Raw genomic sequence first — 57146 nt, forward strand, 5'->3', positions numbered from 1 at the left:
TAGCAGTTCCTGCAACTGGTCGAGGACGCCAACCCCGCCGGGGACATCGATGTGATTACCGACAATCTGTCCTCGCATAACTGCGTGTCCACCCGGACCTGGCTCGAGGACCATCCCCGCATCAGACATGTGTTCATCCCGGTCGACGCCTGCTGGCTCAACCTCCAAGAGGGCTGGTGGCGCATCTTCCGCAAGACCGCCCTGGCCGGCCGCTCCTTCGGAGACCCCAGCCACATCACCCACGCCACCGAAGTGACCACAGCCCAGCTCAACTCCCGTGCCCGACCCTGGGTCTGGGGCAGCGCACCACCCACCAGGCGCTTACGCCGCCGCTATGTGTACATCCCTTGAGGAACGCAGCACCTCGGCCAGACCAAGACCGTCCCCCGCCAACGGAGAAGACTGTTGCTCAGGCCGTTGTCGGCTGAGGATTGGTCAGGCTCAGGAGCCCAAGCTCGAGCGAGCTGCCGCCATGAAGGCCGCCTTGTGCTCTTCAAGGTGCTCGTTGACCTCTGTGTCACCGATGTCCCGCCAGACGGCTGCATTCAGCGCCCGGCCGAAGGCGTGGACGGGAGCATGCAGCACGGCATCGCACAGCAGCACCAAGGTGCGTTCGGCGGTCCACAGCTTGGTCATCATGGCCTGCGTCCTGCTCATCCAGCCCTCTTCATCGTCCCCCCATGGATCAGGACGTGAGTAGGCAGCTCGCTCCGCCTCCTGTGCACAGGCGATGAACTCCTTGATAGCCTGCAGCTGCTCTGCCCGGCGCGCTTCGGCGGTCGCCCTTGCCTCTCGGCGCTGTTCGGTTCCTTCTGCAGCCTGCTGAGCAGCCCGCTGAGTAAACGCCGTCAGGCCACCGCCGAGCACCACGCCAGTCAACGAAAATATCGAGGCCCACAACTCCCCCGCCATTGCGGCACCTCTCCACGCGACTACAGCTGCCATGTGCGCAGAGACATCATCTCGCAGAAGCTGTGCCATCCCCTACCGGGCCAAGGGTGCTCGCGCTGGGCTGGTGGACCGCGAGGTCGACCAGTCCGGGATCGGCGAGGGGTACGAGCTGCGCCGTGACGGGGTCATCCCGATCGCGGACGAGGAACTGTCAATCCCCTCGTTGCGTGGAGAGCTTCTACTGACCTTTGCGGCGTGATGTCGTTGAGGGCTGACGATGTGTGATCGTCGCGGTATGCCGGTTGTGTGAGATATCCGCAGGGTGGTGGGCTGACGCCTGAACGGCAGGCGTTTCGCGAGCGGATCCGGCTGGAGGCCGCGGAGCGATTCGCTGCGGGTGCCTCCAACGCCGAGGTCGCCAAGGACTTACGGGTGAGTGTGCGCTCGGTGCAGCGCTGGCGCCGGGCCTGGCACGACGCTGGCACCGAGGGGCTGAGGTCTGCCGGGCCCGTGTCACGGCCCAAGCTGAGTGCGGCCCTGTTCACCGTGCTCGAGCAGGAGCTCGCCAAGGGGCCGGTCGCGCATGGCTGGCCGGACCAGACGTGGACGCTGGCGCGGATCAAGACGCTGATCGGGCGCCGGTTCCACAAGAGCATGACGCTGTCGGCGATCGCGCGGATGCTGCACCGGCACGGCTTCAGCCACCAGGTCCCAGCCCGCCGAGCCATCGAGCGCGACGAGGAGGCCGTGGCGGGCTGGGGGAAGGAAACCTGGCCGCAGGTGGAAGGTCCGTGGCGGCGCTCGACGCCGGGCTGTGCTTCGAAGACGAGGCCGGCTTCTCGATGACGCCGCCCACCGCACGGACCTGGGCCCGGCGCGGACGCACACCCGTCATCCGGGTGAGGGGACGCTCCCAGCGCCGCTTCTCCGTCGCCGCTCTGGCCTGCTACAAGCAAGGTGAACGCGCACGACTGATCTATCGGCCCAAGCGCACGTCGATCACAAACGAGGCGGCAGACACAGTTCTCCTGGACCGACTACCGCGACCTGCTCATCGCCGCGCACCAGCAGCTCGGTGCACCCATCGTGCTCGTGTGGGACAACCTCAACGTCCACAAGGACCGCCGGCTGCGGGAGTTCATCGACACCCACGACTGGATCACCTGCTACTTCCTCCCGGCCTACGCACCAGACCTCAACCCCGTCGAGGGCATCTGGTCCCTGCTGCGGCGCAGCAGCCAGGTCAACACCGCCTTCACCGACCCCGACCACCTCATCAACACGCTCCGGCATGGTCTCCGCCAGATCCAGTACCGGATGGCGTCCCTTGACCTGGTACTCCACACGATTGCTCACAGAGATGATTCACCCGCGCCGGGGGTGATACATCCTCCGGATGAACCCGTCCTGCGCAGAGTGCTCGACGAACTTGATTCGGGCGTGCATGCGCTGCACAAGGTTCAGGCGCGTGTCGATCTGGTCGGGCCTTCGGCTGTGGTAGGAGAAGCCGTCAATGTCTGGGGAGCTGCCCGAGACTTGCGGCACTTCCTGCAGGCAGTGCTGCGCGGCGAGGTCTCGCAAGACGATTACGACGCGTGCTTGGAGGCTGCAATCGACGATGTTGAACGAACACGGGATGACTTCGCGCGGGCGGCTAGACACGTCATCGCCAGCCCCGATGGGCTGTTTCGGCAGTGATGTCGACGGCGTCGCCCCCGCTCATGAAGGGGTGGCCTGAGGCCACGCCCTTACCCACGTCTCTTCACCAGCTGACATCCATGGCCGCCATCAACGGCGGCGGACAGCAGCGGAGAAACACGTACCTGAGCGGCCTCCTCGACCGGTCGATGCGGCCGCGCCGGGCTTAAGAAGCCGTATCTCAACCGAACGTGATCCGTAGATTTCTGCTGGTCAGGGCTGGCGTAGCTCGGCTGAAACAGCAGCGAGGCTAATGATCACGCTGAGAACCTGCCGCGCCTGAGAGGCACCCCCCTACCCATCCCGCCACTCCCGTCGCACCGTCCAGGACCTATTCGGCCACGACGGCCGCTTCTTCACCGTGCCCGGTACCTTCCCTCACGACCTACCCGACCACATCAGCTTCACAACCCGCGGCTGAGGAGCCCTTGCCGACCTTGGTCGGCTGGGGAGCCTCCGTGGCGACCACCTCCGCCAGAGCCTGGCGGCGGTAGTCACCGGGAGGCATGCCGTGGGCCTCGCGGAAGGCCCGGCTGAAGGCGGCGGGGTGGCGGAAGCCCCATCGGGCGCCCACGGCGTGGACGGGGCGCAGCCGCAGTCGCGGATCCGCGAGGTCCGCGCGGCAGCGTGCCAGTCGCCGATGGCGGATCCACGCGGCCACGGTCAGCTCGCGGGGTTGGAAGAGGCGGTGCAGGTATCCCACGGAGATGTGGTGATGGTCGGCGATCGCCACGGGGGTCAGATCCGGGTCGCGCAGGTTGAGTTCGACGAACGCCTCGATCCGGGCGAGCAGCGCCTGCCGACGCGTCTCGGGGGCCAGCCGGTCCTGGGCGTCGGCCTGTTCGGCCAGGGCGGCGGCGATGAGGTCGAGGGCCACCGCGCCCAGCCGCTCCGCCTCACGGTCGCTCACCTCCCCCTGTTCCACGGCAGAGGCGACGCTGGCGAGGTAGCGGGCGAGGATCGCGTTCATCCCGGTGGCGGCGGGCATCCGCTGCGCGACCAGGTCGTCCAGCCGCTGCGAGCGCAGCGGCAGCGTCGACTTGGGCCAGTGCAGCATCACCATCCCCCCTGGGCCGGTGCCGGGCAGTGCCCGGGAGTCGTAGGGCCGGGAAGTGTCGTGCAGCAACAGGTCGCCCGGGCGTGGGCGGCAGTCGCGGTCGCGCTGGGTGAACCACAAGTCGTTCCCCCTGACCAGGCTGAGCCCGTACCGCTCGGGGTCGGACCGGCGCACCAGGGCCGGGGTGCGATGGGCCCGCAGCTCGGGGTAGGCATGGACGGTCAGCCGGACCGGGCCCAGCTCCGCCAGCGTCACCACAGCCTGGAAATCCCCGGCGCTCGGGCTGCTGAACACCGACGGAGCCGTATCTCTGCCCGCCAGCTCGCACCACCACTCGAAGCGGTCCTGAGCCGGTACGTCCTCACTGCGCATGGTCACGATCACGTGCATCCCCCGATGACGATCCCCCGACGTCGGACCAAGAATGGCAGGGCATCAATCAGGCCGATTTCATGCCGCAGCAAAGGTTGTTCATTCTCTTCGGAAGGCAGGCAGCGGAACGCCGCGGGCGGCACAGCCGGAATCAGGGGGGAACCCAACGTCAAAAGACAGGTGACGTACGGCCAACGACATCGCCCCCGGGCCTTGCAACCCTGATCACAGGGGCCATAGCGGCCCCACAACCTCGGTCGGACCGAAGTGACTACCCAACAGGGGGATCAGGATGCGCGGACTCTTCCGTTATGGTGCCACCGCTGCCGCGGCCGCGGCACTTGCGCTCGGCTTCGGCAACTCGGCATGGGCCGACTCCGAGGTCGGTTTCGTCACGCAGCAAACCGCGACCGGAGGCTGCACCGCCGGCCTCGACGTCACCAGTCTGACGAAGTCGGCTCCGGCCTACGCCTACGGGACCTTCTACAACTTCACCGCCGGCTACACCTGCTACGCGTGGCTGGAGCGCTCCACGGACGGCGGCAAGAGCTGGTACGAGGTCTCGGGCACGCACACTCTGACCGACCCCGGATACACCACGTCGGCCGTCACCGACCACTACTACGACGGACCTGGCTATCTGGCGCGAGCCTGCTTCAAGTACTCCTGGAGCACCGCGGCCACGCACTGCACGACATCGTGGTGAGAATCCCGCCCCGGCGTTCCGGCCTACGGGGCCCGGAGCACGGGACGACCGCCTCGGCGAGCCAGGAGACCGTTCTCTCGACAACCGGGTGTGTCAACTAAGACGTCATCTCATTTGGTGAGTCTGCGGTAGCAGATGAGGGTGCAGGCGATGCTGGTGAAGGCCAGGAAGTGCTCGGCTTTGCGCTCGTAGCGGCGGTGGAGGCGGCGGCAGCCGGCGAGCCAGGACATGGTGCATTCGATGGTCCACCGGTGGCGGCCCAGCCGCTGCGAGGACTCGATTCCCTTGCGGGCGATGCGGTGGGTGATCCCGCGCTGCCGTAACCATCGCCGCAGGTGGTCGTAGTCGTATCCCTTGTCGGCGTGAAGCTTGCCCGGCTTGCGCCGTCGTCGGCCGCGGCGGGAGCGGATCGGCGGTATGCCCTTCACCAGCGGGATCAGAGCCTGACTGTCGTGGAGGTTCGCCCCCGAGATCCCGACGGACAGGGGCAGACCCGCCCGCTCGGTGACCAAGTGGATCTTCGAGCCATACTTGCCCCGGTCGACAGGATTCGGGCCCGTCAGCTCCCCCTTTTCAGCGCCCGCACGTTCACCGAGTCGATCGCACAGCGGGACCAGTCGAGTTCGCCACGGGAGCCGATTTCATCCAGGACCAGGCGATGGAGCTTGGCCCACACCCTGACCTTCGTCCACTCGGTGAAGCGTCGATGGGCCGTGGCACCCGACGGCCCGAACGACGCCGACGGCAACTGCTGCCACGTGCAGCCAGACGTGGCCACGAACACGATCGCGGCCAGCACCTCCCGGTCACCATGCCGGCGACGGCCACCACCCTGAGGCCGCACCGGCGCCTTCGGCACCACTCGCTGGAACAACTCCCACAACTCGTCCGGCACCAGCCGCTCAACGATCCCCACCACGGCCGACAGCCTACCCATGCAGCCAAATGAGATGACGTCTTAGCTGCCTTCAAGTCGGCCTTCAGCGCACGGGCCTTCTTCTCCCTGACCGAACTGAGCGCCCGGCGCTGCTCAAGCGTCGCTGCTTGGGCGAGGTAGGCCTTGCCCAGGTGCCGGGCCGGGTCGGTCGCGTCGAACACCTCGATCTCGCCGTCGTAGTGCGGCAGGTACCGCAGCCGTACGCGGGCACCGACGTGACCGACCATCCACGGCGCGATGTAGGCGCGGCGCCGCCAGGTCACCCCGTTCGTAGTGATCTTCCGGACCCAGCCGTCGTCCTCCAGCGCGAAGAACACCAGTTGTTCCTCCGGCACGTCCTCCACCGAGGCCGGGTCTGCTTCCCACGCCTGCCGGGGCGTGCTGCCCTTCTCAAAGCCTGCCGGACGGTGCTCGGCGTTCCACCAGGCCACCCAGTCCAACAGCACCTTCACGAAGTCTGCGAACGGCATCAGAGCGTCGACCGGATCGCTCGGATGCGCCCCGGCCGGCCGGGCCCGGCGCATATATCCCGGCAAGGAGACCAGCAGCATCTCCTCCAGCGCACCGTTCAGGGCCTCGACGGTGCCCTTGCGGTACGACGTATACGCAGGCAGGTCCTCCACCGGCACCGCGAAAGCTCCCAACGCCCGCGTCACCGCCCGGCACAAGAACTCCTTACCCCGGTCCACCCGCACCCGGCCCGGCAGACCACCGAAAGGACCATAGGGACCAGTCCGGCTGATCCCCGCACGCAGCGCCGCCAGGACCGCGTCCCGACCAGGCTGATGCGGCGTGACCGCCACCCCCACGATGACCTTCGTCGCCACATCCACGAACCACGTCACCCACGGACACACGCCCGCCCCGTCCAACTCCACCCGAACCGGGACCCGCTTGTGATCACCCTCCCAGCACGCGTTGCGAAACATCGGCGGACGCTTGCCATACACGTCATGACGACGCCGGCCAACCCCACCACAGCGGAGCCCGGCCCGCTCCCCCGCCGAGAGATCTTGCCGGACAGCACGCTGCAGCGTACGAAGAGAAGGCACCGAGTCCGGCTCGCCGGCCGCAGCGGCCTCGGCAGCCAGTTCCCGGTGCACCGCGGCCACGTTCCCGCCCCACACCGCCAGACGCGCACGCACCAGCCCGCCCTCCCTGGGTAAGGCCACGGCAAGACCACCCGCGACGCACGCACCGTCCGGTACAGCGCGCAAGGCTCCGGAGGTCAGCAGGTGCGCTGCGTGCGCCAGGCAGGGCTTGAGCATCGCAGGTGCAGGCGTGCGTGGCCATCGACGTCGACCGGCTCCAGGTGCCGGGCCCACGGCCTCGCCGACTGCGGCAGACGCCAGGCTTCGCGATCACCTTGCGCATGGATGCGCGCCTTCAGGTGTCGTTGGGGAACAGGAGCGCTCCGCTCGCGGGATTTGCCAAGGGGCATACGGCTGCGCCCAGGCGACAGGGGTGCATCGCCAACGCCGGGCGTGATGGACCAACCTCGCCCCTAAAGCCGGTGTTCAGCGGACGAGCACAGCCAGTATCCTGCGGCGATGATTACAGCGGAGCAGGCCAAGGAGATCGCCGACCAGTTCATCGCCGAGGCCAACGCCCGTCCGCGCCACGGCGACTACGAGTTGGTGATCACCGACTTCACCGAGCATCGTTTCGGATGGTCCTTCGCCTACCAGTCATCGCAATGGGTGGAGACAGGTGATTTCGAACACCTTCTGATCGGCCAAGGCCCCGTCCTCATCGATCGCCGGGATGGGAGCGTGCACGAACTTGGCTCAGCCGCCCCCGCAGCGGAGATGGCTCGCTTCGAGGAGCGCTATGACGCCGAAACCGGGGACATGGGCCGCTGAGCAGCGGTCGCCCCGCCGGCCAACGTGCCCGCTGCGTGCCCGTTCGGAAGGGACGCAGCGGGGACTCACGAGGAACAGCGGCGCCAACCCCGGCTGCCCCGAGCGGCCGGAGGAGCCCGTGAGGGCGGCAGGGGGGGGTCATTGGTCGGTCCAGGCGCGGTGATGCCGCTGGGCGCGGCGGCCGAGGGCGTCGCTCATGGCGTCGTAGCAACATAGGCCGCATACCAGTCCCAGACTGGCCTGCATCCAGTCCAGCTCCAGGAACTCGTTGGGCCTGGTGGTGGTCGAGCCCGCAGTGGTCGCAGTGCCGTACGCCCTGCCCCGGGGACGGCAGTTCCAGAGCCGGGACCGGGGCCGGCGGTGCGGGCCGGCGGTGCGCATTACGGGCCTCGCGCCAGGCAGTGCGGGCCCTGGAATCGGACAGGTAAGCGGCAATTGTCTCGCCCGCATCGGGGGTGCCGCATCCGTATGTGCAGCGGATTTGCAGCTTGAGCTGGGGAACGCTCACCGCGCAGCGATGTCTGGGCGCTCGGCTCCGTCGAGCAACCCCCGGACGGCGTCGTTGAATCCCGCCGTGTCGGTCAAGCCGAAGGCGACACGCTGGAGCAGGAATCCGTGCAGCAGACCGATCAATACCCGTGCGCCGCTCTCCGGCTCCACGGTTTGGACAGCGCCCGCCGCTTGTCCGCGGCGCAGGGCTTCGGCGATGCTGCGACGGACCCTTTCGAACCCCTCCAAGGCGCGGGCGTGCAGCCCGTCGTTGCGCAGTAGTTCCGACCAGGTCTGCACGACGCACTGCAGCAGTTCCTCGACCGGCACCACCTGCCCTGCGGCGTCCGTTACGGTCCCGGCACTCAGTGCCTGCAGGGAAGCGGTGACCAGGTCGCCCAGGGAAGGGGCGTCAGCGGCCACAGCCACCCGCTCCATCGGCTCGAAGACGAGCCGGAAGGCGTCCGCGGCGATGGCCAGGATGATCTCCTCCTTGCTCGCGAAGTAGCGGTAGGGGGCACCCGCAGAAACACCGGCTGCGGCGGCGATGTCCGGCATCGAGGTCTGGTGGAAGCCGCCCCGCGCGAAACACCGGCGCGCTGCCGCCACGATCTCCGCACGCTTGGCTTCCCGACGCTCGGGCGTGATGCGCGGCATGACTGGCCTCCCTCAAAGTGAATGATCGTTCTTCTTGACAGGGAACCATATCGGACCCATCGTTAAAAATGAAAGAACATTCACGGAAGCGGAGATCTTGATGAGCAACGAGCTGACCATCGGCACCTACCGGTACGAGCACACCGAGGCGCTCTTCGACGGCCGCGTGAAGATCGACGGGGTGGACGCCACCCTTGAGACGGAGCCCCTGGTCTCGGACCTCTTCCGGCACATGCTCGAAGACTGCTACGACATAGCCGAACTCGGCCTGACCTACTTCCTGCGCACCTTCGACCTGGACGACGCCCCATTCCTGGCCCTGCCGATCTTCCCGAACCGCAACTTCCGGCACTCCGCCATCTTCGTCAACACCGAGGCAGGGATCGAGAAGCCCCAGGACCTCGCCGGCAAGACACTCGGCGAGTTCGCGCTCTTCGGACACGACGCCGGGATCTGGCCCAAGGGCATCCTCTCGGACGAGTACGGCGTGACCGTCGACCAGTGCCGCTGGGTCATCGGCGGCACCAACCATCCCATCCCCGCATTCGACTGGCTCCCGCAGCCAGTGCCGGACGGCGTGCACGTGCGGCACGCCGACCACGGCCAGACCCTGGGCGCCATGCTCGAGTCCGGAGAGATCGACGCGCTCATCTCGGTCGACGTGCCCCACGCCATGTTGCGGGGATCGACGAAGATCGTCAGGCTCTTCCCCGACTATGAGAACGTCGAGCGCGACTACTACCGGCGCACCGGGATCTTCCCCCCGATGCACATCGTCGCGGTCCGCAAGGACCTGGTACACCGTTCCGAGGATCTGCGCTCGGTCTACCGCGCCTTCGTCAAGGCCAAGGAACTGGCCGAACGCAAATACATCGAGGACGTCGCGAAGCAGCACATGAGCCTGGTGACCCCCTGGTTCAGCAGCCTGTTCGAACACAACCGCAGCCTGCTCGGCGAGGACTGGTGGCCCTACGGCCTGCGCGCGAACCGCAAGGCGGTCGACACCTTCCTGCGCTACCACCACGAGCAGGGCCTCTCCAAGCACCTGCTGACCAGCCGCAACATCTTCATCCCCGAGTTCCTCGACACCTAGTCGCACCGATCACGGCCGAACCACCCACCAGTCCCGCAAGGACACCGTGTCCCACCGCGATGCCTTCGCCATCAACTCCTGGCACACCCTGGGCGGCCATTTCCGGGACTCCCGGGCCTTCTGGACGTTCTGGACGGCTGTCGGCACGGGCGTGCCGGGGAGCTATCAGCAGCGCGAGACCTGCCCGCACATACCTGAGGGTTGAGCCGACCAGGGCAGGCCGTTTACGGAGGCGGAGGCGGCTTGGTCGGGCTGACTGCTTTGCGGCGAGGTCACTTGCGGGGACGCGAGGAAGAGCCGGGTGACATCGCGGTCGTCCGCCCGCGGGCATCCCGAGCTCCAGCCGCCGCAACGTGGCGTCCCGTCAGCCACCTGCTCGGCCGCCTCAAGCGCGGCATCCTCGACCCGGCCACGTACTACTACCGGGACGTGTACGTCGACGCGGTGCGCGCCGTCGCCGTCGCGGCCGGGCATCCCGCCGTGGACGCCGACCGCATCGCCACCACCGGCCGCAGCCAGGGCGGACAGCTGGCCCTGGCCGCCGCCGTCCTCAGCCCGCAGGTCGCTGCCGCGCTCGTCGAGTCGCCCTTCCTCGCCGCGCTCCCGGACCTGACCCAGGTCCCCGACCGGCAGCCCTACCGGGAGCTGCTGCGCTTCGCCGAGTCCTACCCGGACCTCGCGCCGCGCGCGTCCCGCACCCTCGGCCTCTTCGACGTCGCCGAGCTGGCCGCGTACGGGCGCTGCCCCGCGCTGTTCTCCGTGGCGGGCCGGGACCAGCGTTGCCTGCCGGACACCGGATACGCCGTGCACGCCCGCTACCCGGCGCCCAAGCGGCTCGTGACCTGGCCACTGGCCGAGCACGCCGCGCCCAACACACCGCTCCGCCTCGCCGAGGCGGAGTTCCTGGCCGACGTCTTCTCCCAGGCCACCCCGCACGCCCCCGCGTTCTGGCAGGAAGGACACGACAGATGAGACACCTGCATCCGGACAGCCCGCCCGTGCCGCAGCTGACCGAGGTACCCGCCGACGTCCTGGACACCGTCACCTGGTCGGAACGCAAGGCCGATCTCTACGCGGTCGACCAGTACTTCCGCGAGGCGATCTGGACCTTCGGGGACATCATCGAGCAGACGCTCGGCATCGCCCTGTGCATGCTCAAGCCGGAGGCCGCCGCTGGGCGTAGGCTGCGGCCCGCCCTGCGCATCCTGCGGGAGGCGGGTTTCCACCCCGTCGACGTGGTGCGGTTCCGGCACGATCGCCTGACGATCCGTGAGGTCTGGCGCTACCAGTTCAACATCGCCAGCCGCCGGCGCATCGAAGCCATGGACGTCATCCTGCCCAGCACCGAAACAGTGGCGCTGGTCCTCAGGGACGAGCACTGGCAGCCGGGGGCGATCCCCGCCGCCGTACGGCTCAACGCCCTCAAGGGCCCGGCCGACCCGAGCCTGCGCAAACCCGAGCACCTGCGCCACCAACTGGGCGTGGTCAATGGGCTGTTCAACTTCACGCACATCTCGGACGAGCCCGCGGACGTGTTGCGTGAACTCGCCGTCATCTGCGACGAGCCCCGGCGCGAACTGATCCGCCGCCGCATCCTCGAGAACCGCGACGCCCGCCTCGAGGTCCTGAACGTCTTCCAGGAGCTGGAGGACCGGCACCCGGAGCACGACTTCGACCTGGAAGCCAGCTGGTGCCGACTCGCCGCGGCCACCGGTTCCCTCGGGGAAGCGGGGAAGCGGCGTGCCGGGCTGGAGGAGATGCTCGGCCTGACCCGGCGCACCCCGCTGGACAGCCCCCATCGCTGGGACCTGCTCACCATCGTCACCCACCTGCTGACCGAGATGAACGTGGACGGCGTGACTCCCGCCGTCCCCAACGTCACCGACGCCTGGGCGCCGCGACGACTTGACGAGGTCCGCTCGTGACCGCCGTACTCGCCACGCTCAACCTCGGTGTCGAACGACGGGGCCACTGGACCAGCGTCGGCCGCAGCGGGATCGACAAGAGGCCCGTCGACCACCGGGTCATGGCCCGCAGTTGGGGGCTCGAAGGCGACCTGATCGCCGACAAGCGCGTCCACGGCGGGCCCGACAAAGCGGTGTACGCCTTCGCCCGTGAGGACGCCGTCTTCTGGGAGGAGGAACTCGGTCGCGCGTGCCCCCCGGGCAACTTCGGCGAGAACTTCTCGACCGTCGGTCTGGACATCACCGGAGCCGAGGTAGGGGAGCAGTGGGCCATCGGTGGCGCGGTGTTCGAGGTCATCCGGGCCCGCAAGCCCTGTCGCGTCTTTGCCGGCTTCTGGGACGTCCCGGACCTGGTCAAGCGCTTCATCGCGCACGGCGCCCCGGGCGCGTATCTGCGCGTGCTGAAGGAGGGCACCGTCGGGGCCGGCGATCCTGTCGAGATCATCAAACGACCCGGCCACGGGGTGACCATCGGATACATGCTCAGGGCGCTGACCACCGAGCCGCACCTGATGCCCCGCTTTCTCGACGCCCCCGAAATGCTGCCCAAACACCACGAGAAGGCCCGCAAGTGGCTGGCCACGCACCAACAGGAGACTCCCGTCACATGACGACCACCGCATCGCAGCCCCTGATCGAACCGGCCCGGCTGGCCGCGTTGGACTGGTCCGACATGCCCGCCCTGCACCAGCCGATGGAGGAACTCCTCGAAGAACTGGTGTCCCACCCCACCTGGCTCAACGACGCCTTCGACCACGTACTGGCCACTCCCGAGCTGCTCAACCAGTGCGAGCGGCTGCAGGAGCTGGACCGTGTCGTCCTGGTCAACGACAAGGCCAGTGATGTGCGGATCCGGCTGCACGTCTTCACCGGCAGCGACTTCGACCGCCCGCACAACCACCGCTGGAGCTTCGGCTCCCGCATCCTGCACGGCAGCTACCAGCACCACCTCTTCGGCGACTACGAGGAGCTGGACACCGACACCCGTGTCGGCACCCCGGCACTGGTCCGCGAGGAGGTGGCCGGCTCGGGCTACGTGATCCGTCACACGATGGTGCACACCGTCAGCTCCGCCCCCGACACCACCTCCCTCATCGTCCGCGGCCCCTCCGAGAAGAACCGCTTCGTCGTGATGAACCGCGACACCGGTGATGCCTGGTGGCAGTACGGCCAGAGGGACGAGAAGCCCGAGGACCAGGCCAAGCGCCGACTCGGCGCCGAGCGCGTCGAGGAGATCCGGCAGCTGCTGATCAGCCAGGGCTGCATCCGTTGACCGGGATCGCCACCTCGACGGACCCGATCGAACTCATCGTCTTCGACTGCGACGGCGTCCTCGTCGACAGCGAGCCGATCGCCGTGCGGACGCACGTCGCCCTGGGCGCCGAACTGGGCTGGCCACTGACTGAGTCCGACGTCATGAACCGCTTCGTCGGCCGCTCGACCACCTCGATCGGCGAACAGATCGCCGAGCGTCTCGGCGAGGAGACCGCCCGCATCTGGGACGAACGGTTCCGGGAGATGCACGCCAATGCGGTGGACGAGAGCCTGACCCCGGTCGACGGCATCGTCGAAGCCCTGGACGGCCTGGCGGCGGCGGGCCTTGGAGCACGACAGTGGTGCATCGCCTCCAGCGGCAGCCACGAAAAGATGCGCCACACCCTCGGCAGGGTAGGACTCTACGAGAGGTTCGAGGGCCGCGTCTTCAGCGCCCACGAGGTCGAGCGGGGCAAGCCCGCCCCGGACCTCTTCCTGCACGCCGCACGGCGGATGGGCGTCGCTCCGTCCCGCTGCGCCGTCGTGGAGGACAGCAGGTTCGGCGTCCAGGCGGCCACCGCCGCCGGGATGCGTTCCTTCGGATACGCGGGGGGCCTCACTCCGGCCGACTGGCTCACGGGTCCGACGACGGTCGTCTTCACCGACATGCGCCAGCTGCCTGCCCTGGTCACGGCTCACAAGGGGGAGAAGGTGAACAATGCCGCTGGAAATTGAGCGCAAGTTCCTGCTGGACGATGTGGCCGTGCCGCCCGCCGTGGCGATCGAACCCATCGAGCAGGGCTACGTTGCCGTCACCGACGACGGCACCGAGGTACGCCTGCGCCGCATCGCGGGCCACTGCGTCCTCACCGTGAAGCGCGGCAACGGCGGGCTCTCCCGTACCGAGGTCGAACTCCCGCTCACCGAGATCGAGTTCGGGGAACTGTGGCCCGCCACAGCCGGCGCCCGGCTGGTGAAGACCCGCCACTCGGTGCCCGTGCAGGACACCCTCGCCTACGTGGACGTGTACGCGCAGGACCTGTCCGGCCTTCGCACCGTCGAGGTGGAGTTCCCGTCCGAGGAGCAGGCCAGGGGCTTCACGCCACCGGACTGGTTCGGTCCCGAAATCACCGGGGCCAAGGAGTACAGCAACCGGCGTCTGGCGGTCGAGGGGATTCCCGAAACCTCGGCCTGATCCCTGAGGATGTCGACGCATACCCGGGCGTGCCCGCACAGGGTCACGCCCGGGCGTGCCCGCGACGTGGTCAATGCGACATGAGCGCCTGCTCCTGCCAGCTGTCACGGCGCAGTGCCGGCGGCGCCGCGGGCAGCCGATGCGCATTGGCCGATGCCACTGGGGCGAGTGCCGCTGCTCCCAGGGCAACCCCACGCCGCGCGGCACCTCGGGCACGGTTCGCCGGCCGCCGTGGGCCGCTTGCTGTTCACCGGCGGCACGGTCCCTTCCGGACCGCGCGGTGCGCAGCCGCCGTATTGAGCCCGGCGGCGTCGGGGCGGAGTGCACCGCACCCGTGGCACGGCTGATCACGCATGGCACCCGGCGCGGCCCGCTGCCCGGGCACGTGAAGCGGGGGGCTCCATTCCGCCATCCGGTCGTGGTTCCGGCTGTCCTGCGCTGCTTGGTGCCGGATGGTCCGCGCCCGTGCCGCCTGCCGCAGCACCGCCTCGGCCCACATGCGCACGAAGAACCGGGCCTGCTCCGCGCTCTCGCTCACCCGCCGAGGCTGTGCGACAGGTGCTTCCACCGGACGGACGCCACAGGGCGCGCGACCCGCCCCCTCCCCCGCCGCGCCCGCACCCGCGATGACAGATCCGCTGGAAGAGCGCGTTTTCCGGCCAGTACTGGCAGGTAGCGAGAGCCGGGCCGGCCTGCGGGGGCATGATCGAGGTCGTGTACCGCGACGACATGCCCTGCTGCGTGCGGTGGGAAATCCTGATGCACGAACGGTTCAGCGGCGTGTGGATCTGCAAAGACTACGGTCGCGCGATCACCGGCGCGGACCCCACCGACGTGGGCCAGGTCGTTCTCGCCGCGTACCTCGCTGGCCGGGACAGCCGGGGGGAAACGTTCCGCGTCATCGTCCGCACCGACAACGGCACCCAGTCCGTCATCACTCCCGGCCAACTCGCCCACCCTGGCTGGACAGCGGACCCGGCCATCTGTCAGGCACTGCCCGCATACCTGCGCAACGCCCTCACCTGACCGAGCGGAGCTCGCTGTTCGGGGAGTCCCTGCCCGGGGCCTGACAGCGTTGCCTGCTACCGCGGCCTACCGAATGCTGTCGAAGATGCGCGCACACAGCGAGCCGGGCGTGCGGATCCAGGTCGACCAGGTCACCCTCGCGCAGATACTCGGCCTGAGCCGGGCCGCCGCGAACGCCGCGCTGCGCGACCTGCACCTGGCACAGCTGGTGAAGAAACAGCGGGCCGGCGTCTACCAGCTCAAAACGGTGTCCTGACCCTCCCTGTCATCCCAAACGGCTCTGCGCCCCACTGGTGCAGCGCCGTTCGCGTTCCCCGGTGTCGGAGTCGACATGAAAGATCCCTTCCTGGGTTGGCGAGGGTTCATCCGTACAGATTGCCCGGTGCGTGCGGCTATGGCCAAAGCCATCAGCCTCCGCGCGGCAGTAGCGAAATGCCTTGCCTCTCGATGGCATCCAGGGGAGCCATCCAGTAAAAGCTGGTGCCGGGCAGGCGTCTGGTGATGGCACCGATCACGCGCCCCGACCCGTCAAGGACTCCTGCGCCGGCTGCCACGTCACCGATGCGCGCCTGGTCGGCCCCGATGGTCAAAGTCAGATCGAGCTGCAAGTCTCCGTCACGGCCGCTCGGTCCCAACACGGTTCCTACCAGCCACAGGCCTTCAAGTCGGTTGTCACGGCGGCTGGTGTGAGTCAGATAGGCCCTTACACGTCCGCCGAGCGGTGGTGGGAGAGCCCATGTGGCCGCGGCCGCTCCTTCGAGGGGATGTCTGGGCGCAAGAACCGTGAGACTCCCGCGGCTCGTTCCCCGCATGACCACATCCGCTTCGGATCGGTTCTCCGGTCTGTCGACGGATCGCACCTCCAGCCGATCCCCATTCAGCGGGCCTGAGTCTGCAGCCAGTTCGAGGCTCTGGGTGAGGATGGTTCCGTCATGCAGAAGTACACCCGACCACGTCTGTCTACGAAAGTAGACCAACACGGCAGATCGGGACGGGTTCGGCGTCCTTGTCGTTCCGTCGCCCACCTTGACTGCCTGCTCGTACAGCCCAAGGAATCGGTTGGCCTCGATATCTGGATCCCGGCCGTCGACGGCCTGGTCGGCCAACCAGCGTACAAGGCTCTCCAGTTGCCAGGCGGTGGGCCATCGACGGCCGTTGAGGACTTTGGACACCAGATCCCGATCCATGGTGGCCCGGAAGTCGCCCTCTTCCAAACCTGCGCTGATCTTGCGTACACCTGGCATATCGGCCGCCCGATACAGGCTGTGCAGGTTCTCCAGTACAACCCTCCGTGGTCCAACTGGAAACTCCTCCAAGGGGGGCATCTCCACGCCCCTCGTCCCTCGGTTCCGCATCATTCTCCTGACAGGAAGTGTCAGCAAGTGTCAGTGCAACCAAGGCTGTCGGCGGTACTTGCGCCAGGTCAAGGGGGCATGGCGGGTGAGAGTGTCAGGGGCATGCGGGGCACTTCGGAGAGCTGCGCCTAATGGAGAGCAGGTCACCGTCGGTGTCCCGCTTCCGCAGCGATCTGCCGTGATCAATGCTCGCGCGGCAGGCCCAGTCCACAGGAGTGACGATGTCTTCTCGCCGTAGGCCTCAGGTACCCGTTGACGTCCTTGTCTTCCTGTCCGTACTTGTGGTCGTCACCGTCCTTGTCGTGATCGGCCACAGCAACCCGCAGGAGCTTGCCGGATACGCCACGGCTGCGTCGGTGCTCTTCGGGGCATGGCGGGGTCCCCGGGACGGCGGCTCGGCGGGGATCAGTTGAGGTGCCAGGCCCGCAGCGCCCTGAAGACGGTCAGAACAGGCGCCGAACAGCATGGATGCGCCACTGACAGCAGTAGCTGACCCGTGCCGGCACTGTGCAGCATTCCCCCACCGACCGAGCACCCACCTGCCCGCCAACCAGCGGGAGATCACCTGGGTGCACATCCAGGAGAACCGGAGCCAGGGCGGCCGCATCACCGCCCGGCGCGGCAAGATGCACGTCATGGACGGCGACCCGTTCTACGTGATCGTCTGAGCGCCGCTAGACTCCCCGCCAGTCAGGGTGCCCCCTTGTCCCGCCTCTGTGCCGGGGCAAGGGGGCACCCTTCTCTGAGGCGTCCCCCGGGGCGTGGACACGGGGGTTCATGCTGCGAGTGTGAGTTTACGTCCTCGCTGGTACCGCTGTTCGAACTCAGCTGGCGAAAGGTAGTCGAGGGCACTGTGACGCCGTCGGGCGTTGTAGTAGGTCAGCCACTGGAAGATCTCCAGCCTCGCCTGACGCACCGTCGAGAACATCCTCTGGTGCAACGTTTCTCGCTTGAGTCCCTGCCAGAACGACTCGGCGAGGGCGTTGTCGTAACCCGAGCCGACCCGGCCCATGCTCCTGCGGATCCCGAAACGCTCACAGACCTGTGCGAACGCCGTCGACGTGTACTGCGAGCCCCTGTCCGCGTGGAAGATCACTCCGGTGACGCTGCCACCGCGGGTCGCCACCGCCATCGTCAGAGCGTCGATGACCAGTTCGGCGCGCATGTGCGAGGCCATCGAGTAGCCGAGCACCCGGCGCGAGCAGACCTCGATGACGCAGGCGAAATACAGCCACGTCCCGCCGACCTGCACGTATGTGATGTCGCCGCACCACTTCTCATCCAGCCGGGCGGCGGTGAACCGGCGCTGGACGAGGTCCGGGGCGGGCGGCGCGAGCCGGTCCGAAACGGTGGTGCGCTTGCGGCGCCGCAGGTGCCGTCCCTCGATACCGTGCCGTCGCATCAGCCGCTCGATGCGCTTGCGGTTCACGGTGCGCCCGAAGCCCCGCAGTTCGGCGTGGACACGGCGGACCCCGTAGGCTCCCTTGTGCGCGGTGTGTATCTCGCGGATCTCCGCGACGAGCGCGTCCACGGCGGCCTGCCGCTCTCGCGGGCTTTCGCGCCGGCGAGCCACCGGCAGTACCCGGAGCGGGAGACCCGAAGGACCCGGCATATCCGCTGAACGCCGAAGGTCTCGGCGTGGGCGGAGACGAAGTCCCAGCGGCGGGTCTTCACTTCATCTCCTTGGCGAAATAGGCCGCCGCCCGGCGCAGGATCTCCCGCTCGAGCTCCCACTCCTTCTCCGCCTTGCGCAGCCGACCGTTCTCGGCTCGTAGCCGGGCCAGTTCCTCGTTCTGGCTCTCCGTGTTCCGCCCGCCGCGGCTGTGATCGCGGCCAGCGTGCTCGTCGGCCTGCCGCACCCAGCTCCGCAGCGTCTCACCGGCGGTCACCCCCGACATCCGCTGCGACCGCTGCATACGTGCGCTTCCCGCCCGCCGCGCGGTACAGCGCGACGGCATCGTTCCTGAACTCCTCCGGATACGGAGACTTCCGTCCCATCAGGACACCCTTCCTCGGATCTGCAAGATCCATTGTCAGTGTGTCCACACCGCCGGGGTCGCTTCAGTGACCGATCGCGCTATGGGGGGTCAGCGGTTGCGCGCTCACATTCGTTCCGTGCCGAGACCTCGCGCAACTGCAGCCCGTTGCGCAGCACCAGCCTGCTGGCGTCCGTCAGCCACAGCCGGGCCCGGGTGAGGTCGTCCGGGTCCTCGCGGGCCCGCCGCAGGACCCGGCAGGCGTCGTGGAAGCTGTGGTACGCGCCGGCCAGCTGCTCCAGGTAGTGCGCGACCGCACCGAACGCCCCAGCTCACAGCCCACACACCACACCCACTACGAACCTCGCAATCACAGCCTGGGAGATGAGGGACAATGGGGGACGGCAGAGGAGTTGGGCCCCCGGCAGGCCGGACCGCCGGCCGGGGCCGGACCGTGAGGAGGCGCTGTGCCGGACCCGGTGGCCGCGTTGGCGATGACGGGAGCGACAACCATCGTGGCAGCCATGGCCACGAACGCCTGGCAGCTGGCCCGCACCCGGACCGCGGCGCTGTTCGCCCGGCGCGGGGGCTCCCTGCGGGAGATCGAGACGCAGCTCGAACGGAGCGCTGCCCGCGTGGACGCAGCCGGCGCGGACGGCGAGGCGGTGCGGTCGGGCCAGGTCGCACGGTGGCGGGACGACCTCGCCGACCTGCTGCGTGATCACCCGGGCACCGAGGAAGAACTCCAGGCTCTGATCGACGAGGTGCAGCGGCAGCTCCCGCCGCAGCGGCACCAGTGGATTCAGAACGTCAGCGCCCGGACGGGGGGCACGGCGTTCGGCGCCCTGGGCCCGGGCAGCAGTGTTCATGTGCATTACCACTCGGGCGCGGGGGACACGGAGGGCGCGGAGGACATCGGGTGAACGCCTCCCCGCCGGACTCCGATCCGCCGGGGACGTCCGGTGGCCCGGTACAGGTGGTTCGGGCGGAGAGCGGCTTCGCCTACGGGGTGATCGGCGCCGACATCCACGTCTTCGGCGACGGGGTGCCGCTGTACCTGCTGCAGAACTGGCGGCCGGCACCGGCGCCGGACCCCGCCTTCCTGCGTGAGCTGCCGAGCCGCCTGCTCAACGCGCGCTATGCGGTGGTGGATTTCACCGGCCGGGAGGCGGAGCTGGCGGACCTGCGCCGCTGGCGCGACGAGGGCCCCCGGCTGGCCGTCCGCTGGCTGCACGCGCCCGGCGGCCAGGGCAAGACCCGCCTGGCCGGCCGCATCGCGGCGGAATCGCTGGCCGAAGGATGGAAGGCGGTCACGGCCGTCCACGGACCCGGTACGGTCCTTCCCCCTCCGGGGAGCGAGGAACTGCGTCTGGACGGCGCAGCCGGCCTGCTGCTGCTCGTCGACTACGCCGACCAGTGGGCGGTGACCCACTTGAGCTGGCTCTTCAGCAACTCCCTGCTGCACCGGCCCGGGACACGCACCCGCGTACTGCTGATCGCCCGGAGCAGCGACAACTGGCCCGCCGTGCGGGCGGCACTGGCGCGGCTGGAGGCCGGCACCTCCACCCAGCGGCTGCCCGAACTGCCCAGTGGCACCAGTCGTCGCGCGCAGATGTTCACGGCGGCCCGGAACGCCTTCGCCGCACGCTACGCCCTGGACGAGCCGGGTCTTGTCGCTCCGCCCGCCTCGCTGGACCACCCCGACTTCGGGCTGACCCTCGCCCTGCACATCGCCGCGCTGGTCGCCGTGGACGCGTATGCGCACGGGACCCGCCCGCCCGAGGACCTGACCAGCCTGACCGTGTACCTCCTCGACCGGGAACAGGGCCACTGGGCAAGGCTGTACGGCGACGGCGGCGCGACCCACGACCTCGACGGCGCGCACCGCGCCTACCGCACGCCGCCTGCCGTGATGAACCGTACGGTGTTCGGCGCGGCGCTCAGCGGTCCGCTTCCGCGGCCTGCCGGGTCCGCGGTCGTGGCCGGACTGTGCCCGTCGATGGATGTGGACCAGGTCGTGGCCGACCACACGGCGTGCTACCCGCCCGCCGACCCGGCCCGGGACACCGTCCTGGAGCCTCTCTCCCCCGACCGGCTCGCCGAGGACTTCCTCGCCCTCACCCTGCCTGGTCACCGGGCCGACTATCCTCCCCAGAGCTGGGCGGCGCCCACCGTCACGCAGATGCTCGTCCGTGGTGAGGGTGAGGCCGCACCGGCCTGGCTCCGGCGCGGCCTCAGCCTTCTCGCCGCGGCCGCGGCCCGCTGGCCGCACGTCGGCCGGCAGCACCTGTACCCGCTGCTGCGGGACCGGCCGGGCCTTGCTGTCGCAGCGGGCAGCCCGGTCCTCACGGTCGTCGCCGATCTTCCCGACGTCTCGTCCGACGTCCTGCTCGCCCTCACCGGCGCCCTTCCCCAGGACGTACCGGCTGAACTGGCCGAGGGCGATGCCGCGCTCGCCGTCCGGCTCACGCCGTACCGCCTCTCGGTCAACGACGACCCCGCCGAGCGGGCGAAGATCCATGTCAGTCTCGGCGGCCATCTGGAGACTCTGGGCCGGACCGACGAGGCGCTGCGCGCTGTCCGGCGCGGCGTGGACCTGTGGCAGCGGCTGATCGACAGCAGCGAGGGGCCTGCGAGGATCAGCCATGAGATGTATCTCGCCCAGGCGCTGAACAACCTGAGTAACCTCCTGGCCGGTGCGGGCCGACAGGCCGAGTGCATCGGTGCGGGCATGACAGCGGTCGCGATCAACAGGCGGCTGTCGCGGGAGGATCCCGTGGGCGGGCACGACTTCCACCTGGCGCTCAGCCTCTCCAACCTCGGCAATCATCTGGCCGAGGTCCGCCGGCTGGAGGACGCTCGCACCGTGCAACTGGAGGCCGTCGACCTCTACCAGCGGCTGGCGAAGGCCGACCCCGAGCGCTGCGAGCCCGGTCTGGCGGTCGCCCTCGTCAACCTGAGCTTCGTGCTGTCCGACTTCGTCGGGGGCTCAAAGGTGGCTTTCGAGTACTTGCGGCTCGCTGCCGACATCTTCCGCCGACACGCCCGCGTGAACCCGGCGCGGCACGAAGCCCATCTCGCCACGGCGCTGATCAACGAGAGCTCGTACGCCGTGAGCGCGGCGGAGGAGGAGACCGACCCGGTGCGGGCCGAGGCGATGCGCGTGATCGCCATGCTCTGCGCGGACGAAGCCGAGTCCATCCTGCGCCCCCTCGCCGAGGCCGATCCGCGCGCCTACGACTCGCACCACGCGCTCTCCCTCGACCTGCTGAGGAACGCCTGGAGGCTGTCGGACAGCGTGCCGTCGGCGCTGGACGCCGCGCAGAAGGCCGTGCTGGTCCATCGCCGCCTCGTCTCCTCCTCGGCGTCCCTCGGCAGGATCGCAGGGCTCGTCCGAGCGCTGCGGGAGATGGCCGCACTGCTCCGGGCGGACGGCCGCGAGCAGGAAGCGGCCGCCGCGTGCGCCGAGGCCGACGAGCGAGAGGCCGAGGCGGGCACATGGATCTCGGACCTTCCCTGGGCCCACCCGCTGACGCCCGTCGAGATCCTGCGGGAGCGGATGCGTCAGGCGAAGCGCGCGAGCCCTTCGGGCGCGCGGACGGAACTGACGCACCTCGCCCAGCTGTTCCGACAGCCCGAGCCCCCCGACGACAGCCCCTTCCCGGACTTCGACCCGGACGGGCAGACGTACGCTCATGACCCCGGCCGCCGCAGCAGCCGGCCTGCGCGGGACTGGGGCGGCGCCGATGAGATCGACACGGCCGCGGACCGGTTCGTCCGTACCGGGGACTGGGCGGGCCTGTGGACTCTGCTCTTCTCCGTGCCGCTGCGCGACGCGATCCGCGTGGCCGGGAAGGCTCCGCCGGGGTTCTGGGCCGCCTTCGGCGTCCCGGACGGCCTCGCCTCGCACCTCATGGAAGCGAACCGGCGGCATGCCGCCTTACTGGCCCGGCCGCGCGGCCGGCCCGTGGTGCACCGGATCCCGGCCGTGGCCGTCACCGACATCTCCTTCGCGCACGGTCGCTCGGCCGTGCTGTCGCAGACGTTCACCGCTGATCACTCGTTGAACCTGATGGTCCACGACCTGAGGCGGTCGAAGGCGGTCCAGCTCTACCGGGGAGACGCCGACCACGACGGTCTGAGCTGTCTCGGCCCGGGGGAAGCGGTCGGGATCCGCGGCCGTACGCCCGGCAGAGGCAGTGACGCTGAGCTCGTCCGATACGCCGACGGCGCCACCACGGTCCTCGACCCGGGCCCCGGACTGAGCGGAGCCTCGACCGCGCCCACGGCATACGGGTTCGTCGCCGGACTGGGCCAGGCACCGGTCGCCCATGTCGGTGAAACCGGCGCACCCCTGCGGTTCGTCCCCCTCCTCGACACGGGGCTGTGGCGCAGCAGCCTCCTCGCCGTCGACGCCACCGGTACCCGGCTCGCCGTCAGCGACGGAAACCGAATAGCCGTGGCCGACGCGCGGCTGGAATCGGTCGAGTGCACCTACCAGGTCCCCGCCTACGTGGGCGGTGTCCAGGACCTCGCCTTCCTCTCTCCGACCGAACTCCTCCTCTCGGGTGCGGGGGGCGGCCTGGCCGTCTTCGAGACCCACGACGGCGAACTCCTGCTCCGCGCCGTGGTCCGCTCGCTGCGTCTGCGGCGCCTCTTCGTCATCCCGGCCTGGCACGTGGTGGGCGGCTGGGCGGGCGGGCTGGGACGGCCCCTGTTCTACGACGCGACGACGCTCGAACCCACGGCCATGCCGCTGGCCGCCATGGCCGCGGGCGCCGATCCCCTGCGGCTGTTCGAGTCCTCCGCCGATGGCCGGTACGTGCTGTACGACGGCTACGGCGACGGCGGCGACCGCATCCGGCACGACGGCCACGACGGCTACGAGGGGCCACACCATCTGGCCGTGCAGGACCTGAACCCACCGGCAGCCTGGCTCGAACGCCCTCTGGCAGCGATCACCGCCTCGGATCTGACCGCCCTGGACGACCTGCTGGCCGATCCCGCCGAACCCGGCGACCTGCGTCCCTTGCTGGAGCTCCTGCGCAGCACCGCGGCCCACCGGATCGGTTCCGGCCGCTGACCCGACTGCAGCCGCCGAATACTCGGATGCCGACGGCCGGCCGGGAGTGGCTCCCCCCTGCCCTCACCCGAGTGGCAGGGCACGGAGGCGGGACCGCAGAGCTGCCGCCTCCTGTGTGTGTCCATGGGCGGCAAGGGGGTCCACCATGCCGGCGAGCGCCCGGATGTGCGCGGTGAACGCTCCGGGCATCCGCTCGGCCAGGGACGGGTAGAGCGTGACGGACTCATGGGCGGCCTTCACCGCCTGCGCGACCTCGAGGTCACCGGCGACCCTGACCCGGGCGAACGACCACAGGGTGCGGGCCAGATCGCGCACGAAGGCCTCGAGGTCTCCGTCGGCCAGACGCCGGCGGACGGCCGGGTGACCAGGAAGAGTCAGGGCGAGGAAGTCTTCGGCGAGTTGGTCGGGGTCCCAGGAGACCCGCGTCGGCGGCCGTGAGTTGGAAGACTCTCACCATCGTTGGCGGACCACCTGATGTGGGGCCCTCGCCAAAGGCTCACTGCATGTTCTCAAGGTGCGGGTGATCGAAGGATGTGGGGCAGATATAGATCTGCATGTTGTAGCCGCGGCCGATCTGCACCATCGGCGGGTCTGATGGTTCACGCAGTCCGACGGGCCCCGAAGGTCCCTTCTGATCCTCGAGTGGGATCCAGCTGCCGCTCCCACCATCCCATTCTCCAGAACTCACGGTGAGCAGCGGCTGGTACGTGGCCCTACAGACATCGCAGTGCATGGGCCAGGGGTCACAGAAGCTCCACGGACCCCAGCCGCCGACTTTCCACCCCGGCGCGACGGAGTGTTCGTACTGGTAGTAGGCGCCGCCGGGGCTGCACTCCTCATCGGGGTCTTCTTCGGCCCACTGCTTGCGTCCCCAGTCGTACAGACGCTCCGCGAGTTCCTCGGGCAACTCATGGGGCGCGGGGTACTCGGTTACGACCTCGGGGTGGAGCACGCACGGCTCGGGAACGTAGTGCCCGTAGTGGTCCACATCGACCGGTTCCGGCGGATCGGCGAGCAGCTTGTCGACGCTCCTGGAGTCTCGCCAGACGAGGTGGGCTGCGGGAAGCCCCCCGTCGTGATCCAGGGGGCACCACAGCACCTGCAGCAGGTCCGTGCCCTCGGGACCGGCAAGCCCTGGTATGTCGCGAAGGTAGAGCTGAGCAACGGGGAGCAGCGCATTGGGGCCGGGGTGTGGCGGATGTCCTGCCTGGAGTTCGTCGAGGTACGCCCTTTGCTCGGGATCGAGGAGATTCTCACGAGGAGCGCGAGGACGCAACCAGGCTGCTTCGAGCAGCTCCCGGCGTTGACGGACGTCGTCAAGGGAGACAGGGAGCACGCGGTAGTGGCGGTGCTCCTTCGTGCAGACCGGCCACTCCTGGTCGGCTGGCCACAGCAGCGGACCGCCGATGGAACTCTCGTGGACAGTCGGCTCACCGGGGCGCGGGTGAAGGCGCACTGCCTGCCGTGCCAGCGGAGCCAGCTCTGGGAACACGGACGCGATCTCAGCAGGCCGGGGTGGTGTGGTTCTCGCCAACAGAACTCCTTCGACAGTCACGCGTGAGTTTCGGGCGGGACTCTATATGCCTGCGCTGACAGCCCCGGGGCCAGCCATGCCAGGGGGACGGCACTTGGGGATCAAGGTGCTGCGCCTGCCAGAGCAGTAGCGGAAGAAGGGGACCGCGACGGATGAAGCGGCGGGCGTAACGGCGCAGATGGTCCGCTCGGGCCGCGCCTTGGTGGTCGCGCCATCCGTGAGGCAGCTGCCGACAGTGCCCGGGGCAGCATGGTCGGCGACTACATCTCCACCTCCGTCATCAGCGGAAAGGCGGTCTCCGTGTTCACCGTCGGCAAGACCCCGGCCAACGGGCAAGCCTTCGGCGAGGGCCTCCACCCGCCGGCCCGCTCACCGTCACTGGCGGCAGCGCCGCCTCAACCACCCGCGGAGCTGTCACCGTCGCCGCACCGCACATCACGAGACCCCTGCCGACCCGGCGCTGATCCGGAACGGCACACGGTGCGCCCCTGCGGCAACGCCGGGGCGCACCGCCCATGTACGGGACAGGAACCGGGCGCCGCGCTGGGACGTCACAGTGGCGCGCGGCGACATGAGGAGGCAGTTGTGGCGCTGGAGCAGCCAGGACGCAGACCGGTACACGGACGGCCGTGGTTCGCGACCGCCGTCGTCGCGGTCGCCTGCCTTCTGAGCGCCTGTGGAAGCAGTGGTGGCGCCTCTCGGTCCGCATCGACCTCGCCGCGCCCCTACGCCGATCCGCACATCACAACACCGTCGGCGACCAGCATCGGTACGTCAGAGCCCCCGGCATCGCGGTCCACCTCGCCGCCGGCGACAGCACATCCCGGGACTCTGTCTCCGCCCCCGACGCACACCGCTTCGGCCCCTGCTACGGCCTCCGCCTCGTCGGGCTGCACGGCAGGCTCCGCCACGATCACACACAGTCCCGGGGACGCCTCCGTCCAGAACCTGTGCGTACGATCAGGCACCACGGTGACCGTCCTCCTGAAGCCCCGCGCGCACGGCACCTGGCCTCAGCCGCGCAGCAGCAATCCGATGCTGGCGCTGGTGACCTCGTCCGGCACCGACGACAAGGGCGTCTCCCGTGTCACGGTGCGTGCCGCACGGATCGGGGCGGTGACCGTGACCTGGGGTCCCGAGAGCGCGCGGCTCTTCACCCTTCGGCTGAGCGTGGCGGCACATCCGGTGCAGTGAGGCCGGACCTGAACGTCGGACGGCCGGTGCGCCCCGGGATCGGGGATCGCACCGGCCGTCGTCGTACGACAGGGTGTTACGGGGCGCGATCAGTCCTTACGGCCCTTGAGGCGTCGTACGTCGAAGGACCAGATGCCGCGTCCGTGGGTGGCTGCGTACAGCTTGCCGTCGGGGCCGAGCCGCAGCTGCATGACGGCCGTGGTGGGCAGGTTGTGCCCGAGGACCAGCCAGTTCTTGGCGCCGGTGGGACGGTAGAAGGTCGCCAGGTCGGTGCCGAGGGCGAGGCCGCCGTTCGGCAGGAGCTTGACGGTGTCGGCGGGGACGTCGGGAAGGTTGGCGGAGATGTCCCTCCAGCTCGCGCCGCCGTCCTTGGACTCGAAGACGTGGCCGACGCCGGCGCCGGGGCCCTCGGTGAACCGGCGGGAGAAGCCGTTGATGACCACGTAGACATGCTGGGCATTGGCCGGGTCGATCTCGAAGCCGGAGACGTAGCGGTTGGGGATGGTGCCGTCGACCGGCAGGTTCAGCTGGTGCCAGCCAGTGCCGTCGGCTTTGCCGACCGCGATGCCCCGTGTGAAGCCCTGGTTGTTGCAGGGGCCGCACCAGCCGACGTAGACCGTGCCACCGGAGGACGCCACGGCCGTGGCCGTGTGGCCCTCGCCGAGGTCGTAGGCGTTCGTCCACTCCTTGCCGGAGCGGATGGCGTAGCCCTTGTTGTTCACCCACACGTGCCGGCCGCCGGCGACCCAGGTGTTGGTGTTCTTGGCGTCGGCGGTGATCGGGGCGATGAAGCGGGCGCCGTTGCCGCCCTGGTCCTTGTCGGGCGGGGCGACCTCGTACTCGGTGGCCTTGGACGGGTCCGTGGACCAGGCACCGTTGTTCACGCCGCAGTCCTGGGTGACCCACATGTCCAGGTAGACGTACTCCTGGGCGATGTTGCAGCCGTTGGCGGGGTCGGTGACGGTGTCACCGCCGTCGCCACCGAAGTTGGAGCCCATGACCTTGTCACGGCCCCGAAGGATGGACTGGCCGTTGTCCTGCAGTCCGCCGGTGACCGAGACACCGCCGTACGTGAGGTCCTTGCCGACGCCCACGGAGTAGTACTGCAGGGTGTCGAGGGTGCCGTCATTGAGGGACTGCCAGTCCTTGGCGTGACCTCCGGAGTCGACCGCGCCGTTCAGCGGGCGGCGGTAGATGCCGCCGTCGTTGCCGACGTACGCCCACGTCTTGCCCTTGTAGCTGCCGATCGCGACCGCGTGCTGGTCGGAGTGGACGGTGGGCGAGCAGTCACCGGTCTGCTTGGCCGGGTCGATGCTCCAGCAGGGGAAGGGGAAGTTCCAGTACGGGCCGGGCACGGTCCAGCTCTGGCCGCCGTTCCTGGTCTCGAAGACCTCTTCCAGGCCGAGGTAGAGGTGGTCGGCGTTGGCCGGGTCGACCTGGAGGAACTGGTTGTACCAGGACTGGATGCCCGGCATGTAGCCCGCGGTCTGCAGGGCGGATCCGGACGCCTTCAGCTTGGTGTAGTCCGCGATCTGGGTCCACGGCCCGAAAGGCGAGCCGTTCTTGGACACGTACACGCCCTTGAGGCCGCTGTCCGGGTTGGCGGTCGTCTGTGCCGGGGACTGGTCGATGGCGTACAGACGCGAGCCGTCGGCCGCGGCGGCGAACGTCATGTTGCCGACGTCGGCACTGCTGGTCGGCAGGTCACCGAGACCGGTGACCGGCTTCCAGCTGCCGTCGTCCGCCTTGGCGTACAGCCCGTTGTAGGTGTCGCCGCCGCGCCAGCCGACCGCGAGGAGGACCTTGTTCGGGTCCTTGGGGTCTACGGCGATGTCATTGGCGATGTTCTTGTACGGCGCGCTCGGGTCATCCGCCTTCGAACCGCCCGGCAGATAGTCCGGGTCAGGGGCGAACTCCTGCTTCCACGGCCCGGACAGGGTGGTCGTGGAGTGTGACCAGACGCCGGTGCTGGTGGCCGCCCAGACCTTGGTGCCGGCGAAGCGCAGCGCATGGATGACCGTGGACTCCAGTTCGGCGCCGCCGACCCGGTCGCCGGGCTGGAACTGGCCGTGCCGGGGGTCCTTCAGGACGTACACTCCCGTGCCGACGAAGGAGGTCGCCCCGGTGTTGGACTCGCCGGTGGCGTACCAGAGCCGCTGCTGCTGGTCGAGGGCCAGGGTGCCGGTCGACAGCGACGGGAGCTTGTCGGAGATCGGCTTCCAGTGTCCGCCGCCGGTCGTGGACCGGAAGACGCCGCCGTTCGCGCCGCCTGCGTAGACATAGCCGTGGTCGTCGGCGGCAATGCCGGTGATCCGGCCGGTCACGTCACCCGCGCCACCGCTGGAGTTGGAGTTCACATCGCGGTAACGGGGGTCGTCGGAGTTGTACGCCTTCTTGGTGACGTGGTTCCAGCTGCCGCTCGTGTGCCGCATGGACTGAAGTTGCTGCCACGCCGCTCCGTAGGCGCCGGGCGCGACCACGCCAGGTGCGGTGCGGGCCTCGGTGAACTGGGCGGTGGCCTCGGCGGAGTTCTCCGCCTCGTCGGCGCCGCCGTCGTCGCCCTCCACGGCGAGCGCGGACATGCCATGGCCCGCGTGCACCGCCTTGATGTGCTGTCGGCCGATCGCGGCCTGGTGGCGTGCCTGCCAGGGCCGGGGTCTTGCGTTGTTCGACGCCGCGAACGACTGGGTGCTTACCAGTCCGAACGCGGCCGCTACGACGGTGCAGGTCATGAACCGTCGTCGGTGCTTCGGGGGCAACATGCCCTCTCCTCCCTGCACCGGGCATATGGGGGTGTCCCGGCGCAGAGGGGATCTTGGCGTGACCACAACAGTCACACAAAGGGATCACAGGAAAAATGACACGTTGTTTACCGTGCGCCTCACGTGAGCCAGAAGTTGCGCTCGTCGCCGCCCCCTTGGGGCTGTACGTCGATCAGCGATCGAACCGGTGCGGCCGGGCTACCAGGGATCCTGTCGCGCGCGCTGGGGCCATGGCCGTAGCAGAAGGTCCGTAACCCGTCCGGGTGGGCAACAGCCCGCTGTAGGCGTCCGTGGAGTCCTGCGGCGCGCCGGCGTTGGTCTCGATGAACAGCGGCCGTACGGCGTAGCGGCCGTCCGTGGCGAGGCCCTCGTAGTCGCCGAGGAAGTGACCACCGGCGTACGGGGCCTGGAGCCAGTCGAAGACGCCGGAAACGCGGCGCTCGGCGGCACGGTCTTCCGCACCGCGGGGGAAGGTGACGAGCCAGGCCGCGGTGGGCAGGGTCGTGGTGTTCCCGGCGGTGAGGTAGCGCAGGTCGTAGTAGGTGATCGCCACCGTGCCTCGTGCGTCCACACTGATCGAGGGCGTGAAGGCGGGCGCGGAGGGCACAGAGTTGGCCCGCCTCGGGGCCGACCAGCTCCGGCCGCCGTCGGTGGAATGGATCAGTTCCACGGAGTCGTGGGCGCCGCCGCTGAAGTCCGAGCCCTCGTAGGCGACGTACAGCTCACCGGTGCGCGGGTCGATCGCGACGTTCGGCAGGTCGCCGCCCGCCCGGAGTGACTTGGTCGCGTCGGTGGGCGCGTTGGGGTCGACCTCGGGCGCGGCCGTGTCCTTGGCGATGGTGACCGGCTTGCTCCACGTGCGGCCCTGGTCGGTCGACTTGACCATGGCGAAGTGCAGGTCGGTGGGGGTGAAGGTGCCGGTGCTGTAGTCGATGTCGTAGGTCTGCCAGTCGAAGACGTCGTAGAGGGTGTCGGTGCGCGGGTCGACGACGATGACGTTGCCGATGGTCTGCGAGTGCGGCACGACGGAGGTGTCCACGAACGGACGGGCCGGCGACCAGTGCCGGCCGCCGTCGCGGGTGACGGAGATGTAGGCGGGCCCGTCGTAGACCTTGGCGGCGTCGTCCTCGTCGATGCGGTCCCAGACCTGGTAGGCGACGCCTGGGTGGACGGGGTCGGCGGTGACGGCGTTCTTGTCGTCGGTGAACTGGGCCTGGGTGTCGTCGATCAGCGGGCTGGTGTGCCTCCAGGTGTGTCCGCCGTCGTACGACGTCGAGGCGGCCACGCCGTTGCGCGCGTCGGTCGCGTCGAACACCAGCCCGCTGGCGTACACGGTGCCGTCGGGCCCGGTGCTCACCCAGCCGTCGGACGCACGCTGGTAGTCGAGTCCGCCCCGGGCGCAGTGCGAGAACGGGAGCGGGGTCTCGGTGAAGTGTCGGCCGTCGTGGGTGTACGTGGCGGTCAGTCCGCGGGCTCCGCCGTTGGACCAGCGGTCCTGCTGGAAGATGCCGACCGCGTCGCGCGGGTCGCGCGGGGAGGCGGTGACGTACGGCTCGTCCTCCGCGGACAGGTAGTTCGTGCCGGTTCCGTCGCCAGTGATGTCACAGGCGGCATAGGGATCACTCGGCGAAACCAGGTGGACGGGCCGACCGCTGCCCGAGGCCGCCGCACTGCCCACCGCGGCGACGAGCAGATACGCGGCAGCGGTGGCCACGAGAGACGCTCTTGTACGTGTGCGCATGGCTGTTCCCCCAACTCCGCAGTGACGGATCGTCATGGGCTGTGCTGGCGCAGGAACGGTCCCGGGGTCTCCCGGACAGGAGTCGCCCGGCGAGCCTAGCCCCGCGCCGTGCGGCCGGAGTCGGAGGAAGTGGTCAAGGACACGTCAATACTTGGTCTGGGGCGTGATCACGGCGAATGCCCTGCTCCGTGGCAAGCGGAGTCACGGATGCAGGACCTCCGGGAACCGGCCGAGCGCCGAGGTGGCGTCGGCCAGCGCGAGTGCCCTCCCCCGATGCCTCACCGGGCTCGTCGCAACGTGGGGCTGACCTTCGCCGGCCGCGGTCTTGTCCTGCTGGCAGCGCCGGTCCTGCCCACGCTGGTCGCCTATGCCATCGGCGGGTTGCTCGCCGTTCTCACGGTTCGCGAATCCGCCGCCGAAGCGAGCACCCGCCGCTGGCCGCACGAGCACCCTCCGGGAACATGACGCAGGGCAAGGACCGTGCACTGCCCGTCGAGCACCGTGCAGCGTGAAGTCGCCGGTGGGTGTGCGCGGGCGCGAGATGCTCGTGCTGGTCACGGGCGGGTGCCTTCCGCCACTGTGCTGCCACCGGCGAGGCGTCGTCGGCGACAGCGCCGGTTTCAGGCCCGCGACGGCGACTGAGGGAACGAGAGCGAGGTGACGGCGGCCCTCGGCGAGCGAGTGGCAGCGGTGGAGGCGGCATCAGTGCCGACGCGCTGAACCGCCCAGTTCAACCCAGCGCCACCCCAGCGTCGGGACCAGTGCCCCGCCGAACGTCAGGCTGAGCGCCAGCCCGAGCCTGGGCGGCGGTGTGCACGTCGACCGCGCTGCGTATCCGCTCGCGCGGTGCGCTGGTGGTCACCAGGGCGACGCTGTTGGCCTGCATCATGGCCGCGCAGACGGCCTGGGCCACCCGGAACGCGACAAGTGCGAGCGGTGAAGGCGCGAGGCCGCAGGTGGCGGAGGCCAGGGTGAAGACGGCGAACCCGTACGGGTACAGCAGCTTGCGGCCGTGCGCTTCGGCCAACCGACCGGCCGGGACCAGCAGGGCCACCAGTGCCAACAGGTAGGCCAGTGACACCCACTCCACCGCGGCGAGCGACGTGTGGAACTCCGTGCGCAGGCTGCCGTAGGTCAGCGTCACGATGCTGGCGTCCAGCTGCCCCATGAACGCGCCGAAGCAGACCGTCCCGACGGCCAGCCGCCAGGCGTGCGGCCGCGAGCGTATCCCCTCGGGGCGCGGCCGGCCGTGAACACAGTGGACCGGTTCGCCCGCGGCGGGTGCCGACTCATGCGCCGGTGGCCGAACCCCGGGCCATATCGGTCACCGAAGTATTTTTGCTGACGTCCTGTCTCGGGTCCGCGGCAGCTCCACCCGCTCCGTCCGGATAACGGAGTCGAGGAATGTCCATGGCCGGGCAGCACGAGAACGCAACAGGCGCCCGCAGCAGCGGCGTTGGGGCAGGCAGCACAAGCCGGTGCGCTGCCTGCCCAGGCACGAAGGCCGCCCTCAGTCCGGCTGAGGCCGGGCCAGGCCGTGGTCGTAGGCGAAGATCACCGCCTGGACGCGGTCACGGGCTCCGATCTTGGACAGGACGCGCCCCACATGCGTCTTCACCGTGGACTCCGACAGGACGAAACGCTCGGCGATCTCGCCATTGGTCCAGCCCTTGCCGATGGCGACGAGGATCTCGTGCTCGCGGTCGGTGAGGGCGCTCAGGCGCGGATCCTCGGTGGAGCGGTCGCGGCCGGATGGCACGAGCCGGGCGAACTCGTGCAGCAGGCGTCGGGTGAGGGCGGGGGCGATGACCGCGTCCCCGACGGCCACGGCGCGGATGCCCGCCAGGAGTTCCTCGGGGCGGGCGTCCTTGAGGAGGAAGCCGCTGGCTCCGGCGCGCAGGGCCGCGTGGACGTACTCGTCGAGGTCGAAGGTGGTCAGGACAAGGACGCGGGAGCGGTCGCCGGCGGCGACGATACGGCGCGTGGCCTCGATGCCGTCCATGCCCGGCATGCGTACGTCCATGAGGACGACGTCCGGGCGGAGTTCGGCGGTCTTGCGCACGGCTTCGGCTCCGTGGGCCGCCTCTCCGACGACCTCCGTCTCGGGTACGGAGTCCAGAAGCATGCGGAAGCCGTAGCGCTGCAGCGGCTGGTCGTCCACGACGAGCACGGTGGTCACCGGCCACCGCCCTGGGGGGCGAGGTCGAGGGTGGCGCGTACCGTCCATCCCGGTCCCGCGGGACCCGCGCTGACGTGTCCGCCGTAGAGAGCTGCTCGTTCCCGCATGCCCACCAGGCCATGTCCTTCCTCGTTCGCCCTGCAGGGACGGCCGACCGGTGCGGGCGGGCCGGAGTCCTGGACCGTGATGCTCAGCCGTGTTCCCTCCACAACGATGGCCAGGTTCGCACGGGCGCCCGCGCCGGCGTGTTTGAGGGTGTTCGTCAGGGCCTCCTGCACGATGCGGTAGACCGTGAGCTGTACCCCGCTGTCGAGCGCGTCGACGTCACCAGCGGTACGGTAGACGACCTCCAGACCGGCGGCCCGCACGCCCTCGCACAGGGCGTCGATGTCCGGGAGACCGGGCTGCGGGCTCAGTTCTGGCACACCCCGCGGGCCGTCCACCTCGCGGAGCACGCCCAGCACCCGCCGCAGTTCACTCAGTGCCTGGCGACCGGTGTCACCGATGAGGTGCAGGGCTTCCTTTCCCCGCTCCGGTGCGACGGCGGTGGCGTAGGCGCCCGCGTCGGCCAGGGTGATGATGACGGACAGGTTGTGGCCGACGATGTCGTGCATCTCGCGGGCCACCCGCGTCCGCTCGGCCGCGACGGCGAGCCTGCCCCGCTGGTCACGTTCGATCTCCAGCCGGGCCGCGCGGTCCCGCAGCCCGGCCAGCTGGGCCCGCCTGATGCGGATCATCAGGCCGAGCGCGAGGGCCGCGGTCGCCGTGCTGAGCAGAAAGAACAGCGCGTCCCAGACGGACACCGCCGCCGAGACGCGCGCCGCGACCAGGCCCAGCGCACCCGCCATGGTCGCGCAGGCCCACGGCAGCTGCCGCAACCGTCCGTGCAGCGCCAGGCTGTACAGGCCGATGAGGAGGGCAACGTCCGCACGGAGCGCGACACCGAGGGACCACTGCACGACGAACACGGCCGTGACGGCGCCGAAGGCCACCGCGGGCGCCCGTCTCCGCCACAGCAGGGGCAGCACCAGCCCGGCCTGCAGCGCGAGCATCCCGACCGTGGGCGGGCGGGTGAACACCAGGTGGAAGCGGCGCGGGCCGTCGCCGTCCCCGTCCATCCCGTGCAGCAGGTCCGGCAGGCAGAACATCAGGAAGACCAGCACCACCACCGCGGTGTCCAGCACCCACGGACGGGTCCGGTCGGCGTGCCGGAGGCGCTGGCCGGCCCGGCCGAGCCGGGCGACCAGCGGCCCCATCCCGCCGAGGTCATCGATGGTCACGGAGTTCACCAGACCATGATGCCGGTGGCTGCTGCTCAGACGTCGCTGCGCAGGAGCCGGTACGCCGCCCCCGCCAGCGCCAGCGCCGTCCAGCCGAGGAAGACCAGAAGCCCGGCGGAGGGCGATAGAGTGGTGGAGTCGTGGGTCAGCGCGAAGATCGACTCGCCCGCGTGGCTCGGCAGGTAGGGGTCGATGTCACCTTGCCACGAGGTGGGCAGCAGGGAGACCAGCCCGGGCACCAGCATGAGGGCGGCGACCAGGACCGAGATGCCGCCGGCGACGGACCGCAGCAGCGCCCCGAGGGCGGCTCCGATCACGCCGACCAGGCCAAGGTAGAGCCCGGCGCCCAGCAGGCTGCGTACGACGCCGGCGTGACCGAGGCCCATGGCGGCGGGTGTGCCGGACACGATCTGACTGCCGATGAGGAAGGCGACGAACGCGCCGACCGTCGCGACCACCAGTGCGACCACTCCGTACACCGCCGCCTTGGCCCACAGCACCGGCAGCCGGCGCGGTACGGCCGCGAGGGTCGAGCGGATCATGCCGGTGGAGTACTCCCCCGCCGTGACCAGCACGCCGAGCACGCCGAGAGCCAACTGCGCGAAGTTCGTGCCGAACAGCGACAAACTCACTGCCGTCGCGGTGGCGAAGTCGCGGTCCATGTGCCGACCGGAGTCAAGATTGGACTTGTAGTGGCTCGCCGCGATGACACCGAATGCGACCAGGAACAGCAGGCCGAGGCCGAGGGTGATCCAGGTGGACCGAAGGGACCAGAGCTTGGCCCACTCCGAGGCCAGCACGCGTCGGCCGGTCACCCGGTAGGCGGGGCGGACCCGATCGGCCGGAACGGTCTCAGGAGTCTCAGAGGTTGCCGTGAGGGTGCTCATGCCGCGCTCCCGGAGGTCTCGGTGCCGGTCGTGGCGCCGTGGTACTCCACGGCGTCCCTGGTCAGTTCCATGAATGCCTCCTCCAGCGACACCGCCTTCGTGCTCAGCTCGAACAGCGGGATCCCGTGCTCGGCCGCCGTCAGCCCGATCTCCCGGGCGGACACCCCGGTGACCTGCAGTTCTTCGGAGCCGACGCGGCCGGTGATCTCCACGCCCGGCCCGGCCAGCACCTCCCGCAGCCGCGCGGGGTCGTTCGTCGCGACCCTCACGGTGTCGCCGCCGGCCTCGCGGATCAGGTCGGTGACAGTCGTGTCGGCCAGCATCCGGCCCCGCCCGACGATGATCAGATGGTCCGCCACCAGCGCAACCTCGCTCATCAGATGCGAGGAGACGAACACCGTGCGCCCCTCGGCCGCAAGGGAGGTGAGCAGGTTCCGGATCCACAGGACGCCCTCGGGGTCCAACCCGTTGACGGGCTCGTCCAGCATCACGGTCTGCGGATCACCGAGCAGCGCCGCCGCGATGCCGAGCCGCTGCCCCATGCCGAGCGAGAAGGCACCCGCCCGCTTCCTGGCGACGTTGCCGAGACCGGCGAGTTCGACGACCTCCTCGACCCGGCGACGCGGAATGCCGTGGGTCAGCGCGAGCGCACGCAGGTGGCTGTAGGCCGAGCGACCCGGATGGATCGACTTCGCCTCCAGCAGCGCCCCGACCTCCTGCAGCGGCGCCCGGTGACGGGCATAGTGCTGCCCGTTCACCGTCACGGAGCCGCTCGTCGGCGCGTCGAGGCCGACGATCATACGCATCGTCGTGGACTTGCCCGCTCCGTTGGGGCCCAGGAATCCGGTCACCGTACCCGGCTTCACGGTGAAGTCCAGACCATCGACGGCTGTCTTCTCCCCATACCTCTTGGTGAGCTGCTGGGCCTCGATCATTCGCGTTCCCTCTCTCGGACCGACGGCGTCCGGGCACCCCCGACGCCTCCTCCGCCACGCTAAGACCACGATCTCCCCGATCCGGTGGTACCCGGGGACCGAACACCGCCGGGCGGGTGGTACCGGGGTACTACGACTCCGGCAGCGTCGTGGATTCGAAACGGCGACGAGGCACGACCGAAACCGCACTGTCCATGATCATGAACTGAAGTCGGATGCCGAGGACCCTGCCCCGCCGCCACTGCGCCCGCCTGCCCTCATGGGGCATGACTGGCTCTTCGGACAGGGCAACGTGCGCAGGCCTGCCTTGATCGTCTCTCCGACACCCTGACCTGACCGTCCAGGATCTCCCTTACGAAAATTTTCATAAGCCTCCTCTATGGGAGAGTGACACTGGGGTGGTGAGGGTCAGGCCGGTGCCGGCTGTGAAGCCGTTGAGGGTGTCTGGCCGGTACTGAAGGCGCTTGAGCCTGTTGCGTACGAGTACTTCGAGCCGGTCGAGGGCGACGACGGCAAGGTTGGCCAGGCTGTGTTGGACGTGTGCCCATACCCACTCGACAGGGTTGAGATCGGGTGAGCAGGCGGGCAGGAGGAACACCGTCAGCCACTCTCGCTCAGCGATCAGCTCGCCCATGGCACGGGAGACGTGGGTGTTCAGGCGGTCCCACACCCATACGACCGGCGCCCTGACGAGCTGGTGGACGCCGTCGATCAGCGCGCTGAAGTCCCGCTCGCCCACGCTGCGGCGTTTGCCTTTGCCCGCCCGGTGGGTGCGCAGGCGGTGGCACAGCTGCGATGAGCCGCCTCGTTGACAGCCGTCAGGCCGGGTGGCTGTCGAGCGCGGCGAGCAGCCGGCGTGCGGGCCATGTCGAGCCCTGAGTCAGACAAGGTGGGGCTTTCGGTCACGCCGACACTCCCCTGAACCCCTGAGCTCGCGGCCCTGTCGTCGCCCCGCATTCCGCGGTGGGACGACTGTGCCCTGGGGGCTGGCCGCGGTGACGAGATGACTTTCTCGTGCTTCTCCTCACCTCGGAGCCTTCGATGCCTCTTCCGCTGTACCTGCTTGCCCGGGCCGTGTTCGCCATGGGTGCCCCGGAGTTCATGCTCGCCGGTCTGTCGCCGGACATCGCCTCAGATCCCGACGTCACGGTCGGGACAGCAGGCGTGCTCACCTCGGCCTTCGCAATCGGCATGATCGTCGGCACCCCCGTCGTGGCCGCGCTTGCCCGTAACTGGCCCAGGCGCTCCAGCCTTCTGGGGTTCATCCTCGCTCTCGCGGCAGCTCACGCCGTTGGCCCCATCACCACCAGCTTCCCCGTCCTGTTCGCCACCCGGGTCGTCGCCGCCCTCGCGAACGCCGGGTCCCGGCCGTCGCTCTGGCGGCTGCCGCCACGCTGGTCTCGTCCGACAAGATGGGACGTGCGCCGGCCGTGCTGCTGTCAGGCACGACGAGGGCCGTGATCGCCGGTGTCCCCGGTGGGTCGGTACTCGGCACGTTGCTCGACTGGCGGGCCACCTTCTGGGTCGTCGCCGCTCTCTGCCTGCCCGCGGTTCTCGGCATCCGGAAGGGGACGCCCACGGAACGTGTGACGGAAGAGCGATTGACGGGCCGGCCTTGCAAGCGTGCACGTTCCCCGCCGCAGTCTTCGCACGCTCCCCGATCTCGCGGGCCTCCCGCCAGCAGCGGACCAGCCCTGCACACCTCGGCGCAACGGCAAGGTCGAGCGCTACCAGCGCATCCGCGCCGAAGGCTGCTCTACGCCCGCCAGTGGACCTCCGAGGAAGAGCAAGCCCGGGCGATCAGGGTCTGGAACGTCCACTTCAACTGTCACCGGCCGCACGCCACCGCCGGTCATCGCCTTCCCGCCCACGTCTCCGCACGAGCGTCACGAACGTCATGGCCGGCAAAAGCTAGGCCTACCCGGCGAGGGGATGCCTTCACGTCTCGGCGCGGCAGAACTTACGGTTTGCGGGTTACCCAGAGCAGTTCCGCCGGCCAGCGGTGTGCCCAGTCGGGTGGGTCGGTTTCGTTGTAGCCGTTGGGTGTTCCGAGTTCGGGCCGCGGTTCGATGAGGTCGTCGATGATGAGGCCCGCGCCGCGCAGGACCTTGACCCAGTCGCCGTAGGTGAGCTGGTAGCTGGTCGCGCCGTCGCCTTCGGCGATGGTGTTCAGCCCGAAGTAGTCCTGCTGCAGCGTCGTGGTCACGCGGCCGGCGGCTTCGTCGTAGCAAGCTTCGAACCATGGGCTGGCGACGTTGAACACCAGGCGCCCGCCTCGGCTCAAGACGCGTGCGGCCTGTGGGACGACCAGGTGCGGGGGCGCCCAGCTGAGCCCGCCGAAGTCGCAGAACACCAGGTCGAAGCTGTCGGCGGCAAAGGGGAGTTGTTCGGCGGCGCCTTGCACCAGCGGGTAGCGAGACGCTCCCATGGCGCGGGCCGCTGCGGCGAGTTGGGCTTCGGACAGGTCGAGCCCGACCACGGTGGCGCCCTCGGCGGCGAGCGCCCTGGACCACTGGCCGGCGCCGCAGCCGAGTTCGAGGACGCGCTTGCCGGTGACGTCGCCCAGGGCGTGCAGCTGCGCGTCGGGGATGGAGTACATGCCCCACAGCCGGGGTGTGGCGCCGATTTGCGGGTCGTGCTCGTGCTGGTAGGCGCTGCTGATCTGGTTCCAGAGCCGCCGGTTGGCGGGGATGCTGTCCACGTGCCGACTCCAGCACTGCCAGCCGGGGGCGGTCAACACGATCAGGGCACCGGCCGGCCCTCGCCTCGGTCCGGCCCTGGCTCGGCCCGTGATCCGGCGGACGAGCCCCAAAGGAGGGTGGTGTTGCGGGAGTCGGTGGTGGTGGCGACCTGGTCCAGGTCGGTGTACGACGTGGTGGTCGTCCCCTGGTCCGGGTCGGTCGATGTGACCTGGCGGCCGAACAGGTCGCAGGTGTAGGCCGTCGCGGAAGTCGGTGTGCCAGGTCGCGACGCAGGCGACGGTGCCGGCGGCAGAGGCGGACCGGCGGTGTTCCACGCGTCCTGCGCCACCTCGGCGCTGATCCGCTTAACGAGGGTCTCCTCGAGGTTGAAGAAGTTGTTGTTCCACTCGGTGAAGCAGGCGAAGCGGTCGGCCGTGAGCACCGCGGCGATCTCGTCGAACACCTCCTGCGGCACGCCTTGCGGGGTGTCCGGGGTCTTGCGCACGTAGGGCGGGACGCCGGAGACGATCGCTGCGCGCCGGATGCGGCCGGAGCCGTAGGCACCGAGGTAGCGGGCGATCTCGCCGCCGCCCATCGCGTACCCGGCCAGATCGGCCTCGGGCGGGTCGAGGTGGGTGAGCAGCTTGTCCAGGCAGGCGAAGGTGTCGTAGCCGGTGGCCGGGCGCCCGGAGCGGCCGAGGCCGCGCCGGTCGTAGGTGACACCCGGGATGGTGTTGGACGCGACCGCGGCGGTGCGTGCCACGGGCACGTCAGTGACCCCAGGGCCGGCGGCGCGGCCGCCGACCGGTGAGCGGGTGTCCATCTGGTGCGTCGCCATCGCATTCCGCGTGAGGGTGGCCCACCTTTGTATGCGGCCCTCGACGACACCGGCGACGCACCGAAGTCTGTCCCATCGTGTGACTGGCGATTGTCCGGGGCGGCGAAGCGGGCAGACTCCCACGGGTCGTGCGCGCTGACGACGGTGACCTCCGCCCTGCTGCCGCGGCGCAGGCCGTGCAGTCGATCGCCGTTCACGACGCGGGCCAAGGGATGGACCTGTGCTCCCGCCGGACCGGCTCGAGAACGGGGTGGGAAAGCGCGGGGTGCGCTCGAGCTCGCCGTGATGGATGTACGCGTCACCCGCGTGCGACCGCCATCGGCCGCCGCTGTCGCCCACGGCGGCACCCGCGTGTCCCGCCGAGTGGCCAGGGGGCAGCGGCACCCGCAGCAGCCCGCCAGCTTTTGCGGCCGCGCCACTGTGAACCGAGCTGATATGGAAACGGCCGCTGCTGGAGCGTCAGGCGACGGTCACGACGGGGAGGTCGTACAGGCGCCGGATGCTGGTACTCAGCCGGGAGGTGTCCGCGTCGTAGATGTGCAGGGAGACGGCCGGGGCGTCGCCGGCGTTGGCGACCAGGTGGATGTCGCCGGGAGGGGCGAATCCGCAGGCGGTACCTGCTTCATTGACCACTTCTGGTCCGGGCACCACGTGGACGTTCTCGCCCGAGCCGCGCAGTTCGAAGCGGTGCTCTGTCTCGGCTCCCTGGTACACACCGGTGACGCACCAGGCCACGTGGTCGTGGATCGGCGTCTTCTGGCCCGGCTGCCAGACAAGGGCGACGACGGAGAAGCTGCCGTCCTTCTCGGCATGTAGGAGGTGCTGGCAGTAGCCGTCCGTATCGCCGCGGCGATATTCGGCGGGAAGCAGGTCCGGCTCACTGAGGAAGGGCTTGAGGGCGTCCGCGACCAGGCGTGCGGTTTCGTCCGGTCCGTCTTCCGGGCGGACGGCCGAGCGGACGGAGTCGATGAGTTGGTCGAGCGTGGTGCGGCGGAGTGCGGTGCTGGACGGAGTCTTCATGCTCGCTCCTCTTGGCAGGGAACAACAGGGGCCGGCTGTCAGCTCAGTCCAGTGCCTGGACCAGGTCGGCGATCAGGTCTTCGACGTTCTCGATGCCCACTGAGATCCGTACCAGGTCGCCTGGGACCTCCTGCGGTGTGCCCTTGGCGGAGAGATGGGTCATCCGTGCGGGGTGCTCGATCAGGGACTCCACGCCGCCGAGCGACTCGGCGAGGGTGAACACCGCGGTGCGGCTGCACACTTCGGTCGCGGCCTGCTCATCGCCGTCGACCTGGAAGGACACCATTCCACCGAAGCGGCGCATCTGCTTGCGGGCGATCTCGTGTCCCGGGTGGCCGGGCAACCCCGGGTACAGGACCCGGGTCACCCCTGGGTGGTGTTGAAGGACGTCGGCAATCCGCTCGGCGTTGTCGCAGTGCCGCTCCATGCGCACGGCCAGGGTCTTGATGCCACGCAGGGTCAGCCAGGAGTCGAAGGGGCCGGCGATGGCGCCCACGGCGAACTGGTGGAAGCGGATCCGCTCGGCGAGGTCTTCGTCGCGTACGACGACCGCTCCTCCGACGACGTCGGAGTGGCCGCCCAGGTACTTGGTGGTCGAGTGCGTCACGATGTTCGCGCCCTGACTCAGCGGCTGCTGGAGGTAGGGGGAGGCGAAGGTGTTGTCGACCGCGAGCAGCGCGTCGGCCTCGTGGGCGACCGCGGCGAGCACCGGGATGTCGGCGATGCCGAGCAGCGGGTTGGTGGGCGTCTCGCACCAGATGAGCCTGGTCTCCGGGCGGATCGCCGCCCGGACCGCGTCTGCGTCGCTGACCTTCACCGCCGAACTGCTCATGCCCCAGCGGTGGAGGACCTTGCGGAACAGCCGGAGAGAGCCGCCGTAGGCATCGTCAGGGATGATCACGTGGTCGCCGGGGGCGCAGACCGTGCGGATCACAGTGTCTTCGGCGGCGAGGCCGCTGGCGAAGGCGGTGGCCTGGCTGCCGGCCTCCAGCGCGGCGAGGCAGTCCTCCAGAGAGGTTCGGGTCGGGTTGCCGGCGCGGCTGTACTCGTAGCCGCCGCGCAGGATGCCCACCCGGTCCTGCTTGAAGGTGGAGGTCTGGTGGATGGGCGGGACGACGGCGCCGGTGACGGGGTCAGGCTCCTGACCGGCGTGAATGGCAAGGGTCGCGAATCCGTGTGGCTGCGTCATGCACGCAGCCTGCCCACCTCCGAACTGAGAGGTCCAGTTAAAGAATTTTCGACTTCGGAAACATCTGCTTATTCGTCAGGTGTCCTGTGACGCCCCGAGGATCGCCGGCTGCAGGTACGGCCGCCCGGCTCCTTGTCACCCGCGGCCCGCTGCAGGGCGTCCAGCATCAGCCGAACCGCGGGGATCTGGTCGTGACCGGGCAGGGTGAACGCGGAGATACGCCGGTGCGCGGCGGGAACGAGCGGAAGGCCCGCCACCTTGGGGTGGCGCATGAACGACAGCACCAACGCCGGCATCAGCGCCACACTGAACCCCGATGCCACCAGACCCTGCACCGCAAGGTTGTCGTCGCTGGTGAAGGCGATGTCCGGTTCGAACCCGGCCTCCTCACACCGGCGCACGAAGTGGCTGCGGCAGCGCACGCACCCCGCGATCCACCGCTCGTGCGCCAGCTGGGGCAACTCGGTGGAGCGGCGACGGGAGAGCGGGTGCCAGGCCGGCATGAGGACGAGCAGCGGTTCGTCCATCAGCGGGACCTCCAGCAGATCCTCGGCGGGCTGCTCGTCGGCGCCGCCATAGGAGAAGGCGAGGGTCACATCGCAGTCGCCGCGACACAGCGCTTCCAGCGAGAACGGAGGCTCCAGCTCGGTCAGTTCGATCCGGATACCCGGGTGGTCGTCGGTGATGCGGGACAGGGCGGCCGGTACCAGCGTGGCGCTTGCGCTGGGGAACGCGCACACACGCACCCGACCGGCCTTGAGCCGGGCGACTGCCGCGATCTGCTCCTGGACCGAACTGAGCTTCCCCAGGATGTCGGACGTGTGCCGGGCCAGCACCTGTCCGGCGTCCGTGAGCTTGAGCCCGCGCCCCACCCGGGCGAACAGGGGCGTCCCGACGGCACGCTCCAGCGCCTTCATCTGCTGGCTGATCGCCGGGGGCGTGTAGCCCAGGCTCCTGGCCGCCGCGGAGTAGGACCCCGTCCGTACCACCTCGGCGAACACCTTGATCTGTCGCGCGCCCTACCGGTGGCTCGCCATGGTGTACATCGAGCTCTTCCGGGGGCTTCCCGCCCTGCTGATCTTCATCTTCGTCGGCGACGGCGTCCCGCTCGCCTTTCCCGGGCTGACGCTGCCCGGTGGCGCCTACGGCCAGGTCGCACTCGCCCTCGGACTGGTGTCCGCCGCCTACATGGCGGAGACCATCCGCGCGGGCATCCAGGCCGTCCCGCCGGGGCAGTTGGAGGCGGCGCGCACCCTGGGCATGTCGCACAGCATGGCGATGCGCTCGATCATCATCCCGCAGGCGTTCCGAATCATCGTGCCTCCGCTGACCAACGAGCTGGTACTGCTGTTCAAGGACTCGTCCCTGGTGCTGTTCCTGGGCGTCACCCTGCAACAGCGCGAACTGACCAAGTTCGGCCGGGACCTGGCGAGCCAGACGGCCAACACCACGCCGATATTCGTCGCCGGACTCTGTTACCTGCTGGTCACCATCCCGCTCGGTTACCTGGTGCGGCGCCTTGAGGCCAGACATGCGAAGGCGAGGTGAAGCGGTGAGGACCGTAGGGACCATGCGGAAGGAAGCCCCTCGAAGGGACGGAGGCACCGAGATGACAGCGGCAATCGAGATCAGCGGACTGCGCAAGAGCTACGGAGCCCTCGAGGTGTTGCGTGGCGTGGACTTCAGTATCGCCCTGGGCGAGGTCGTCTGCGTGATCGGCCCTTCTGGCTCCGGCAAGTCCACGCTGCTGCGCTGTGCCAATCTCCTGGAGCAGCCAACAGCCGGCCGGATCGTGGTCGGCGGGGTCGACATCACCGATCCGGACGCCGATATCGACCGTGTCCGCCGCCGCATCGGCATGGTGTTCCAGCAGTTCAACCTCTTCCCGCACCTCAGCGTGCTGGAGAACCTGACGATCGCCCAGCGCCGGGTGCTCCGGCGCAGCGAGGCGGAGGCGACCGAGGTGGGTCGTCAGAACCTCGCCAGGGTCGGACTCGCCGACAAGGAGGACAGCTACCCGACGCGGCTCTCCGGCGGCCAGCAACAGCGTGTGGCGATCGCCCGTGCCCTGTCCATGGGGCCGGAGCTGATGCTGTTCGACGAACCGACCAGCGCGCTCGATCCGGAACTCGTGGGCGACGTACTGTCCGTGATGCGCGGCCTCGCGGACGATGGCATGACGATGATGGTGGTCACGCATGAGATGAGCTTCGCCCGCGAAGTGGCCGATCGCGTCGTCTTCATGGACGGAGGCCTCATCGTGGAGGAGGGACTGCCACAGGATGTTCTCGGCAACCCCCGGCATCCGCGCACGCGGGCCTTCCTGAGCCGGGTCATCCATCCCGGCGAGCCGGCCACCGAGCAGAGCACCACGTTCTGATGTTCGCTCGGATCGCCCGGTGGCCGGCGACTTACGTGTCACCGCCCCGCCGCAGTGGGCGGGGCCCGGACCGGATGTGGGACCGGATCCGCCCATGTGCGGGCAATCGGTCTGGCGCGGCCGTCCACAATCCGGTGGATTCGGCATGGCCGCCTCCCGGGTCTCGGGGGTCACGCCGGGGCGGGCCTCGTGAGCGTCGAGTCGGTCCTCCCTGGTCAGGCGCGGCTGGGAGTGCGGCACCCCACCAGGGGCGCGTGCACGATCTCGTCGATCTGGTGTACGGCCCAGGTGTTCGGCGCCACAGTGGGCGCCCAGGTCCCGATGAACAGGCCATCACGGCAGGCCACGTACACGATGTCGCCGGGCAGCCCGCTCGCCGAGCGGATCGGGCGCGCGACCTGACGAGCCACAGCTGTGGATGCAGGGGTGGCCCGATGAACAGCCGGCCGTCAGGTCCGCATGCGGCCCGTTCTCCGAATTCCGACTGACGCCGGCCCGACAGTGCGACAGGATGTCCGTTTGCCGTATTGGACGAGCGAAAGGCAGTCCGCATGTCGCGCCCCGCAGTGCAGCCGACTCCCGAACCGGCCGACCCGCTCACCGCCGAACTGGTGGTGGACGTTGCCGCCGCCGTGGCACCGGCCATCTAGCCGGACGGCTACCTGGTCGCCTACGGAGTGGTCGCGAACGGCGGAAGGGACGGGCGTCCGCACGGGTCCGTCTGGGTCACCGCCCCGGACGGCAGCACGGCTCCTCGCAGGCTGACCGACGGCACGGCCCGCGACCTCGGCCCGAAGTGGGCGCCTGACTCGGCCTCTCTCTTCTTCACCCCCGACCGCGAGGAGCAGGGCACCGCCCAACTCCAGCGGATCCGTCTGGACAGCAGCGAGAACCTCGCCGAGGCCGCGGCCTTGACCAGGTGGCGCGGCGGAATCTCCGACCACTGGCCGCTCCTCGACGGCCGCACCGTCGCCCTGCTCGCCGAGGACGAACCCGTCGCCGGGGACGAACGCCGGGAAGCCGAGCGCGACGACGCCAAGCCGTCGCCCGCCGGATGACCGCCGGGACCAGTACCGGCGGCATCGCGTTGCCTCTCTGCTCGTACTGTGCGGGGCGCCGTCCATGCGTTGTCGCAGACCGGCGACTGCCGGCGGTCGCCGTCAGATGAGTTTGGACAAGCTGCCTTCCACGGGCAGGTGAATCCAGCCTTCCACTTCCGCCGCGTGCTGCTCATCCTCGCCTGCGGGCAGAATCGTCAGCCCGAGCGCCGCTGCCCGAGCCACCAACGCAGCGACCAGGGCATCGAAGGCGTGCTCATTCTGATCAAAGACCGCCCGCGCTCCCGGGGCGAATCGCAATCCCGGGACGACCACGAGCAGGCGCTCGATCGACCGGTCTCCATGCAGCCCCCACACAGCACGTGCACCCGCCGGATAGACCTCTGCGATCCGGCCGGCTCCGCTTCGGCCGACGGGGTGACCGTCAGTTGCGAGCTGGTCGGCAAGGTAGGCCCACCGCCAGGCAGCTGCGCCGAGCTTGTCCATGGAGACCGAGAGCGGCCCCCGCTTCAAGATCCGTCTCACCACCCCATCCACGAGCCGATCTGTGACCCGCATCCTCGACAACTCGTAATGCGCTGCGGGATCGCCGTGCCCCGGCCAGCGCTGCTGAGCGGCATGAGCTGTGACGGCCTCGACGAAGGCTTGGGGCCAGCCGAACGGGCAGTCGATCCCCGCGCTGTCCTCCGGCCCGAGTCCGGTGAGCGCCGTAACGATGTCTCGGTCCACGCAACGGGTCTGGGGAACCTGTACACGTGCTACTCCGTCGACCCACTCGATCTCGACCAATGCCGTCTTCGACGGGTTGACGGCGAGATCGATGCCGAGACTACGTCTCCTTCTCGTGATCAGACTCACAGGTCACTCGTCCGCGTCGCGGCCTTGAGCCGGTTGAGACTCGTATAGCGCTGGCTCAGGGTCCAGGCCCACGAGCGCCCCGACGCGGCGAGCGTGTCGTTCAGGATCGGGCTGTCCAATGTGACGGTCTCGGGGTCCTCCGGGCCGGACAGCAGAATGACCCCGTTCGAGTCACCCTCCGACCGGTACTCCTGTTCGATCAGCACCCGGATGAGATCCGCGAGGGCGGTGTGCCCCTCCGTCTGGTGTCGCTCAGCCTCCTCGTGCGTGAGGAGCACGGTGTCGTACTGCTCGCGGATCCGCGCAACGACGGGCTGAATGACTCCCTCTGCGTAGAACCCGAAGTGCGTCAGGCCGTCCCTGAAGGACCGCCCGGGCTGGCAGACATAGGCTGCGAGGCTCTGGTACTCGGGCCAGGCCGCACGAGCTGCGACAATCACGGTGTCATCGTTGGTGAGCAGTCCCTCGGCCTCGTACAGCGCCGCAAGTTCGGACAGCAGGTAGCGCGCCTGCTCACCCAGAAGCCGACGCGTGTCGCCGACCACGGCCTCGATCGCCGTCGCAAGATCCCGGAAGGAGAGCCACAGAACTCGGTCTCGCACGTGTGTGTCAACACCATCGAGTTCACCGAACCACACCGGCCGAATCGGGTCCGGGGTCAGCACGAACAACCTGGCGGTCGGGTCACCCTCCAACTGCTTTGCATGGGACCGTACCTGGCTCCGGCCGTGGCCTTCGCTCTGGTACGCGCCGCGGACCGTCTTGGTCTCGAACCACCATGTGAAGCGCGCTGATATGCGCGCGTCGGGCACCGTCTCACTCACGGTGACCTGGTTCTGGAACGTGACCGTCGGCAGCTCGCCGACGCCGGCAGTGGCCGTCTCAAGGAGCTCCTGCACAAGAGTCAGGTCGATGCGCTCAAAGACGGCCATCGTGGACGAGGTGACGCGGTTTTCACCCGTCCGGTACGTGGAGAACAAGGGGTTGCGTGGCATGGCCGGGAGAGTACAGCCCGCCGGTGACATGCGCCCTGGGTATCTGGTGGTGCAGGTCGAGCTGAGCATCAACGGCACGAGCGATGGGGCCGGTGGCTGCTCGTCGGTTGGGGGCCGGGGCGGCTGCAGGCGGAGCGACCGGGGGCAGGCCAGTCAGGACAGGCGTCAACAGGCGGGCCCGTCCGGCCGGAGTACGGGGGCGGGCCCGGGGTGGTAGGCGGGTCAGCGGTAGGCCGCGCGCAGTTGGCGGGCCAGGGGCCGAGTAACTGATCGTTTCAAAATGAGGCGTGGGCGGCGGAGGCTGTCGACCAGTTCGGGCAGCGGCCTAGGGCGGCAGCGACCAGGCCCTCGAGGGCCTCGCGCGGTACGTCGCCGCCACTCACCAGCCGGTCGAAGACCAATCCGTCGATGCCCCCTTGTCCGCCACCCACTCGCGGATGATGCGAGGGACCTCTCAGGCAACGGCCTCCGGCCCGGACTCCTGCGGCGCGCTGCCCAGTTCCTCCGGCACGAAGTCGACGCCGCGGGACGGTGCGAGATAACGCAGGTGGGCGAGGCGTGCCTGCTCCTGGCGCATGTGCATGAAGGACTCGAGTATGTAGCCGACCAGCAGAACGAGCACCGCGATGATCATGATGGCGGCGGCCAGTAGGGCGGTCGGAAGCCGCAACACGACGCCGGTCTGCACGAAGTCGATGACCACCGGCAGGCCCAGGGCGAGCGAGATGATCGTCAAAAGAGCGGCGATCACTGCGTGGAACTGCGAGGGGCGCTGGCGCCGGGCCAGGCTCAGGATGAGCTTCAGGATGCGCCAACCGTCGCGGTACGTGCGCAGCTTGCTCACGCTTCCGGCGGGCCGATCCTTGAAGTCGATCTCCATCTCGGTGGTGGGCAGCCGCAGACTGAGGGCGTGCACCGTCATCTCGGTCTCTGTCTCGAACTCGTGTGACAGCGCCGGGAAGGACTTTATGTAACGTCGCGAGAACACACGATAACCGCTGAGCATGTCACTCACGTCGTTACCGAACAGTGTCCGGACGGCGCCCGTGAGCATCTTGTTGCCGACCGCGTGCCCGGGCCGGTAGGCGCTCTCCTCGACCTCTCGACGGGCGCCGACTACCTGGTCGTAGGGGCCTTCGAAGAGCAGGTCGACCATCTCACGGGCACGAGAGGCATCATAGGTGTCGTCGCCGTCGATGATCAGCAGCGCGTCGGCCTCGACGTCGGCGAACGCCCGTCGAATCACGTTGCCCTTGCCCTTGCGCGGCTCTTGCCGCACGATCGCGCCCGCCGCGAGGGCCTCGGCGACGGTGTTGTCCGTCGAGGCGTTGTCATAGACGTAGATGACCGCCTCGGGCAGCGACGCACGCAGATCGCGCACGACCTTGCCTACGGAAGCCTCCTCGTTGTAGCAGGGTACGACGCACGCGATCGTAGGGCTCATTTCGTGATCCTCTGCGGAGTGTTCTGAGTTGAGATCACACGATCGGTCCTTCCCGCCACAGGGTGGTGCTGGGGGCGGTAGACCGGTCGCGTGACGCGGGGTGATCTGAAAAGGGGCCGAGCGGGAGTTGATCGGGCCGCACCTGTTGCTTGGGGGCGTTCGGCCGATCCCTGACCTGCGCAGCCACTTCGACGCGGTGATATGACGGTTCCGTACCGGCAGGCCCCTGGCGGGACGTCCCGGAGAGCTGCGGCAGCCACCCGGCACGGGCGCGACCGGCGCCGGGATCAGCCGGTCGTGACGTCCAGGCGAGGACCGGAGCCGACGGGGTGCGGCGCGGTCAGGTCTGTCGTGAACGGACCGTTCACGACTGCCTCGACCGCTGCGGTGGACCCGGTGTCCTGGGTGGCGTGGGGCGTGCGCCGCGCCACGATCGCTCCGCTCACCGCCAGCAGTATCCCGAAGGTGCCGGCGATCGCCGGCCAGTACACGTAGCGGTAGTTGGCCGAAGGGGCGGTGGGCAGGTAGGTGGCGATGTAGATGACACCACTCACGCCGAGCAGCCGCAGCTCCCGCGACCAGGGGCCGGCCCAGCGGCGACGCAGCGCCAGCACCAGCGAGACCACCAGCCAGAACCATCCCTGGAACAGCCAGGGGAAGTCACGGTCGAAGCCCATCACATAGGACTTCATGGCCGCGTCCAGTGTCTTGTTGACCCGGACGTCCTTCGGCATGACGACAGAGTCACCACCGAGGTACTGGAGATTGCCCTGGAACAGCAGCTGGGCGAAGGTACGGGAGCGGTACTCGACGTAGCCGGTCGCGTGGTGCGGCATCTGCTGCGCCCACATCTTGAGCAGGACGTCGGCCTGGTCCGCCTCGAAACCGGCCCGATCACCCGGCTTGTGCGGGTAGCAGGCGAAGTAGGCGTCCCAGACGATGTCCTTGCGTTGGCAGGTCCGCGCGGTCGCCACCAGGTCGTCGGTGAACTCCGGGGTCGCCCCGGCCTTCGTCGCGGCGGAGCGCACCTGCTGAGGGGTGAGTACGTGGACGACGTCGTCGAGGGGTATCTGCGCGTACTGGCGCACCGCGAGCGGATGGACGGCCGAGGACACCCCTAGGCTACCGACGGCGGCGAGTGCCAGCAGTGACCCCGAGGCGACCAGCCAGCGGCGCCGCCCGGGGCGCGGCCAGAGCGCGAACATCAGCAACAGGAAGATCGGTACGACCGCCGGGAGCCCGTTCTTGCGCACCAACATCGCGTAGGTGAGGAAGAGCATGCTGAGGGCCAGCAAGCCCCAACGGGTCCGCTCCCGACCCTCCGGCAGCTCTCGCGCGACGAGCGCGATCGCGCACGCGGCCAGCAGCGTGTATGCCATGTGCACGTCCTTCCACACCACCCCGGTGAAGGTGAGGACATGCGGGGCGAGGCCGAAGCCGAGCATCAGCAGCGACACGGGGCGGCTGCCGGTCCGACGCCAGAGCACGACCGCGAGCACCCAGAGGGTGCCCCACAGCAGGGCGGCCTGGAGCGCGGCCATCGCCGACAGGGCGCCGGTGATGTCGATGAGCGTGCGCCAGAACAGAGCCAGGATGGGCGGGTGCCAGTCGGTCACCGGCTGCTTGCCCTGTGCCTGCGCCAGCTGCGAAAGGCTGTCCGGGCTGAGGAAGCCGGGGTGGAAAGCGACGGAGACGGCCCACCCGCAGATCGCGGCCACCACGGCCAGGAGGCCGGGCCAGAGCAGGTCGTCCCGCCGGGTGGCACGGGAGATCGCACGCCAACGATCGGTCGTCGTGGGCATGTCCAGGGAGTCCTCTCGGTATGCGGTGAAGACGAGGGTGCGGTACGCGGCGAACCGCATCAGCGTCGCCGCCGCCCAGCCCAGCAGGCGGGCCGCGTTGTCGCTCAATGGGGAGGACAGTCCGAACACTTCGTGCGCGACGTAGACAGGGAAGGCGGTGACCGCCAGCCCGGCCAGGTTGACGGCGATGAACCAGGCGACCTCGCGTCGGTCGACCGCTCCCTTGCGGTCCCGATATGTCCAGTAGCGATTGCCCAGCCAGCTGACCACCATGGCCAGGAGCGTGGCGATCGCGGAGGCGAGGACCGGTGTATAGCCCAGCGGCCCGCCATGGTCCGGCGAACCGAAGATCAGGAAGTTGAAGCTCGCTGTCTCCACCACGAACGCGACGGCGCCGACGAGACCGAAGGCCACGACCTCTCGCCAGATGTTCCGTACCCATGAGGGCATATGCCGGCGCCAGGCCGTCAAGTGCAGCATGGCGGGAAGGTACGTGGTTTGATTAAGAACCTCATTCAAACCATACATGATTCAAATATGAACATTTGAAGTCGCGCTTGGAGCGTCCTCCAGTGGGTAATGGGCTGGGGTCATCGGATGCGGGGGCTGGCGGGCCGGGTCGCCCAGCAGTGGGTGTCCCAGACACGCTACGAGTTCCTGGGCTCCACGACCCAGCGGCCGTCGGTCCGGATCGGGTCTGTCCAGCCAATGTGCAACTCGGGCGGTGCGAGTTGGCGGCGGCCGACGGAGAGTCGGCCGCCGAAGGCGATGTCGAAGGCCTGCACGGCCGGCTTCCAGCGCGTGGTCCGGCGTTTGCGTTCCCTGGCCGTTGGGGTCCGGGCTCGTGACGGCCATGTAGACGCACTTGAGGTTGCGGCCTCGTTCGGGAAGTGCGGCCACGTACCACGGACCGACGCGGGCACGGTGCGGCTCTGCCCTCCCGGACGCGGCCGGTCCTCGGCACCGGAACGAGGGGCTCGCCCTGACCACCACCTACCCGTGCGCTCGCCCAGGGAGAGTTCGCCCAATGCTCGGGCCGCTCTAGCAGACCCCGCGCCAACACGGCCTCCGGCGGCAAGTACTGACGCAGAACGGTGTCTTTGCGGACGCCGCTCTGCAGCGAGATGACGCGGGCGCCGTTGTCCACGATGTCGCGCGATTGGGTCGCGACGTTCTCGGGTACCACAGCTTCACGCCGACGAGCGCCCCCTCGTCGGGCTCCAGGTGGGTGATGGCCGGCACTACTGATGTCGGCGGGGCTGACCTCGCCCAGCGGGCTGCGGACCAGTAGTCCGTGTTCCCGTATGGCCTCCAGATGTCGGCCGCGGGCGACGAAGGTGACCTTGTGGCCCCCCTACTGCGAGCCGGGTGCCGAAGTAGCCTCCGGCACCTGTCCCTACGACAAAATGCGCGTGCCGTGTTCCTTCTGCGTATGGGAGTCGGATGTGAATCGCGCCCGGGCTGGGTGGGCCACGGCGGGAGCGTTCGCTACGCGGGGTCTGACCCGGCGGTCCGCTACCCGTGCCTTTCCCCGGGATCAGCACGGCGATGAGGCCCGGCCCGGCAGCCCGTCGTATGCGGCGCCGTGTTGCCCGCCCTGGGCGAACGTCACGGGCAGGCTTCGGTGTCCGTTGGAGATGAAGGAGGGGACCGGTTCGATGCTCCCTGGGTCTTGGGCCAGCGTGAGGCAAGGGAAGAGTTCGAACAATGCCGGGAGCGCAATGGCCGCCTCCATGCGGGCGAGCGGCGCCCCCAGGCAGTAGTGGGCGCCGTAGCCGAAGGCGAGATGATCCTTGATCTCCCGGGTCGCGTCGAAGGTTCCTGCTGACGGGCCGTGGTGCTCGGTGTCCTGGCCGGCGGCCGCGTAGGACGCCAGGATGGCGTCTCCCTTGGCAATGGTCGTGCCTGCGACGGCGATGTCCTCGACGGCGTAGCGTAGGGGCAGGTGGGCAACCGGGGCGTCGACGCGCAGGCTCTCCTCGATGATGTCGGTCCAGGCGACCTGGCCGGTGCGTACCAGATTGCGCTGGTCCGGCGCGGTGAGCAGCGTGAAGATGGCGTTGTCGAGCAGGTTCACGGTTGTCTCGTGACCGGCGGCGATGATCAGCAGGAGTGTGTCGATGACCTCTGCTTCGGTCAGTGACTCGTTGTTGTCGCCTGCCGCGATCAGGTAGCTCGTGAGGTCGTTCCCCGGCTGCTTCCGACGGTAGTCGACCAGGTCGTTCAACAGGTTGTACGTGGTGTGGTAGTTGTCGGCGGCTTCCTGTGGGCTGAGCCCCGTGTTGAAGAGGTTGTCGATGCAGGCGCGGATACCGTGGGCCATGGGTCCCTCGGGGACACCCATGAGCTGTGTGATCACCTGTACCGGGATCAGGTAGGCGAAGTGCCGCCGTAGGTCCACCACCCCGTCGACCGCGGTGCGCGGCAGATCGTCCAACACTCTCGCCACGATGCGCTCGACCTGAGGGCGCAGCTGCGCTGTCCGTCGAGCGGTGAATGCCGGCGTCACCAAGCGCCGTAGTCTGCGATGGTCGCTGCCGTAAGCGGTGAACATGTTGGTCACGGACACCCAGGCGTACAGCGGCCATTCGGGGGTGATCTCGCCTGCGATGAATCGGGGCCAGTGCTGGCGGGGGTCTTTCGATACCCGCGGATCGGTCAGCAGTTGTTCGAGCACGGTGTGGCTCGTGACCGACCACGCCGGGATGTTGCCGGGAAGGATCACTTTTGTGACGGAGCCGCGGGCGCGGAGTTGGGCGCCCTCCGCGTGTATGTCGCGGCCCGCGGGGTCGAGAGCGTAGGGACGCTGGTCGTCGATTGACACGATCGCCTCTCGCTGGGTGTGGAGTGGTTTCGCGGACGGCTTCGGTCTCGGGCCGGGGCGACACGGCCGGCATGCACCGCTCCGTTCGCCTGCAGGTGCTGGGGTGCTCCCGGGTAATCGTGCTCCGTGGTCGGCGGGGTGGCTATGCCGCTTGTGGGCGGTTGGCCGGGATGTGAGTCGTGATCGAGGCCAGTCCGTTGGCGGAGAGCCACTGGTGGGCGGCACTGTCCGGGTCGGCCCCCTTGGCGACCTGTGCGTCCGGTCCGCGGAGGGCGGATGTGGCGAGCTTGGCCGAGAGGGCGTTGCACGCGTCGGCCATGGGCTGGGTCAGGACCTCTGGCTTGAACAGGGGCACGACGTTCTGGGCGGCGAAGAGGTCGTGCGGGTCCTTGAGGGACACGAAGCCGTAGCGGGAGCTGACCGGGTCGGTGGAGAAGATGCCGGCGGCCTCGACGGTGCCTTTGCGCAGTGCCGTCTGGGTGATCGTTCCGGTCGGAGCGAGTGCGACGAACTGCTTGAAGGTGACGCTGCCCGGCAGGTCGACGAAGTTCTCGTACCCCGGGGTGAACTGGACTTCGGCGTAGGAGAGTTGCTCCGCCGCCACTGCGGCGAGGTACTCCTCGTCGGCCAGGCGTTCGTCGAGGTTGTGCGCCTTCCACGACTGGCCGCGCGTCGCACGCACCCGGGCCACGGTCTCGTCGTGAGATCTGCCAGGCCTGCACGCCTTCGGCCGCGGGGTCGACAAGCCTGTGGGCATGCCGGAACTACAACGTCAGCGTGCTGGCGTCCGCCTTGGCCGAGACCTGGTTGCCTGGTCGGTCGTCGACTTCCTCGCGCAGTGCAGCCGCCCGCGACGGCGCGGGCGTCAGCCAGTGGACCAGGCGCGCAGCTCCGCGGCGACCTCCTGAACGCGGGCGCCCTTGTGCTTGGCGCCCATGACGAGCGCGAGGGCGCTGGTGCGCACGGCCTCGGAGTGGGTGTCGAAGAAGCGGTCGCCCGTGAGCTTGTGGTGAGATCGGCCGCTCCGTCCAGCGTTGCCTCCGCCCCTGGCGACGTGCGCCCGTGGGTGGGTGGACGGACCGGGGCCGGGATGACGCCGCCGCTCAGGGGTGGGACAGCGGGAGACAGCTCTTCACCAGGGCCGGGCTTTGGCCCGGGCCTTGGCGATGTTGGGCACGGCACCGAGCGTCCTGTGCAACTCGGCAAGAGCCTTGGCGGTGGCGCCGGCCGCTGCACGCCGACCATCGGCCTCACGAAGGGCCGTCATAGGCGCCGCCTTCGGGCGCAGACACACCACGGCCGGCGCCTGTGCGGTTGCTTGCATCTCGCCGGGATCCGGGCCACGCACGCGCTCTGACTTATGGCGGCTCTCGCACTTGCCAATGGCCAAGACGGAATCCCTGGCAAGGGCATTCGCTTTCGGCCTACGTCAGCTCACCGATGAGGTGACGGGGCAGCGGAGGCGGTACGGCCGCACCCGGTGCGCTCTCCTTTCCGACACGAAGGACAACCTGATGAGTTCTGTTGATCTGGCCGGACGCGTGGCCTTGGTGACCGGAGCGACCAGCGGCATCGGCGCTGCCACCGCAGCGCTGCTCGCAGAGCGGGGCGCGCACGTGCTGGTCGCGGGTCGTGACCGGTCCCGCGGCGAGGCCGTGGTCACCGGCATCCGTGACCGGGGCGGCAAGGCCGATTTCGTCTCCGCCGATCTGGGCGAGGCCGAGTCGGTGCGGCGGTTGGCGCGGGAAGCCGTCGATCTGGGCGGCGGCCGCGTGGACATCCTGGTCAACAACGCAGGGATCTATCCGTTCGGCCCGACGGATCAGACGCTGGACAGCGACATCGACGCCGTCTACGACCTGAACGTGAAGGGCCCGTTCCGTCTCGTCGCGGCGCTGGCCCCGGGGATGGCCGAACGCGGACAGGGTGCGATCGTGAACGTCAGCACCATGGTTGCCGAGTACGGCATGGCCGGGATGGGGCTGTACGGGTCGAGCAAGGCCGCTCTGAACCTGCTGACGAAGGCGTGGGCCGCCGAGTACGGCCCGCGCGGCGTGCGGGTCAACGCCGTCGAGCCGGGACCGACCCGCACGGAGGGCTCGGCCGGCATGGGCGATGATCTCGACGCCCTCGCCGCCCAGGCGCCTGCCGGACGGACCGCCTCAGCCGAGGAGATCGCCGAGGCGATCGCCTACCTGGCCGGCGACACGGCAAGCTTCGTGCATGGAGCCGTGCTGCCCGTGGACGGCGGCCGTACGGCCGTCTGACAGCCGGCATCCGCCCGGCCGGCCGTCCCGCGGGCCGCCCTCGCCCAGGAGCAGCGACGAGAGCGGCCCGCGGGACGATGTGTCCTCATCCGATGGCAGGCTGGCCCCTTTCAGCGGCCCGCCGACCGGTCGAGTGCGGCCACGAACCGTCCCAGGTCGCGCCGTCTGGAATCGGCCGGCCACACCGCCCAGGTGCGCCGCACCAGCGGGTGTCCGACCAGCGGTGACCATGTCACATGGTCGGGGAGCGGCTGCTGCCACTTGGGCGGGGCCAGAGCGAAGGCGCGCCCGGCGCCGACGGCGGCCAGTTTCACGTCGGCGATCAGCGCCTGCCCCTCCGGCACCTCGGGACCGACGTCGAGGCCGTGCCCGCGCAGGGCGGCAATCACTTCGTCGTACCAGGCGGGGCTGCCGGAGCGGGGGAACCCCACCCACTGCAGGCCGACGAGCGCCTCAAGCGCGACGCCCTCCGGTTCGAGGAGTTCGGCGGCCCGGTCCGCGGCCAACAGCACGCCCAGCCGTTCCCGGACGACCAGCAGCGCGTCGAATTCCGGCCCCATCGGCCGTTCCCGCACGAACCCGACGTCGAGCTCACCGGCCCGCAGGGCGGTCAGTTGGTCGGCGGTGGAGAGGTGCCGGGCCTTCACTCGGACGTCCGGGTGGGCCTCGGTCAGCTCCGCCAGTGCCGCATCGAGCAGCCCGGGAGGCAGTTCCAGCGGGATCCCGATCCGCAGGGCGCCTCCTCCGGGAGAGGTAAAGGGGGCCATCGCCCGCAGCGCCTGGTCGTGCCGGGCCAGGACGGCGCGGGCTTCCCCGAGCAGGGCTGTACCAGCTTCGGTAGCGCGCACGCCGGTGCTGCTGCGCACCAGCAGCTTCACACCGAGTTGCCGCTCCAGCCCGCTGACCGTCTGGGACAGCGCCGGCTGGCTCATGTGCAGCCGGCGCGCCGCGGCGGACAGCCCACCCTCCTCCACCACCGCGACGAATGCCCGCAGCTCTCGCAATTCCATGGCCCCATGCCATCACACCCGTCCGACGGCGTCACGCTCGAGCAGAGGTCGCCGTAACCGGACCGCGCGGACCGGGCCAGGCCCGACTCCGGGTCGTGCCGGACAGGTGCCGGCAGGCGTCGCCGAAGGTATTCGTCGCTCACCTGAAGCCAACGCTGTGCAGCCGATGAACGCAGCATGTCCGGTGATGAGCGTGATGCTGGCCGTGCCGTTCAGCCTGTCGTCGTGGCCGCCGCGGAGCGGCTTGGTCATCGCTTGGACCTGACCGGCTGACCTGACCGGCTGACCGCTCGTACCACCTGCGCCGGATCGTCGAGGAGGTACCTGCTGAGTGATGAACGAGCGCCGTCGACGGCACGCAAACGATGCTGCGGCAGGTGTACCTCCCGACGTCCGGTTCGACCGCCCGACGGGCCTGTCTCAAGGCAGAAGATGCTCGACAGGCACCCCCGTGATTGCCTGGTGCCAAGAGGCTGGGCACGGACTGTGCCACGCAGGGCCGGCATGAACCGCTACAAGGACATGCATCATGACGCACGACACACCGGACTACCCGGAAATGATCGTCCCAGTCGGCCATGTCGAGCCTGTACCACGCCGCATCCGCGGCTATGCGGCGAACCTTCCCGTCCTCGACACCGTGCAGGCGCGCT

Annotated in this window: 52 protein-coding genes and 7 pseudogenes (1 of these 59 running past the window's edge); 27 read left to right on the top strand and 32 right to left on the bottom strand. The window is 69.2% G+C overall.

The features are described 5' to 3' along the window. The first annotated feature begins 15 nt into the window (after positions 1–15). Positions 16–351: a transposase gene (locus AC5WRT_RS31555; RefSeq protein ID WP_496100843.1), complete on the top strand. Its 336-nt coding sequence runs from the start codon at positions 16–18 to the stop codon at positions 349–351. A gap of 90 nt (positions 352–441) precedes the next feature. Here the strand turns inward: AC5WRT_RS31555 and AC5WRT_RS31560 are convergent, their stop codons facing one another. Next, entirely contained in the window at positions 442–912 is a 471-nt protein-coding gene (locus tag AC5WRT_RS31560; protein WP_496097562.1) for a hypothetical protein, read from the bottom strand. A gap of 285 nt (positions 913–1197) precedes the next feature. On the opposite strand from AC5WRT_RS31560, the pseudogene AC5WRT_RS31565 reads away from it, so the two are divergent. Continuing rightward, positions 1198–2223, top strand: a pseudogene (locus tag AC5WRT_RS31565) (IS630 family transposase); the annotation flags it as partial. Between the two features lie 751 nt (positions 2224–2974). Here AC5WRT_RS31565 and AC5WRT_RS31570 read toward each other — a convergent pair. Further along, positions 2975–4018: a helix-turn-helix domain-containing protein gene (locus AC5WRT_RS31570; RefSeq protein ID WP_496097569.1), complete on the bottom strand. Its 1044-nt coding sequence runs from the start codon at positions 4016–4018 to the stop codon at positions 2975–2977. A 292-nt stretch (positions 4019–4310) separates the two neighbouring features. Between AC5WRT_RS31570 and AC5WRT_RS31575 the strand changes: the two genes are divergently transcribed. Next, positions 4311–4724 carry a hypothetical protein gene (locus tag AC5WRT_RS31575; RefSeq protein WP_496097561.1) on the top strand — a complete coding sequence of 138 codons (414 nt, stop codon included), beginning with the start codon at positions 4311–4313 and terminating at the stop codon, positions 4722–4724. 110 nt (positions 4725–4834) lie between these two features. Here AC5WRT_RS31575 and AC5WRT_RS31580 read toward each other — a convergent pair. Both AC5WRT_RS31580 and AC5WRT_RS31585 read right to left on the bottom strand, forming a co-directional pair. Continuing rightward, positions 4835–5661 (bottom strand): IS5 family transposase gene (locus tag AC5WRT_RS31580; RefSeq protein ID WP_496097560.1). Its coding sequence is split into 2 segments (ribosomal slippage): positions 4835–5295 and positions 5295–5661, totalling 828 coding nucleotides; the frame shifts between segments, so codons are not numbered across the junction. Between the two features lie 155 nt (positions 5662–5816). Continuing rightward, a pseudogene (locus AC5WRT_RS31585) lies at positions 5817–6929 on the bottom strand (transposase); the annotation flags it as partial. Between the two features lie 282 nt (positions 6930–7211). Between AC5WRT_RS31585 and AC5WRT_RS31590 the strand changes: the two are divergent. After that, positions 7212–7523, top strand: a complete 312-nt coding sequence (locus AC5WRT_RS31590) for a YrhB domain-containing protein (protein WP_496097559.1) — start codon at positions 7212–7214, stop codon at positions 7521–7523. 504 nt (positions 7524–8027) lie between these two features. On the opposite strand, the gene AC5WRT_RS31595 is transcribed toward AC5WRT_RS31590, so the two are convergent. After that, entirely contained in the window at positions 8028–8669 is a 642-nt protein-coding gene (locus tag AC5WRT_RS31595) for a TetR/AcrR family transcriptional regulator (RefSeq protein WP_496097558.1), read from the bottom strand. A gap of 100 nt (positions 8670–8769) precedes the next feature. On the opposite strand from AC5WRT_RS31595, the gene AC5WRT_RS31600 reads away from it, so the two are divergent. The 10 genes from AC5WRT_RS31600 (at position 8770) to AC5WRT_RS31645 (ending at position 15457) form a co-directional block, all read left to right on the top strand. Continuing rightward, on the top strand, positions 8770–9762 hold the full coding sequence (locus tag AC5WRT_RS31600) for a 4,5-dihydroxyphthalate decarboxylase (RefSeq protein ID WP_496097557.1): 993 nt from the start codon (positions 8770–8772) through the stop codon (positions 9760–9762). 46 nt (positions 9763–9808) lie between these two features. Continuing rightward, positions 9809–9967: a hypothetical protein gene (locus tag AC5WRT_RS31605; RefSeq protein WP_496097556.1), complete on the top strand. Its 159-nt coding sequence runs from the start codon at positions 9809–9811 to the stop codon at positions 9965–9967. Positions 9968–10038: 71 nt separating this feature from the next. Continuing rightward, positions 10039–10734 (top strand): acetylxylan esterase, encoded by a 696-nt coding sequence (locus tag AC5WRT_RS31610; protein ID WP_496097555.1) that lies wholly within the window; start codon positions 10039–10041, stop codon positions 10732–10734. Further along, entirely contained in the window at positions 10731–11687 is a 957-nt protein-coding gene (locus AC5WRT_RS31615) for a nucleoside-diphosphate kinase (RefSeq protein WP_496097554.1), read from the top strand. Before AC5WRT_RS31610 ends, AC5WRT_RS31615 begins: the two co-directional genes overlap by 4 nt. After that, the gene (locus tag AC5WRT_RS31620; protein ID WP_496097553.1) at positions 11684–12337 is read left to right on the top strand and encodes an MOSC domain-containing protein; all 654 of its coding nucleotides are present in this window, start codon (positions 11684–11686) and stop codon (positions 12335–12337) included. The genes AC5WRT_RS31615 and AC5WRT_RS31620 overlap by 4 nt, the downstream gene beginning before the upstream one ends. After that, positions 12334–12999: a hypothetical protein gene (locus tag AC5WRT_RS31625; protein WP_496097552.1), complete on the top strand. Its 666-nt coding sequence runs from the start codon at positions 12334–12336 to the stop codon at positions 12997–12999. The genes AC5WRT_RS31620 and AC5WRT_RS31625 overlap by 4 nt, the downstream gene beginning before the upstream one ends. Continuing rightward, positions 12996–13715: an HAD family hydrolase gene (locus tag AC5WRT_RS31630; RefSeq protein WP_496097551.1), complete on the top strand. Its 720-nt coding sequence runs from the start codon at positions 12996–12998 to the stop codon at positions 13713–13715. Before AC5WRT_RS31625 ends, AC5WRT_RS31630 begins: the two co-directional genes overlap by 4 nt. After that, positions 13699–14175 carry a CYTH domain-containing protein gene (locus AC5WRT_RS31635; RefSeq protein ID WP_496097550.1) on the top strand — a complete coding sequence of 159 codons (477 nt, stop codon included), beginning with the start codon at positions 13699–13701 and terminating at the stop codon, positions 14173–14175. The genes AC5WRT_RS31630 and AC5WRT_RS31635 overlap by 17 nt, the downstream gene beginning before the upstream one ends. 714 nt (positions 14176–14889) lie before the next feature. Beyond that, positions 14890–15201, top strand: a complete 312-nt coding sequence (locus AC5WRT_RS31640) for a hypothetical protein (protein WP_496097549.1) — start codon at positions 14890–14892, stop codon at positions 15199–15201. Between the two features lie 85 nt (positions 15202–15286). Beyond that, the gene (locus AC5WRT_RS31645; protein WP_496097548.1) at positions 15287–15457 is read left to right on the top strand and encodes a hypothetical protein; all 171 of its coding nucleotides are present in this window, start codon (positions 15287–15289) and stop codon (positions 15455–15457) included. Between the two features lie 151 nt (positions 15458–15608). Here AC5WRT_RS31645 and AC5WRT_RS31650 read toward each other — a convergent pair whose 3' ends face one another. Next, positions 15609–16532: a hypothetical protein gene (locus AC5WRT_RS31650; RefSeq protein ID WP_496097547.1), complete on the bottom strand. Its 924-nt coding sequence runs from the start codon at positions 16530–16532 to the stop codon at positions 15609–15611. A 245-nt stretch (positions 16533–16777) separates the two neighbouring features. On the opposite strand from AC5WRT_RS31650, the gene AC5WRT_RS31655 reads away from it, so the two are divergent. Together AC5WRT_RS31655 and AC5WRT_RS31660 are read left to right on the top strand one after the other, a co-directional pair. Beyond that, positions 16778–16969 carry a hypothetical protein gene (locus AC5WRT_RS31655; RefSeq protein WP_496097546.1) on the top strand — a complete coding sequence of 64 codons (192 nt, stop codon included), beginning with the start codon at positions 16778–16780 and terminating at the stop codon, positions 16967–16969. Between the two features lie 51 nt (positions 16970–17020). Beyond that, positions 17021–17224 (top strand): hypothetical protein, encoded by a 204-nt coding sequence (locus tag AC5WRT_RS31660; protein ID WP_496100835.1) that lies wholly within the window; start codon positions 17021–17023, stop codon positions 17222–17224. A 107-nt stretch (positions 17225–17331) separates the two neighbouring features. Here AC5WRT_RS31660 and AC5WRT_RS31665 read toward each other — a convergent pair. Together AC5WRT_RS31665 and AC5WRT_RS31670 are read right to left on the bottom strand one after the other, a co-directional pair. Further along, positions 17332–18554, bottom strand: a pseudogene (locus AC5WRT_RS31665) (IS3 family transposase). 79 nt (positions 18555–18633) lie between these two features. Continuing rightward, positions 18634–18834, bottom strand: coding sequence for a DALR anticodon-binding domain-containing protein (locus AC5WRT_RS31670; RefSeq protein ID WP_496100844.1), 201 nt, complete (start codon positions 18832–18834; stop codon positions 18634–18636). Positions 18835–19056: 222 nt separating this feature from the next. Here AC5WRT_RS31670 and AC5WRT_RS31675 point away from each other — a divergent pair, with 222 nt between their 5' ends. After that, positions 19057–19455 (top strand): hypothetical protein, encoded by a 399-nt coding sequence (locus AC5WRT_RS31675; RefSeq protein ID WP_496097545.1) that lies wholly within the window; start codon positions 19057–19059, stop codon positions 19453–19455. After that, positions 19452–23615, top strand: coding sequence for a hypothetical protein (locus tag AC5WRT_RS31680; protein ID WP_496100836.1), 4164 nt, complete (start codon positions 19452–19454; stop codon positions 23613–23615). Before AC5WRT_RS31675 ends, AC5WRT_RS31680 begins: the two co-directional genes overlap by 4 nt. 63 nt (positions 23616–23678) lie before the next feature. Here the strand turns inward: AC5WRT_RS31680 and AC5WRT_RS31685 are convergent, their stop codons facing one another. Beyond that, positions 23679–23930: a hypothetical protein gene (locus AC5WRT_RS31685; RefSeq protein ID WP_496097543.1), complete on the bottom strand. Its 252-nt coding sequence runs from the start codon at positions 23928–23930 to the stop codon at positions 23679–23681. Positions 23931–24111: 181 nt separating this feature from the next. Continuing rightward, positions 24112–25107, bottom strand: coding sequence for a hypothetical protein (locus AC5WRT_RS31690; protein WP_496097542.1), 996 nt, complete (start codon positions 25105–25107; stop codon positions 24112–24114). 1014 nt (positions 25108–26121) lie between these two features. On the opposite strand from AC5WRT_RS31690, the gene AC5WRT_RS31695 reads away from it, so the two are divergent. Next, on the top strand, positions 26122–26343 hold the full coding sequence (locus AC5WRT_RS31695; RefSeq protein WP_496097541.1) for a hypothetical protein: 222 nt from the start codon (positions 26122–26124) through the stop codon (positions 26341–26343). A gap of 89 nt (positions 26344–26432) precedes the next feature. Here AC5WRT_RS31695 and AC5WRT_RS31700 read toward each other — a convergent pair whose 3' ends face one another. Both AC5WRT_RS31700 and AC5WRT_RS31705 read right to left on the bottom strand, forming a co-directional pair. Next, positions 26433–29105, bottom strand: coding sequence for a glycosyl hydrolase (locus AC5WRT_RS31700; RefSeq protein WP_496097540.1), 2673 nt, complete (start codon positions 29103–29105; stop codon positions 26433–26435). A 172-nt stretch (positions 29106–29277) separates the two neighbouring features. Then, a complete protein-coding gene (locus tag AC5WRT_RS31705; protein WP_496100837.1) occupies positions 29278–30846 on the bottom strand; it encodes a sialidase family protein in 1569 nt (522 codons plus the stop codon). A gap of 297 nt (positions 30847–31143) precedes the next feature. Here AC5WRT_RS31705 and AC5WRT_RS31710 point away from each other — a divergent pair, with 297 nt between their 5' ends. After that, positions 31144–31311, top strand: coding sequence for a hypothetical protein (locus AC5WRT_RS31710; RefSeq protein ID WP_496097538.1), 168 nt, complete (start codon positions 31144–31146; stop codon positions 31309–31311). A 265-nt stretch (positions 31312–31576) separates the two neighbouring features. Here the strand turns inward: AC5WRT_RS31710 and AC5WRT_RS31715 are convergent, their stop codons facing one another. From AC5WRT_RS31715 to AC5WRT_RS31740, 6 genes and pseudogenes are all read right to left on the bottom strand, one after another. Then, the gene (locus AC5WRT_RS31715) at positions 31577–32014 is read right to left on the bottom strand and encodes an MFS transporter (RefSeq protein WP_496097537.1); all 438 of its coding nucleotides are present in this window, start codon (positions 32012–32014) and stop codon (positions 31577–31579) included. Positions 32015–32356: 342 nt separating this feature from the next. Further along, the gene (locus AC5WRT_RS31720) at positions 32357–33025 is read right to left on the bottom strand and encodes a response regulator (RefSeq protein WP_496097536.1); all 669 of its coding nucleotides are present in this window, start codon (positions 33023–33025) and stop codon (positions 32357–32359) included. Continuing rightward, complete coding sequence (locus tag AC5WRT_RS31725) at positions 33022–34305, bottom strand: sensor histidine kinase (RefSeq protein ID WP_496100845.1); 1284 nt, start codon at positions 34303–34305, stop codon at positions 33022–33024. Before AC5WRT_RS31725 ends, AC5WRT_RS31720 begins: the two co-directional genes overlap by 4 nt. Before the next feature lie 35 nt (positions 34306–34340). Beyond that, positions 34341–35192 (bottom strand): ABC transporter permease, encoded by an 852-nt coding sequence (locus AC5WRT_RS31730; protein WP_496097535.1) that lies wholly within the window; start codon positions 35190–35192, stop codon positions 34341–34343. Continuing rightward, positions 35189–36127, bottom strand: coding sequence for an ATP-binding cassette domain-containing protein (locus tag AC5WRT_RS31735; RefSeq protein ID WP_496097534.1), 939 nt, complete (start codon positions 36125–36127; stop codon positions 35189–35191). Before AC5WRT_RS31735 ends, AC5WRT_RS31730 begins: the two co-directional genes overlap by 4 nt. Positions 36128–36491: 364 nt before the next feature. After that, a pseudogene (locus AC5WRT_RS31740) lies at positions 36492–36962 on the bottom strand (transposase); the annotation flags it as partial. A gap of 206 nt (positions 36963–37168) precedes the next feature. On the opposite strand from AC5WRT_RS31740, the pseudogene AC5WRT_RS31745 reads away from it, so the two are divergent. Next, positions 37169–37749: pseudogene (locus AC5WRT_RS31745) on the top strand (MFS transporter); the annotation flags it as partial. A gap of 70 nt (positions 37750–37819) precedes the next feature. Then, a pseudogene (locus AC5WRT_RS31750) lies at positions 37820–38042 on the top strand (integrase core domain-containing protein); the annotation flags it as partial. 45 nt (positions 38043–38087) lie between these two features. Here the strand turns inward: AC5WRT_RS31750 and AC5WRT_RS31755 are convergent. From AC5WRT_RS31755 to AC5WRT_RS31775, 5 genes are all read right to left on the bottom strand, one after another. After that, positions 38088–38828 carry a class I SAM-dependent methyltransferase gene (locus AC5WRT_RS31755; protein WP_496097533.1) on the bottom strand — a complete coding sequence of 247 codons (741 nt, stop codon included), beginning with the start codon at positions 38826–38828 and terminating at the stop codon, positions 38088–38090. A gap of 41 nt (positions 38829–38869) precedes the next feature. Beyond that, positions 38870–39571, bottom strand: coding sequence for an alpha/beta fold hydrolase (locus tag AC5WRT_RS31760; RefSeq protein ID WP_496100838.1), 702 nt, complete (start codon positions 39569–39571; stop codon positions 38870–38872). Between the two features lie 534 nt (positions 39572–40105). Then, on the bottom strand, positions 40106–40666 hold the full coding sequence (locus tag AC5WRT_RS31765; protein WP_496100839.1) for a cysteine dioxygenase family protein: 561 nt from the start codon (positions 40664–40666) through the stop codon (positions 40106–40108). Positions 40667–40709: 43 nt separating this feature from the next. Continuing rightward, a complete protein-coding gene (locus tag AC5WRT_RS31770; protein WP_496100840.1) occupies positions 40710–41855 on the bottom strand; it encodes a cystathionine gamma-synthase in 1146 nt (381 codons plus the stop codon). Positions 41856–41923: 68 nt separating this feature from the next. Further along, positions 41924–42862 (bottom strand): LysR family transcriptional regulator, encoded by a 939-nt coding sequence (locus AC5WRT_RS31775; protein ID WP_496100846.1) that lies wholly within the window; start codon positions 42860–42862, stop codon positions 41924–41926. Between the two features lie 10 nt (positions 42863–42872). On the opposite strand from AC5WRT_RS31775, the pseudogene AC5WRT_RS31780 reads away from it, so the two are divergent. Next, positions 42873–43403: pseudogene (locus tag AC5WRT_RS31780) on the top strand (amino acid ABC transporter permease); the annotation flags it as partial. 61 nt (positions 43404–43464) lie between these two features. Then, entirely contained in the window at positions 43465–44235 is a 771-nt protein-coding gene (locus AC5WRT_RS31785; RefSeq protein WP_496097529.1) for an amino acid ABC transporter ATP-binding protein, read from the top strand. A 215-nt stretch (positions 44236–44450) separates the two neighbouring features. Here AC5WRT_RS31785 and AC5WRT_RS31790 read toward each other — a convergent pair whose 3' ends face one another. Further along, on the bottom strand, positions 44451–44645 hold the full coding sequence (locus AC5WRT_RS31790; RefSeq protein ID WP_496097528.1) for a hypothetical protein: 195 nt from the start codon (positions 44643–44645) through the stop codon (positions 44451–44453). Positions 44646–44912: 267 nt separating this feature from the next. On the opposite strand from AC5WRT_RS31790, the gene AC5WRT_RS31795 reads away from it, so the two are divergent. Further along, entirely contained in the window at positions 44913–45293 is a 381-nt protein-coding gene (locus AC5WRT_RS31795; RefSeq protein WP_496100841.1) for a TolB family protein, read from the top strand. A 102-nt stretch (positions 45294–45395) separates the two neighbouring features. Here AC5WRT_RS31795 and AC5WRT_RS31800 read toward each other — a convergent pair whose 3' ends face one another. From AC5WRT_RS31800 to AC5WRT_RS31830, 7 genes are all read right to left on the bottom strand, one after another. After that, positions 45396–46151 (bottom strand): DUF429 domain-containing protein, encoded by a 756-nt coding sequence (locus AC5WRT_RS31800; RefSeq protein WP_496097526.1) that lies wholly within the window; start codon positions 46149–46151, stop codon positions 45396–45398. Then, complete coding sequence (locus AC5WRT_RS31805) at positions 46148–47146, bottom strand: hypothetical protein (protein WP_496097525.1); 999 nt, start codon at positions 47144–47146, stop codon at positions 46148–46150. Before AC5WRT_RS31805 ends, AC5WRT_RS31800 begins: the two co-directional genes overlap by 4 nt. A 454-nt stretch (positions 47147–47600) precedes the next feature. Then, positions 47601–48590: a glycosyltransferase family 2 protein gene (locus AC5WRT_RS31810; protein ID WP_496097524.1), complete on the bottom strand. Its 990-nt coding sequence runs from the start codon at positions 48588–48590 to the stop codon at positions 47601–47603. Positions 48591–48877: 287 nt separating this feature from the next. Beyond that, the gene (locus AC5WRT_RS31815; RefSeq protein ID WP_496097523.1) at positions 48878–50872 is read right to left on the bottom strand and encodes a GtrA family protein; all 1995 of its coding nucleotides are present in this window, start codon (positions 50870–50872) and stop codon (positions 48878–48880) included. 1057 nt (positions 50873–51929) lie between these two features. Continuing rightward, positions 51930–53210: a cytochrome P450 family protein gene (locus AC5WRT_RS31820; protein WP_496097565.1), complete on the bottom strand. Its 1281-nt coding sequence runs from the start codon at positions 53208–53210 to the stop codon at positions 51930–51932. Between the two features lie 148 nt (positions 53211–53358). Next, the gene (locus tag AC5WRT_RS31825) at positions 53359–53898 is read right to left on the bottom strand and encodes a glycine betaine ABC transporter substrate-binding protein (RefSeq protein ID WP_496097521.1); all 540 of its coding nucleotides are present in this window, start codon (positions 53896–53898) and stop codon (positions 53359–53361) included. Between the two features lie 450 nt (positions 53899–54348). Further along, positions 54349–54483 (bottom strand): hypothetical protein, encoded by a 135-nt coding sequence (locus AC5WRT_RS31830; protein ID WP_496097520.1) that lies wholly within the window; start codon positions 54481–54483, stop codon positions 54349–54351. Positions 54484–54730: 247 nt separating this feature from the next. On the opposite strand from AC5WRT_RS31830, the gene AC5WRT_RS31835 reads away from it, so the two are divergent. Beyond that, the gene (locus AC5WRT_RS31835; protein WP_496097519.1) at positions 54731–55483 is read left to right on the top strand and encodes an SDR family NAD(P)-dependent oxidoreductase; all 753 of its coding nucleotides are present in this window, start codon (positions 54731–54733) and stop codon (positions 55481–55483) included. Between the two features lie 110 nt (positions 55484–55593). Here AC5WRT_RS31835 and AC5WRT_RS31840 read toward each other — a convergent pair whose 3' ends face one another. Continuing rightward, a complete protein-coding gene (locus AC5WRT_RS31840; protein ID WP_496097518.1) occupies positions 55594–56493 on the bottom strand; it encodes a LysR family transcriptional regulator in 900 nt (299 codons plus the stop codon). Between the two features lie 529 nt (positions 56494–57022). Between AC5WRT_RS31840 and AC5WRT_RS31845 the strand changes: the two genes are divergently transcribed. Further along, positions 57023–57146, top strand: the 5' portion of a protein-coding gene (locus AC5WRT_RS31845; RefSeq protein ID WP_496097517.1) for a DUF427 domain-containing protein. 689 nt of this gene lie beyond the right edge of the window; 124 of the gene's 813 nt are visible here — the first part of the coding sequence; the start codon lies at positions 57023–57025; the stop codon falls past the right edge of the window.

This window comes from Streptomyces sp. NTD91 (assembly GCF_059510455.1).

Bases quoted from the DNA above. Each gene is read 5' to 3' on its own strand.
- AC5WRT_RS31615 (WP_496097554.1), top strand. From the start codon at position 10,731: ATGAGACACCTGCATCCGGACAGCCCGCCCGTGCCGCAGCTGACCGAG.
- AC5WRT_RS31810 (WP_496097524.1), bottom strand. From the start codon at position 48,590: ATGAGCCCTACGATCGCGTGCGTCGTACCCTGCTACAACGAGGAGGCT.
- AC5WRT_RS31705 (WP_496100837.1), bottom strand. From the start codon at position 30,846: ATGCGCACACGTACAAGAGCGTCTCTCGTGGCCACCGCTGCCGCGTAT.
- AC5WRT_RS31675 (WP_496097545.1), top strand. From the start codon at position 19,057: ATGGCCACGAACGCCTGGCAGCTGGCCCGCACCCGGACCGCGGCGCTG.
- AC5WRT_RS31805 (WP_496097525.1), bottom strand. From the start codon at position 47,146: ATGCCACGCAACCCCTTGTTCTCCACGTACCGGACGGGTGAAAACCGC.
- AC5WRT_RS31660 (WP_496100835.1), top strand. From the start codon at position 17,021: ATGGATGCGCCACTGACAGCAGTAGCTGACCCGTGCCGGCACTGTGCA.
- AC5WRT_RS31635 (WP_496097550.1), top strand. From the start codon at position 13,699: ATGCCGCTGGAAATTGAGCGCAAGTTCCTGCTGGACGATGTGGCCGTG.
- AC5WRT_RS31645 (WP_496097548.1), top strand. From the start codon at position 15,287: ATGCGCGCACACAGCGAGCCGGGCGTGCGGATCCAGGTCGACCAGGTC.
- AC5WRT_RS31830 (WP_496097520.1), bottom strand. From the start codon at position 54,483: ATGACGGCCCTTCGTGAGGCCGATGGTCGGCGTGCAGCGGCCGGCGCC.
- AC5WRT_RS31765 (WP_496100839.1), bottom strand. From the start codon at position 40,666: ATGAAGACTCCGTCCAGCACCGCACTCCGCCGCACCACGCTCGACCAA.
- AC5WRT_RS31815 (WP_496097523.1), bottom strand. From the start codon at position 50,872: ATGCTGCACTTGACGGCCTGGCGCCGGCATATGCCCTCATGGGTACGG.
- AC5WRT_RS31715 (WP_496097537.1), bottom strand. From the start codon at position 32,014: ATGGGGCAGCTGGACGCCAGCATCGTGACGCTGACCTACGGCAGCCTG.
- AC5WRT_RS31575 (WP_496097561.1), top strand. From the start codon at position 4,311: ATGCGCGGACTCTTCCGTTATGGTGCCACCGCTGCCGCGGCCGCGGCA.
- AC5WRT_RS31835 (WP_496097519.1), top strand. From the start codon at position 54,731: ATGAGTTCTGTTGATCTGGCCGGACGCGTGGCCTTGGTGACCGGAGCG.
- AC5WRT_RS31595 (WP_496097558.1), bottom strand. From the start codon at position 8,669: ATGCCGCGCATCACGCCCGAGCGTCGGGAAGCCAAGCGTGCGGAGATC.
- AC5WRT_RS31735 (WP_496097534.1), bottom strand. From the start codon at position 36,127: ATGATCGAGGCCCAGCAGCTCACCAAGAGGTATGGGGAGAAGACAGCC.
- AC5WRT_RS31840 (WP_496097518.1), bottom strand. From the start codon at position 56,493: ATGGAATTGCGAGAGCTGCGGGCATTCGTCGCGGTGGTGGAGGAGGGT.
- AC5WRT_RS31770 (WP_496100840.1), bottom strand. From the start codon at position 41,855: ATGACGCAGCCACACGGATTCGCGACCCTTGCCATTCACGCCGGTCAG.
- AC5WRT_RS31625 (WP_496097552.1), top strand. From the start codon at position 12,334: ATGACGACCACCGCATCGCAGCCCCTGATCGAACCGGCCCGGCTGGCC.
- AC5WRT_RS31730 (WP_496097535.1), bottom strand. From the start codon at position 35,192: ATGAGCACCCTCACGGCAACCTCTGAGACTCCTGAGACCGTTCCGGCC.
- AC5WRT_RS31590 (WP_496097559.1), top strand. From the start codon at position 7,212: ATGATTACAGCGGAGCAGGCCAAGGAGATCGCCGACCAGTTCATCGCC.
- AC5WRT_RS31560 (WP_496097562.1), bottom strand. From the start codon at position 912: ATGGCGGGGGAGTTGTGGGCCTCGATATTTTCGTTGACTGGCGTGGTG.
- AC5WRT_RS31600 (WP_496097557.1), top strand. From the start codon at position 8,770: ATGAGCAACGAGCTGACCATCGGCACCTACCGGTACGAGCACACCGAG.
- AC5WRT_RS31655 (WP_496097546.1), top strand. From the start codon at position 16,778: ATGTCTTCTCGCCGTAGGCCTCAGGTACCCGTTGACGTCCTTGTCTTC.
- AC5WRT_RS31785 (WP_496097529.1), top strand. From the start codon at position 43,465: ATGACAGCGGCAATCGAGATCAGCGGACTGCGCAAGAGCTACGGAGCC.
- AC5WRT_RS31700 (WP_496097540.1), bottom strand. From the start codon at position 29,105: ATGTTGCCCCCGAAGCACCGACGACGGTTCATGACCTGCACCGTCGTA.
- AC5WRT_RS31570 (WP_496097569.1), bottom strand. From the start codon at position 4,018: ATGCGCAGTGAGGACGTACCGGCTCAGGACCGCTTCGAGTGGTGGTGC.